Source organism: Celeribacter litoreus (assembly GCF_020165855.1).
GTDB lineage: Bacteria > Pseudomonadota > Alphaproteobacteria > Rhodobacterales > Rhodobacteraceae > Celeribacter > Celeribacter litoreus.
In genome coordinates this window covers 1-57,671 of record NZ_JAIUFY010000015.1, presented here as the reverse complement: position 1 = coordinate 57,671, position 57,671 = coordinate 1, and the positions used below count along the sequence as shown (strand labels likewise).

Annotated in this window: 37 protein-coding genes; 8 read left to right on the top strand and 29 right to left on the bottom strand. The window is 57.3% G+C overall.

Annotated elements, in window-relative coordinates:
- Positions 1-558: 558 nt before the first annotated feature.
- The 3 genes from LA304_RS16560 (at position 559) to LA304_RS16550 (ending at position 2,623) form a co-directional block, all read left to right on the top strand.
- A complete protein-coding gene (locus tag LA304_RS16560) occupies positions 559-897 on the top strand; it encodes a DUF6626 family protein (RefSeq protein WP_224504295.1) in 339 nt (112 codons plus the stop codon).
- Positions 898-1,033: 136 nt separating this feature from the next.
- Positions 1,034-1,606: a tyrosine-type recombinase/integrase gene (locus LA304_RS16555; RefSeq protein ID WP_224504294.1), complete on the top strand. Its 573-nt coding sequence runs from the start codon at positions 1,034-1,036 to the stop codon at positions 1,604-1,606.
- 126 nt (positions 1,607-1,732) lie between these two features.
- Positions 1,733-2,623: a BglI family type II restriction endonuclease gene (locus tag LA304_RS16550; RefSeq protein ID WP_224504293.1), complete on the top strand. Its 891-nt coding sequence runs from the start codon at positions 1,733-1,735 to the stop codon at positions 2,621-2,623.
- Here the strand turns inward: LA304_RS16550 and LA304_RS16545 are convergent.
- The 3 genes from LA304_RS16545 to LA304_RS16535 all read right to left on the bottom strand — a co-directional run bounded on the left by LA304_RS16545 (position 2,607) and on the right by LA304_RS16535 (position 6,182).
- The gene (locus tag LA304_RS16545) at positions 2,607-3,542 is read right to left on the bottom strand and encodes a DNA-methyltransferase (RefSeq protein WP_224504292.1); all 936 of its coding nucleotides are present in this window, start codon (positions 3,540-3,542) and stop codon (positions 2,607-2,609) included. The two genes, LA304_RS16550 and LA304_RS16545, sit on opposite strands and share 17 nt — an antisense overlap.
- A gap of 449 nt (positions 3,543-3,991) precedes the next feature.
- Positions 3,992-4,300: a hypothetical protein gene (locus LA304_RS16540; protein ID WP_224504291.1), complete on the bottom strand. Its 309-nt coding sequence runs from the start codon at positions 4,298-4,300 to the stop codon at positions 3,992-3,994.
- 91 nt (positions 4,301-4,391) lie between these two features.
- Positions 4,392-6,182, bottom strand: coding sequence for a PHA/PHB synthase family protein (locus tag LA304_RS16535; RefSeq protein WP_224504290.1), 1,791 nt, complete (start codon positions 6,180-6,182; stop codon positions 4,392-4,394).
- Positions 6,183-6,372: 190 nt separating this feature from the next.
- On the opposite strand from LA304_RS16535, the gene LA304_RS16530 reads away from it, so the two are divergent.
- Positions 6,373-7,752: an MBL fold metallo-hydrolase RNA specificity domain-containing protein gene (locus LA304_RS16530; protein WP_224504289.1), complete on the top strand. Its 1,380-nt coding sequence runs from the start codon at positions 6,373-6,375 to the stop codon at positions 7,750-7,752.
- A gap of 93 nt (positions 7,753-7,845) precedes the next feature.
- Here the strand turns inward: LA304_RS16530 and LA304_RS16525 are convergent, their stop codons facing one another.
- From LA304_RS16525 to LA304_RS16495, 7 genes are all read right to left on the bottom strand, one after another.
- The gene (locus tag LA304_RS16525; protein WP_224504288.1) at positions 7,846-8,118 is read right to left on the bottom strand and encodes a hypothetical protein; all 273 of its coding nucleotides are present in this window, start codon (positions 8,116-8,118) and stop codon (positions 7,846-7,848) included.
- 240 nt (positions 8,119-8,358) lie between these two features.
- Complete coding sequence (locus LA304_RS16520) at positions 8,359-9,255, bottom strand: glycoside hydrolase family 26 protein (RefSeq protein ID WP_224504287.1); 897 nt, start codon at positions 9,253-9,255, stop codon at positions 8,359-8,361.
- Entirely contained in the window at positions 9,233-11,098 is a 1,866-nt protein-coding gene (locus LA304_RS16515) for a glycosyltransferase (RefSeq protein WP_224504286.1), read from the bottom strand. Before LA304_RS16515 ends, LA304_RS16520 begins: the two co-directional genes overlap by 23 nt.
- A complete protein-coding gene (gene galE / locus LA304_RS16510) occupies positions 11,095-12,093 on the bottom strand; it encodes a UDP-glucose 4-epimerase GalE (RefSeq protein WP_224504285.1) in 999 nt (332 codons plus the stop codon). The genes LA304_RS16515 and galE overlap by 4 nt, the downstream gene beginning before the upstream one ends.
- Positions 12,090-13,136, bottom strand: a complete 1,047-nt coding sequence (locus LA304_RS16505) for a UDP-glucuronic acid decarboxylase family protein (protein ID WP_224504284.1) — start codon at positions 13,134-13,136, stop codon at positions 12,090-12,092. Before LA304_RS16505 ends, galE begins: the two co-directional genes overlap by 4 nt.
- 123 nt (positions 13,137-13,259) lie before the next feature.
- Positions 13,260-15,632 (bottom strand): sulfatase-like hydrolase/transferase, encoded by a 2,373-nt coding sequence (locus LA304_RS16500; RefSeq protein ID WP_224504283.1) that lies wholly within the window; start codon positions 15,630-15,632, stop codon positions 13,260-13,262.
- A gap of 3 nt (positions 15,633-15,635) precedes the next feature.
- Positions 15,636-16,868, bottom strand: coding sequence for a tetratricopeptide repeat protein (locus LA304_RS16495; protein WP_224504282.1), 1,233 nt, complete (start codon positions 16,866-16,868; stop codon positions 15,636-15,638).
- Between the two features lie 555 nt (positions 16,869-17,423).
- Here LA304_RS16495 and LA304_RS16490 point away from each other — a divergent pair.
- Positions 17,424-21,638: a rhamnosyltransferase WsaF family glycosyltransferase gene (locus tag LA304_RS16490; protein ID WP_224504281.1), complete on the top strand. Its 4,215-nt coding sequence runs from the start codon at positions 17,424-17,426 to the stop codon at positions 21,636-21,638.
- A complete protein-coding gene (locus LA304_RS16485) occupies positions 21,598-22,482 on the top strand; it encodes a sulfotransferase family protein (RefSeq protein ID WP_224504280.1) in 885 nt (294 codons plus the stop codon). Before LA304_RS16490 ends, LA304_RS16485 begins: the two co-directional genes overlap by 41 nt.
- Before the next feature lie 62 nt (positions 22,483-22,544).
- Here LA304_RS16485 and ggpS read toward each other — a convergent pair whose 3' ends face one another.
- The 3 genes from ggpS to LA304_RS16470 are packed head-to-tail and all read right to left on the bottom strand — an operon-like array spanning position 22,545 to position 25,898.
- Positions 22,545-24,044 carry a glucosylglycerol-phosphate synthase gene (gene ggpS / locus LA304_RS16480; protein WP_224504279.1) on the bottom strand — a complete coding sequence of 500 codons (1,500 nt, stop codon included), beginning with the start codon at positions 24,042-24,044 and terminating at the stop codon, positions 22,545-22,547.
- Position 24,045: 1 nt separating this feature from the next.
- Positions 24,046-24,828 (bottom strand): HAD-IIB family hydrolase, encoded by a 783-nt coding sequence (locus tag LA304_RS16475; RefSeq protein ID WP_224504278.1) that lies wholly within the window; start codon positions 24,826-24,828, stop codon positions 24,046-24,048.
- A gap of 2 nt (positions 24,829-24,830) precedes the next feature.
- Entirely contained in the window at positions 24,831-25,898 is a 1,068-nt protein-coding gene (locus LA304_RS16470; RefSeq protein WP_318010704.1) for an NAD(P)H-dependent glycerol-3-phosphate dehydrogenase, read from the bottom strand.
- A gap of 482 nt (positions 25,899-26,380) precedes the next feature.
- Between LA304_RS16470 and LA304_RS16465 the strand changes: the two genes are divergently transcribed.
- On the top strand, positions 26,381-27,355 hold the full coding sequence (locus LA304_RS16465) for a glycosyltransferase family 2 protein (protein ID WP_224504276.1): 975 nt from the start codon (positions 26,381-26,383) through the stop codon (positions 27,353-27,355).
- Between the two features lie 22 nt (positions 27,356-27,377).
- On the opposite strand, the gene LA304_RS16460 is transcribed toward LA304_RS16465, so the two are convergent.
- The 6 genes from LA304_RS16460 to LA304_RS16435 all read right to left on the bottom strand — a co-directional run bounded on the left by LA304_RS16460 (position 27,378) and on the right by LA304_RS16435 (position 42,832).
- Positions 27,378-28,292, bottom strand: a complete 915-nt coding sequence (locus LA304_RS16460) for an alpha/beta fold hydrolase (RefSeq protein ID WP_224504275.1) — start codon at positions 28,290-28,292, stop codon at positions 27,378-27,380.
- Between the two features lie 46 nt (positions 28,293-28,338).
- Positions 28,339-29,949: an alkaline phosphatase family protein gene (locus LA304_RS16455; protein ID WP_224504274.1), complete on the bottom strand. Its 1,611-nt coding sequence runs from the start codon at positions 29,947-29,949 to the stop codon at positions 28,339-28,341.
- A gap of 24 nt (positions 29,950-29,973) precedes the next feature.
- A complete protein-coding gene (locus tag LA304_RS16450) occupies positions 29,974-30,252 on the bottom strand; it encodes an acyl carrier protein (RefSeq protein ID WP_224504273.1) in 279 nt (92 codons plus the stop codon).
- Between the two features lie 80 nt (positions 30,253-30,332).
- Positions 30,333-34,109 carry a type I polyketide synthase gene (locus LA304_RS16445; RefSeq protein ID WP_224504272.1) on the bottom strand — a complete coding sequence of 1,259 codons (3,777 nt, stop codon included), beginning with the start codon at positions 34,107-34,109 and terminating at the stop codon, positions 30,333-30,335.
- Positions 34,106-42,253: a type I polyketide synthase gene (locus LA304_RS16440; RefSeq protein ID WP_224504271.1), complete on the bottom strand. Its 8,148-nt coding sequence runs from the start codon at positions 42,251-42,253 to the stop codon at positions 34,106-34,108. Before LA304_RS16440 ends, LA304_RS16445 begins: the two co-directional genes overlap by 4 nt.
- Before the next feature lie 96 nt (positions 42,254-42,349).
- Complete coding sequence (locus LA304_RS16435; protein WP_224504270.1) at positions 42,350-42,832, bottom strand: hypothetical protein; 483 nt, start codon at positions 42,830-42,832, stop codon at positions 42,350-42,352.
- A 170-nt stretch (positions 42,833-43,002) separates the two neighbouring features.
- On the opposite strand from LA304_RS16435, the gene LA304_RS16430 reads away from it, so the two are divergent.
- Positions 43,003-45,447, top strand: a complete 2,445-nt coding sequence (locus tag LA304_RS16430; protein ID WP_224504269.1) for an HlyD family secretion protein — start codon at positions 43,003-43,005, stop codon at positions 45,445-45,447.
- 86 nt (positions 45,448-45,533) lie between these two features.
- Here LA304_RS16430 and LA304_RS16425 read toward each other — a convergent pair whose 3' ends face one another.
- The 10 genes from LA304_RS16425 to mprF form a co-directional block, all read right to left on the bottom strand.
- Positions 45,534-46,817: a hypothetical protein gene (locus LA304_RS16425; RefSeq protein WP_224504268.1), complete on the bottom strand. Its 1,284-nt coding sequence runs from the start codon at positions 46,815-46,817 to the stop codon at positions 45,534-45,536.
- Positions 46,814-47,701, bottom strand: coding sequence for a sulfotransferase family protein (locus tag LA304_RS16420; RefSeq protein ID WP_224504267.1), 888 nt, complete (start codon positions 47,699-47,701; stop codon positions 46,814-46,816). The genes LA304_RS16425 and LA304_RS16420 overlap by 4 nt, the downstream gene beginning before the upstream one ends.
- Before the next feature lie 25 nt (positions 47,702-47,726).
- On the bottom strand, positions 47,727-48,608 hold the full coding sequence (locus LA304_RS16415) for a sulfotransferase family protein (protein ID WP_224504266.1): 882 nt from the start codon (positions 48,606-48,608) through the stop codon (positions 47,727-47,729).
- Positions 48,609-48,664: 56 nt separating this feature from the next.
- On the bottom strand, positions 48,665-49,687 hold the full coding sequence (locus tag LA304_RS16410; RefSeq protein ID WP_224504265.1) for an alpha/beta hydrolase family esterase: 1,023 nt from the start codon (positions 49,685-49,687) through the stop codon (positions 48,665-48,667).
- A complete protein-coding gene (locus LA304_RS16405) occupies positions 49,684-51,174 on the bottom strand; it encodes a hypothetical protein (protein ID WP_224504264.1) in 1,491 nt (496 codons plus the stop codon). Before LA304_RS16405 ends, LA304_RS16410 begins: the two co-directional genes overlap by 4 nt.
- Positions 51,175-51,191: 17 nt before the next feature.
- Positions 51,192-51,530 (bottom strand): hypothetical protein, encoded by a 339-nt coding sequence (locus LA304_RS16400; RefSeq protein ID WP_224504263.1) that lies wholly within the window; start codon positions 51,528-51,530, stop codon positions 51,192-51,194.
- Between the two features lie 4 nt (positions 51,531-51,534).
- Entirely contained in the window at positions 51,535-52,473 is a 939-nt protein-coding gene (locus tag LA304_RS16395) for a sulfotransferase family protein (protein ID WP_224504262.1), read from the bottom strand.
- A complete protein-coding gene (locus tag LA304_RS16390; protein WP_224504261.1) occupies positions 52,470-53,309 on the bottom strand; it encodes a sulfatase-like hydrolase/transferase in 840 nt (279 codons plus the stop codon). Before LA304_RS16390 ends, LA304_RS16395 begins: the two co-directional genes overlap by 4 nt.
- A 50-nt stretch (positions 53,310-53,359) precedes the next feature.
- The gene (locus LA304_RS16385) at positions 53,360-54,388 is read right to left on the bottom strand and encodes a tetratricopeptide repeat protein (RefSeq protein ID WP_224504260.1); all 1,029 of its coding nucleotides are present in this window, start codon (positions 54,386-54,388) and stop codon (positions 53,360-53,362) included.
- 409 nt (positions 54,389-54,797) lie between these two features.
- Complete coding sequence (mprF, locus tag LA304_RS16380) at positions 54,798-57,413, bottom strand: bifunctional lysylphosphatidylglycerol flippase/synthetase MprF (protein ID WP_224504259.1); 2,616 nt, start codon at positions 57,411-57,413, stop codon at positions 54,798-54,800.
- Positions 57,414-57,671: the final 258 nt, after the last annotated feature.

Below are 57,671 nucleotides of genomic sequence, written 5' to 3'. Positions count from 1 at the left end.
GTGCTGTGTAGCCGTTCTGATGTGAGACGGAGCACAAGCGCATTGTCAGTTATGCGCTTCAACAGTCTACCCTGCCATCGCGCGCAGGATGCCCAAAGTGCGCCGCCTATGCGGAACTGCACTTACTGTTGTCGGAATGGTTGTAGCGCAGAAATGCGTGAATTTAGTGAGACGGAATGACACGCTGCACTGCAGTTCCCGTCATCGCGCTGGAAACAGCTTTGCTACACCAGCTCCAGTGCGTGCGTATGATGCCCCAGTAATAGAGACGATAGCAAAACCTGCTCTTCCCATGCGGTTTGGTGAGTGTAGCCTATAACGCGACGAATAAAGTCGTGCTGATAGATCACGCCAAAGTCAGGCGTGATCTATTGGCTCTGAATAAAGCCACCCAAATAACTCAAATTATCTTGTGAAAGATTTAAGCAGAAGAATGTGCTGCGCGGCGTATGCGGAGCGACAGCGTTGCAATTAGCTACGTCAGCGGCTGATGCGAAGCATCAGCCAAACAAGATGCCAATGCAGAAAGCAAAACAACGAATATTTAAGGAGTGAACCATGCTTTTGATGGAAGAAATTTACTTACAACTACGCAAGCAAGACCTTGTGGATACAGCCGAACAGTTCAGCACAGATTGGTGCTGGCGCAGCCGAAGTTGGTATGCAGTTCAGAAGAACAAAGAAAACGACCTGACAGTTGCAACAGCGATTACATGCTTGAATAATGTAAAAGTCAAAATTGCTCTCGCTCATCTCAAACGCAAGAAACTTGGCAGCATTATCGACGGCGACATCAAAACACTTGGCTTCATCAAAGATCAATTGGAAGTCTACCTACTTGTGAAGCACAGGATCGCTGCAGTTGCGGACGAGGAGACGCCAAATAAAAAATGTTAGACTTTCAATAATATCCAACATCTTCACAGAACGGCATTTAATTACAAAGACTTAACTTCATTGCCTTTTTCGGTCGCTTCCTAAAATGTGTGGTTTTACAATGGATTATGACAAAACCACACATTTTAGGTGAGACATGAAACAAGCAAAGCTACTGACGCCCGAAGAGCAAAAACGTGTTAACGCGCTTTTAGATGCCCATCGTTACAGCGCAAGAAACCGTGCAATTTTCGCCTTCAGTTATTTTGCTGGGTTACGCGCATGTGAGATTGCAGCACTGAAAGTTGGAGACGTGTTTGATGCGGACGGCAATGCCCGTGACACGGTGTATTTGGCAGCTACGCAGACAAAGGGTGATGAAGCTTGCACTGTGCTTGTAAGCAAGCGACTGCACAAAGCACTTGCCTCATATGCCGCCACCTACCCTCGCCATATCAGTAAACAAAACGCGCCGTTGTTCTTCAGCGCAAAACATGGTGGCTTTAGTGCGCAAACCATCGTCAACTTGTTCGCTCGCTTCTACGCACTTGCTGGCATTAAAGGTGCCAGCTCGCACAGCGGTAGACGGCAGTTTTTGACGGAGCTAGCGGACAAGGGCGTGAACGTGCGGGTGATACAGGCGCTGGCGCGGCACAAGGACATCAGCACGACGCAGCGTTACATTGATTACAACGAAAGCAAGCTGCGCAACGCGATTGAATTAATTTGATTTCGTGTGATTAAAGTGAATGCACTATCGCTTGCCTATGGTTACTCAATGCGACGAAGTTAGCCGTCTAGAGAGTTGCCTTAATATTTGAAACATGGCATCCCTGCAAAAAAGTGTGGGGAACAAATGTTTGAGAAATACCAAGAATTCCAACATAAAATATATAACGAAGCACGGAACCAATTTGTAGCGGACCCATCGACTCTTATCGAACTAGAAAAATATTTCTCTGACTTAATTTTCAACAAACTTCAGGAACATATGGTTGCAATCCGCCGAGACTACGATGAGGCGAGCTACCTACATGCATTTTGGAAAAACTATCCACCAGAAAAGCGTGGTCGAGCACCAGTAGGAGACCAGTTTCCGTGGATTGAGGTTGGCGAACACGCGCTCGGAAGTAAAGTGATAGACTTTTTAGAAGGGTATCAACCGCGAGATGTAGGATTGCCTACAGGTCCAGACCAACGTTACGTTGTCTCTTCAAATGATATTTTAGGAATCACAAACGGCATAACTGCCTCTGCTTGGCTGTTCATTGACATTAAGTCAGTCGGTCCAAGAGATGACTTCTCACACACGGTTATGAGCCACAATCAGATTTCTGGTGACGGTATTTGGAATTCACCCGCGGAAGGAATCTCAAACTCAATTCTAACTGCGACGGGCAAGCGTACTTCACATCCTTTTCACTGTTCTATCCCTCCACTGTATGTTTTGAGTGACGGAACGGTGGCGCCCGTTATCATGATGGCTATAAAACCAGTGTATAAAATGCTGTCCTTGCAGGAAGGAATTGGTGAAAGCGGACAACCCTTGTCGAAAGTATCTTTAATCACCATTCCAAACGGGATCCCTCTTACTGTGTCACCTAACTATTTAAAACAACATCCCAGCCTGCTGTTTCCAGGCAAAGACGACAAAGGGAAAGACCCGTTAAAAGTTCGCGCAAGAATTAGTTTTGAGTTGCTGTCGAAAATCGCAGATTGGCGTGTCAGAACTACAACGCTAGCCTAGGCTCCGCGAGAAAAGACTTGATGTTACGCTCTGCGAGTTCGACATACTTTCGTTCCTTTTCAAAACCGAGAAAGTCTCTACCCCAGTTTAGTGCAGCGACCGCAGTTGTTCCTGACCCCATAAACGGGTCCAAAACCAAATCCCCCTCACTTGAATAAAGCCGAATTACTCGGCTTGCCAATTCAAGAGGGAATTTGGCTTCGTGGTCGTCGTTTTTACGGACAGAGTCGATATACCAAACCTGCCGATTAGCCCATTCTTTCCACTCTTTCTGCGGAATTTTACTTCGGTCGATTACTGTTTCGCCAGGCTTCCAAAAAACGTAAATGTCCTCTGTTTCTGACACTGCCTTCAACGAGTTTGATACCCACTTGGAGTTCGCCCATGCAGCGTCTTTCACCCAAACCCTTTTATCGTATAAGTATAGCCCTACTTCTTCCGCATATTTTTCTAAGTTGCCGCCCACAAGCTTTACTTTTGTTTGTGTAGCGTACTTGCCGCCCCTGATATTGTTGCCGTTCAGTCTGCGGTCGATTGTTTGCTCGGAACACCCCAACAATTCTGCAAGCTGGTTTCTATTGAAATTCGGATGTGCTGCTTTTGCATCGAGGACCATATCTCGCGTAATTGGCGACCTTTGCCGTGCAATGTTCATTGACTGAAATCTCGGAATGTTTGGGTCTTCAAAACAAAGGATGTCCGCGATGTTAATAACCATAAAGCCACCAGGCTTTAACGCGCGACCATGACCCGCGATTACTGATTTCAACAATTCCTGCCAACTCTCATACGTTGCGTCGCGCTCGTATTCCTTTCCAACAAAATATGGCGGTGACCAAAAACTAAGTGCTACGCTCGCCTCTTGAACTCCTGCGAGCAAATTCCGTGCGTCACCGTGTTGGATTACATTTTTCTGCAACTGTTGTCTCCCTACTGCTCAACGGATGTGTTACATGTTGCATTATTCGAACGCAATTTTCGAGTGATGCTTTTGCAGAGCTTTGTGCAAACTAACGCTTCAAAAGCCAAACAGCATCTGGCGCACATTTTTGTGCACTATTTAGTGCACATTAGTTACAATACATTGTAACTAATTATTTTTCATAAGTATATTCATGTGCATACCTTTTGCAAATCCGTGTACACCGGTTCGATTCCGGTACTCGCCTCCAAATTTCCCAAACAGCAAATGAATATTGTGCCACCGCCCCAACACAGCGGATGTGGCTGTTTCATTATGCTGACCGGACCACGCGGGCATTGCACGAAAAGAGGCGAATGCGGACGATGGATCCCGCGTTTCGGGCTTTGACAGTCGCAGAGGGAAATAGCAAAAGCGCGCTTTACGAACCTGTGCCGGTTCAAAACTCATTCATATTCGTCGAGATGCAGCAACATTCTTTGAAGCTTTGATCGACGGAGATGGTCTCGCTGGCTTTCACTAAAAACGTTCTCGAAAAGATATCCACCGATGATCGGCATAAACACGCCATTTAACAGGGCGTAAAACGAGACAGCAAACAAACCAGTTGAAACCCATCCCAGAAACATTGCGATATTCATCGGGATGATTTCCCATGTCGCACCGAAGTAAAATATAAGCGTCAGGGGGCCAGCTGCTGTTCCGGTATAAATCGAAAACCGAAATGCGCGCTTCACCTTATGTTTGTTTGCCATCTTTTCCCGCAATTAGAATATCGACTGATCCAACTTGCCGCTGATCATAGCACCAGCCATGACCAGCAGGAACAGAGACCTGTCCGTCGTTTTAGCCTTGGTGAATGTAGCTGCCGGGCGCAGGCTCGATGATCGGATAGCCCTGCTCGGCTGCGCCAAGCGACGGCGGCGCGGCCTCATCGCCATTTCGCGCACGCAACCACTTCAACCACGCGGACCACCACGACCCCTCCTTCGGTTCCTGCTCTGCAAACCAGTCATCTGGCGCGATATACGCCGCCCCCGGTTTGCGGCGGGCGATCCGGTAGTGACGTGACGGGTGCCCCGGCTCGCTCAGGATGCCGGTGTTGTGCCCACCGTTTGTCACAACAAGTGTCATGTCGTTATCGGTGAAGAGGCTCGTCTTATAGACCGACTGCCACGGAGCGATGTGATCGCTTTCAGTGCCGACAATGAACATGGGAGCGCGGATGTCCTTGAGCGCGATCACCTGCCCCTCGACCGCGAAGCGTCCTGCCGTAAGCCGGTTTTCGAGGAACAGTCCGCGGAGGTATTCACCGTGCATTCGTGCAGGCATCCGCGTTGTATCGGACGCCCAGACACCGAGATCCGTTGGCAGATCATCCTTTCCGAGAAAATAGCGACGCACCGCGCGCGTGTAGATCAGGTCTTCGCTCCGCATCACGGCAAAGATGCGCGACATCTGCGGCCGGTCGAGATACCCCTGCTCCCACATCATGTCCTCGAGCAGCGCAACCTGGCTTTCGTCGAGGAACAGAAGCAACTCACCGGCCTCGCTGAAATCGACCTGCGTTGCCATCAGGGTCACGCTTGCGAGGCGGTCATCTCCGTCCCGCGCCATGGTCGCAGCCGTGATCGCGAGGATGGTTCCACCGAGGCAATATCCGTTCGTGTGGATTTTCTCCCCTGGAGCGATTGCACTGATCACATCCAGCGCCGCCATGACGCCCCGCTTTCGGTAATCTTCCAAAGACAGATCCGCCTGCGCCTTGGTGGGATTGCACCACGATATGACGAAGACCGTAAAACCGTTCTCGACCAGATACCGGATCATCGAATTTTTCGGCGACAGGTCGAGCACATAGTATTTCATAATCCACGCGGGCACGAAAAGTATCGGCTCCTTGTGAACGCTCTCGGTCTGCGGTGGGTACTGGATGAGTTCGAACAGATCGTTGCGGAAGACCACAGACCCCGGCGTGCAGGCGAGGTCTTCTCCGAGACGATATCCTTCAGGCGGCGGGCGGCGCTCTTCGGTGATGACATGCATGAAGTCATCGTAGAAATGCGCGGCACCCTCGACGAGGTTCCGTCCGCCCTGCTCCATCGTTGTTTGGATGATTTCTGGGTTCATCCAAGGAAAGTTCGACGGAGAGATCAGATCGAGCCATTGGCGATACATAAACTGGACCCGATCCGCATCCTGCGTGCGCAAGCCTCGAAAGTCACGTGCGGCATAATCGAACCAGTCCTGAGTGGCGAGAAAGGCCTGTTGCCAGAACGTGAAAGGCGCACGCTGCCATCCCTCGTCCACGAACCTGTGATCGTTCACGCCCGTCTTGAACGGCGGCGGCTCATCCCCGCCGGTCATCGCGTTAAAGCCGTGCCGGACGAGGCCTAACGCATTTTCCTGCGCATGGTTGACCAAATCCGCCTGTCGCCCCGGTGCGCGGCTGAGGTGGACGAGCCAGTCCATGAAGGCCTGATTGTAGGAATACGGCGATATGCCCGCAGTCATTTGGGCAAGCGTCGCCTGCGCATAACGGTCGAGCAGATTGTAATGCTCGGCGCCTTGGCCCTCATTTTCCAAAGGCTCCTCGACCTCTGGCACGGCGTCATTTTTCGGCAACTCACGTTTCATGGCGCCTCCTCCCCCGCGGAAACTGCCGTGAGTATACACGGGAACGGCCGCGCCGCGTATGATGTGCCTCAGAGAAGCGCATCGAGGCGGAATTTCGCTTTTGTTCCGAAAACGGCGTAGACTGAGTATGCGGAGGCTGGCCACGCTGAGTCTTCGCACACATTGGCGCCCCAAGAGGAGGAGGATCGTCATGAAAGTCACCTTTCACGGTGCGGCCCAAGAGGTCACGGGGTCCTGTCATCTGATTGAATGTCAGGGTCGCAAAATCCTGATCGACTGCGGCATGCACCAAGGCGGCAGAGGCCTGCATGAAGACAACTCAGCTCCGTTCGGATTTGCGGCGTCAGAGATTGATTTGGTCCTGCTCACGCACGCTCATCTCGATCACTGTGGGCGGTTGCCTTTGTTGGTTAAACGCGGGTTTCGGGGGGAGATCATCTCGACGGCGGCAACACGCGATCTCGCGCGGCTCGTGATGATGGACTCGGCGCACCTGCATGAAGAGGCCGAACGGAGGCACCACCGGCACGGCGAACGCGGGGACCGGTTTGAGGCGCTCTATGACACGATGGATGCGCTCGACGCCGTGGACCGGTTCGGGCGGATTGCCGATTACGAGACCCCCATAGAGCTGTTCCCCGGCATCACGGCATGCTTCTACAATGCAGGACATATCCTCGGATCGGCCTCCATCCTCCTGACACTCTCCGAACACGGTGAGGAAAAGCGCATTCTGTTCTCCGGCGACCTCGGACCGGTAGGCCGGCCTCTCCTAACCGACGCAAAGCCGCCACCAGCCGCCGACATTGTCGTCATGGAGACCACCTATGGTGACCGGAACCACCGAAGCCTTGCGGCCTCCATCGAAGAGTTTTTTGACGCTGTGAATGATGCAGACGCGCGCGGCGGGAACGTGATCATCCCGACTTTCGCGCTCGAACGGACACAGGAACTGCTTTGGTATCTCAGAAGTGGGATGAACACGGGGCGGCTGCGCAAGTCGATGCAAGTCTTTCTCGACTCGCCCATGGCGATTTCAGCAACACGGATTTTCAAACGGCACGAAGACGCGCTACGTCCCGAGCTTTGCCTCACGATCAAGGGGGGTGGAGATCCGTTTGCCCTCTCGCAGCTTCACTTCACGCGTGAGGCGCAAGACTCTATGGCTCTGAACCGCATCCGGTCCGGCGCAGTGATTATGGCAGGTTCCGGCATGTGCACCGGTGGTCGCGTCCGCCACCACCTTCGTCACAACCTCCCGCACAAAGATTGCAGCGTGATTTTTGTCGGCTATGCCGCCGAAGGCACCCTCGCGCGGATCATCATCGACGGCGCCAAACAGGTGAAGCTTTTCGGAGACGAAATTCCGGTGCGCGCCAAGATTCACACGATCAACGGGTTCTCCGCTCATGCGGATGCAGATGATCTCCGTGGCTGGCTTCGGCAAATTGAAGGGGTCGGACGCGTATTCCTCGTTCACGGGGAAATGCGGGCGATGACTGCGTTTGCCGAAACGCTCGACGGCATGAGCGTCGAAATTCCGGAACCGCATCAGGTGTACTCGCTCTAGAAATCAACCTCTGAAAAGTGGCCCCTGCAACCTCGTACGATGCGCAATCAGGGCCATTTCATTCAACGATTGTTCAAAAGATCGAAGACCGGATCAGCGGCGGAAACATTTCGATTTGGAGCCAAAACCGGAGGGGGAGCAAATCCAGCTTCCAACGCCAAGAGACGGGGATACGGATGCCTGCTGCACAGGTGCGCTTTTGCCTTGGTTCAGCCAGTCGAACCGTGCGGAGCCTTTGCCCGCAGACGTTTTCACGACGGTCGGGCTTTGCTCATCAAATCCCGGAGTAACCTCAGCGACTGCACCAACAGTCGACAGCCCCACTACCATGGCAAATGCCACGCTCACACGTTTAGAAGAAGTCATCTTTCCTGCCTCTCGATTTGACGCCTTGGTCCGTATCGAAGTCAGGACCTGCGCTCTCTACGACGTGAACTCGCAGAACTTTGGTGTATCGGTCAACCCGCGCATCCCCGTGGCAAGAATGTGTCTGAAATGTGTCGCGCCCTGCGACAAAACGGCGCCCGGGAGTTTCCCGAGCGCCGTCAAAGTTTTAGTCTGCTTTACTGGGCTACGCCACGATTGGCGAAACCTTGCCAATGCCTATCAATTAAGCACTTGGTTTTTGATCCTCCAATCCGGAGCGCCGAAATTTTCGGGCCACGGATAGACTTCTCGCTGGTTGAAATAGAACACACCAACGAGATTCGGATACTGGGTTTTCTCGGCGCGGACGCTCTGCTTCCACATCTCCACGTAGTCTTCTTTCCCGACATATCCCAGTTCGGCGACAACGACCGGCTTGCCATAAATGGCAGCGCGCTCGTAGCGAGGTGCAAAGATGTCGTCGAAAGTCCGGTCACCGCCGTACTTTGCCTGATCCCATGTCTGCAGCCCGAAGACCGTGAGACCGATCAGATCGGCATAGTCATCGCCTGGGTAGTAGTCGCCCATGTCTTCGTTTCCGAGTGGCGACCACATCACGGTGATGTTCGGCGCGCTTTCGCGGCACAGATCAATCATATGACGATAGGCCGAGATATAGGTATCCGGATTCCAGCCAGACCAGATGAACTGACCGGATTCGTCATCCATCTCATGCGCGAACCGGAGTGTGACCGGGCTCTTCAGAGTCCCAAGCACCTGGCACACGGCTGTCATGTTCGGATCATATTCACCGCGCTCAATTCCGCGCCGCAGATACTGAGCCGTGTTGCGTTCGTCACGCGACCACGTCCATGGCTCCAACGTCACCAGAAGCGCACGATTGCGTTCGCGTGCATACTCGTCCGCGTCGTTTAGCGATGGCAGGAAGACGTCCTCCCATGGCAGGAACAGGTGTTCGACAACGACCGGGTTCTTCGCCATGAAATCGCCGTCAGGATCATAGACCCCGAACGGGATATCACCGGGCGGCACGTCGACCGGTCCGGCAAAAGCCGCCCCTGCGAGACCAACAGCGGTCCCCATTGCTATCAAGCTATTTCGAAATGAGATCATCATAGTTCCCCTCCCTTTGGTTTGAGAACCAGTCGGACACATTCGGTGAGAAGCGAATATGAACGTCGCCCCGCTGGCCCATGCCTGCGCCCGATACGACATACTCGACTCGTGTCAGTTGGATCGGCGCGACCCCGATCGCAAGATATCGCAGGCTCTCCGCACCTCGTAGTGTAACACCAAGCGCAGAAAATGCCATGACGAGCGTCAAACTCAGCCCGTATGCCGCGTATTGCACGGGGTGAGAGAGCCTGAGACCCTTCAGATGCGCTTCCTTCACGTGGCGGACGAGGATCACCGCAACGAGAATAATGTAAAATACCGCATTAACGATCGAGAGAAGGTAGAACCCCTTCGCTTCGACTGTCTGCGAGACGAAAACCACAGGCGCAATCGCGCCAACAGCCAATAGCAGATACACTCCGACCACGCGGACAGGCAGGGACACAGACGTGGCCTCGCCTTTTGGCGTAATCCGGAAATCCACGAAACGACCTGTGATCCGGTCATAGACTGCCATGAGGCAGCCCCAGAGCACCCAAGGCCACTGGACCAGTTCGAACAAGGCTTTTTCCCACGCAATCACCTTGGCATCACGCGGCCGGAAGAGGCCGTCGTTGCGTGCATTCGCGTAGATGTACAAAATAATGACAGTCGGAGGCACAACATGGCCGATGAAGCCCGGATAGGTGACATCTGCAAAACGGATATCGAATGTAACCGCGATGATCGGGAGCAGGTACATCATCAACATCGACAAAGCGAACATCAGGTACCAACTCTGGCACAAGACGAAGAGAAACTTCAGTCGCAGAGGCAGTTTCATCAGGTATTTCGGCGTGTAGGTGAGAAGCAGACTCATCAGAGACCGCGACCACTGGAATTCCTGCGTCACGAGATCCGGCAGCGTCGCAGGCCCATCGCCAATCGCATCAGCATCTATGGCGTGCACACCGCGCCATCCGGCCGCCGAGATCAGCATCGACGTTGAATGGTCCTCTGCCAACTCGGGGCCGAGCCCACCGGCCTGTTTGAGCGCTTCGGTCCGCACGGCATAATGCGATCCGATGCACATCGGCGCGAGGATGGCGGTATAACCGGCCTGAAAGACGCCGTGGAAACCGGCTTCCTTATAGAGGCGCGTGCGGGCAGCCCAGCTTTCTTTCGCATTCGCGGCGCATACGGACGGCGCACTGACATAGCCGACCTGCGGATCTGCAAAGGGCCGTAGCATCTCTTTCAGATAGCCCTCCTGCGGGACATGATCCGCATCGAGTTGGCTCACGATATCGTAGGCCTCATAGCCGAAGGTATCGTAGAAGTAGGTGAGGTTGCCCTCCTTGCACCGTGTTCGGCGCGGCCAGGTCTCGCGATGATACTCTTCGATACCAAAACGGCTCGACACCTTCACGCCATGCGCCTCGCACCACGCAAGCGTTTCTTCCGAAGGCTGTTCGTCAGCGAGCCACGTGTCATGCGGATAGTCTTGCGCCAGCATCGCTTCGAGCGTCTTGCGCACAACCGCGAAGGGTTCATTCGGCGTCTTGGTGGTAATCATCGCAACGCGCCACTGACCCGGCTCCGGATCAGGCGCAACGGACCGCACAGCCTGCAGGAACACGACAATGAAATAGGCGAGCATCGCCCAAACAAACGCGATCCCTACGGTGACGATCCAATATCGCCAAGGTCCGATGACATTTGAAGGCTCCAACCACCAGACCCAGAACCATCCGGCCGACACGAGCCAGACAGCAACCCAAACCCGATACCAGATCGCACGCCCCCGCGAGAACACTGGCGCGAGCATCGGACGAGGTTCAAGAGCTGGATGGCGTCTCTTCATGCAGACAAATCCGTTCTATCACGTTCAAACCAAGGCGCCGCATCGGCGACGATCTGATTCAGGTCGTATGCCGTGCGGAATCCCAAAATCTCCGCCGCGCGCTGCGGGTCAGCCGTCAACTCCGCAGGATCGCCCGCCCGTCTCGGCGCCTCGATTACCGGCACGGGCCGCCCCGTGACCCGTTCAATAGTCTGCAGCACCTCACGTATGGATGCGCCGCGTCCCGTCCCGAGATTAAGCGCCATCGACCCTTCGCCGGAATACAGATGCTCTAGCGCCAGAACATGTGCCCGCGCGAGATCACTCACGTGGATGTAATCACGGATACATGTCCCATCCGGCGTCGGATAATCCGTGCCGAAGATGTTGAGAGCGGCCCCAGCCCCAGAGGCCGCTCTCAGAGCGATCGGTATCAAATGCGTTTCAGGCTCATGCCGTTCACCGAGTTCGCCACTCGGGTCTGCACCAGCCGCGTTGAAATACCTGAGCGCTGCATAGTCGAGACCCCAGGCCGCATGTGCGTCCTGAAGCATCCATTCGCAGATCAGCTTTGTCCGCCCATACGGATTGATTGGCCGCTGGGGCATGTCTTCCGTGATCGGCTGATGGTCCGGCACGCCATAGGTGGCGCAACTCGATGAAAAGACCATATGGCGCACGCCGACGCGTTTCATGGCCGTGAGCAGACCGATCATCGATCCGAGATTGTTGTCATAGTAAAGCTCAGGGCGCTCGACGCTTTCCCCGACATAGGCAAGCGCCGCAAAATGAACGACGGCCTCAATCCGGTGTTCGGTCAATGTGCGTTCCAAAAGAAGTCCGGGATCCCGCAAATCGCCAACGACGAGCGGACCCCATTTGACGGCATCGGCATGCCCCCTGGAAAGATTGTCGAAGGAGACGGGAATGCTCCCCGCCTCCGCGAGCGCTTTACAAAAATGCGAACCGATGTAACCGGCACCTCCAGTCACCAACACGGCTCTGGGTAAGCTCATAGTCGGCCTCCCTCCTCTACGCGCCTCCGTTCCTGGCTGGCAACCAGCTCTCCCGCGAAGTAATCAATTGTCATAGAAAGCCCTTCGCTCAACGAGACCTTGGGACGCCAGCCGAGAAGGTTCTGCGCCCGCGTCAAATCTGGCCGGCGCTGCAATGGGTCATGTTTCGGCAGTGGTTTGTGCACCAGCGGAGACCGCGATCCGGTTTTCTCCAGAACAAGCTCAGCGAGTTCGAGCATAGTAAACTCGTCCGCATTCCCGAGATTCACAGGGTCAGAGATCGTGCCGAGCACCTCCGGTGCGTTCATCAAGGCCATTAGCCCTGCGACCATATCCGAGACGTAGCAGAACGAGCGCGTCTGCGTCCCGTCACCGTAGACCGTCAGCGGATCTTCACACAGCGCCTGAACGACGAAATTCGACACGACACGACCGTCGCTCGGATCCATCCACGGACCGTAGGTGTTGAAGATGCGTGCAATCCGCACATCCACTCCATGCACTTGATGCATCTCGTAAAAGAGCGTTTCGGCTGCCCGCTTGCCTTCGTCATAGCAGGCCCGCGGACCGATCGTGGCAACATTGCCGCGATAACTTTCCTCCTGCGGGCTATGATCAGGATCGCCATAGACCTCGGACGTAGAGCTTTGAAGGATGCGCGCGCGTTTCTCACGCGCCAGTTCCAAAAGATTCAACGCGCCGATTACGGACGTTTTGAACGTCTGCAACGGATCATATTGATACTTCGGCGGTGAGGCCGGACAGGCCAGATTGTAGATTTGATCTACGGGCATCGAGAGCGTGAAAGGCTCAACAATGTCGTGCAGGATGAACCTGAACCGCGGATGCGCAATCAAATCCGAAATGTTTCCGTGTCGCCCAGTCGACAAATCATCCAGGCAAATGACCCGGTCCCCTTCTTCCAATAGTACACGTATCAGATTGGACCCTATGAACCCAGCGCCCCCTGCCACGAGAACAGTGTGGCGCACGTTAGAATCACCTTGGTCAAATCTGAGCGTGAATGTTTTCTTACCAAACATTCTCCCCCCTTTCGGACGCCCCTCAGCGCCCAAGACACAATATTAACACATTTCCTCCACTTTTATTCCACACTTAATTATACCCAAACAAATCAACAACTTCACTGACCTATCGCAACACGTCTAAGGCGAGTCGACCGCCAAAACAGTCGTCAGGCAGGCTGGTGAGAGCTCAAGACCGATGGTGATTCCCCCCTTGCGATAGAATCTGTAGTCTGTGCCGTCGATCCCTCCGCCTCCCCCACTAAGCTCAGTAAAGCGTCCGGAGGTATAGCTCACGCCATCGACCATGACACGTCGCAGAAGCAGGTCGATATCGCCCGTCAGCCCCTCGCCAGCCCATTTGTCGTTCGTGAAATAAATCTCCAATTCCCTTGAGCAGGGATCGAGAATAACCGGCAGACGGATGTCCATGAAGGCGGCGTTGATCTCATCGCGTGTCGCGCTTTGGTTGCTCGTATCGGGAGCGGATGCGACCTCGAACCCGCCGATATCTTCACCATCCAGGAACACCCACCCTTTCGGCGCCTCACCGAACGCGGTTCCCGAGACGGTCAAAACGATCTCCGTCGCGCGGGTCTTAGGCAGGGTGGGAAGCTCGCCGGACAGGATGGCTGCCATCCGCGCCTTGTGCACTGAAACCGCAGCCGCCATCACCCGCTGCGCATCGGCGAGCGCACCTGGATCAGACAAGGCAATATCGGTCTTCTCATACGGGTCAGTCGCGAGGTCGTAGAGCTCCGCCTCTCCCGAATTCGCGTTGATGATGAACTTGCGGTCCCCGTCTGTGAACCCGATCTGGAACCCGTTCCACGGCGCAAAGAAGATCGCGCCATGCGGTCGCGTCTCTGCAAACACCGACTGGCCTTCCCACTGAGGCGGGGTTTCGATCCCGAGGAGATCGGTGATCGTGGCGGCTGCGTCCGAGATGGAGACAATCACATCGCTGCGCGATCCTGAAAACAGTTGGGGATTGATGAAGGCCATCGGCACATGCACGTTTTCCTCATAGATCGACGCCGCGTGCACATAGGTTCCATGCTCTCCGAACGCTTCGCCGTGATCTCCCATGACAACGATCAGGGTTTCTTCGAGCAGGCCACGTGCCTCAAGATGCGCCATGAGTTCCCCAAAGGCCTCATCTCCGACGCGGAGCGCGTTGAGATACCGGTTGTAGGTCTCGTCCTCAACGTAGGTCTGCGGTTCCTGCCCCGGGAAATAAGGATAGTGGGTCATGCCTGTCCGGAAGGCGAGAAAGAAGGGCGCGTCGGGATCATCGTCCAGCCACATCTTCATTTGATCCGCTGTGCACAGATCAGACGACGTATTGCGGAACCGGTCGGTGACGTTCGTGACCTCGAAGACACCCTCCTCACAGGTCCAATCGCGATAGTCGACGACATGATCGAAGCCAATCGCGGTTAGGAACCCTCCGGTATTCTGGAACCGGTTGTCCGCTGAATTGAACCACGCGGTCCGCATACCAGCCGCGCCCAACACAGACGGCAGGTTAGGGAGATTATCCGCCGTGTGCGTTTCCGTCATAGAGACGCTCGAAAGCTCCGGCACGATGCCCGCAAAGGCAGATACGAGGAAATAGTTCGAGGCCGGCACATGGGCATAGGCGCGATCAAAAGCGATCCCGTGATCGAGCGCAGCCGCGAGGTTCGGTGTCACAGGATAGGCTCCCTCCCACCCCTGCGTCTGCCGCGCGGGCGTCGATTCATACGCGAAGAAGACCACATTGCGGATCGGAATGGCTGGTTCGGAGGGCCTTGGCGCACCCGACACCCTTTCAAACGCCTGCGTCACATCACCGACATTCTGCAAAAGAATGAGCGCATCCGGCGTTGCGGACTGCGAAAAGGACCGCGCAAACGCGACAAGCGGGTTCACTCGTCGCTCCGCGCTACCGGCCACGGGCGTCGAGATCAAGGCGAGACCAAGCACGACACTCACACCATAGACGCCCAAAAGAGGCCCTGCCCCCGGGAACCGCTCCCGCGCCAACACGCGCGCGCCACCAAAGACCACCACGAGCAGCGAAAGGGTCATCAGAACCCCGCTCATGGACAGAACGTGTGGAAGGCTATCGAATATCACATCTGTATGCGCCACATCGGAATAGGCGACCCAATCCGCCGTCACGGGCGCGCCAAGCATCCGAAGCGCGGTAATGTTCACCGCCCCCCATAACAAGATCACGGAGAGAGAAACGACATACATGCCAGTGAGCATCCGACGCGCAACCGGTCGCGCAGCCCCGCGTAGAAACGTGAGGACGCCGTAGGTGAGGAGCAACAAGATCAACCAATCCTGCCAGATACCCTGTAAAAATAGTTGTCCAACAAGGCTGGCACGAAGCCCATCCATATCCGGACGCAGTGCAATCAATCTCAGGACGAACAACGCGAGCCCCGCAAGCGCACCCGTCCACAGCACACGGTCGGAACGTCCGTCAGAAGGCAACGGGCGCCCCAATTCTTTTGCCTGCATATTTTAGCTCCTTGCCAGAAGCGCTCCGAGAATGTCCGGGCGCATGACGCTATCGTCACAGGCCGGATTGTCAGGCAAGCTCGGGCACGCCTTGTTAAGCGCGCGGATCGTGCGTTTGTCCGCGTAGCCGTTCGGATTTGCCGCAAAGAACCCTTCTTCCGAGAGTTTCATCTGCAACAGGTAAATCATTGCATTCGGGTTCGCCTTATAGAGGTCTTGCGCAAACGCGCTTGACATGCGGGCGGGATACGCATTCACAGCTTCCGCAAGCTTTTTGTAGCCAGAGGGCGTATAGGCGCGCCGCGCCTGAATCGTGCGCTCAAGCTGCCAATACTCGATTTCGTCAAGGAGCGGCGCGAACTCTTCGAGCGCTTCTTCGGCGCCAGACACGTTCCGCCGGACATTGAGCCTGTTCCCGTCTCGTAGCAGGCGAATGAGGAACTGTGCAGCATCGCCATTACCATTCTCGGCAGCGGCTCTGAGCCCTGCGAGCGTCGCAGGTCCGCTCGCGCGCATATTGATGCCCCACATCTGACGGTTGGCATCAAGCACAGCAACGCGGGTGTTACCCGCCTCGCGGGCTTTCTCGGCATATCCTTTGTATTTCGCGCGAGAAACTTTTCCGCCGCCAAGGTAGCCATACATTGCCCCCTCTGCGAGCGTTGCGTAGGCGCGCGCCTCACCAAGTTCGCCCGCACGGTTTAACATCGCCTCGGCCGTGGTTGCACCGCGTTCGCTCCACATCCACATTTCACCGACTTTCCACAGAGCGGTTCCGTCCCCCGCCTCTGCCGCCAGTTCGGCGAGATCCAAAGCGCGATTGACATTGCGCGGCACGCCCGTTCCGTAGAGATACAGCGTCGAGAGCGACGTCATAGCGCCGACATTCTCAGCCTCGACACCTGCTTCAAGCAAGGCAAGTCCGGTCTCAGTTTCCCGTGGCAGCGCCCATCCGGCGACCAACTGTTCCCCCAGAATGCGCTGTGCGGAGGCATCTCCGCCCTCAATCGCTTTCTCGAGCCAAGCCCGCGCCTGAACCGGATCAGCGGCGGCGACCCGCCCCCAAAGGAGTGCTGAGCCCAGTTCCCTCTGAGCCTCGGCATCCCCCCTATCTGCGGCCTGCTTCAGGAGAGCGAGCCCCCTCGCGACATCAATCTCCCGCCCCTCAAGACCATAGAGCAAAGTCAGCCCTTCACTTCGGAGCGCGTCATTCGGCATTTCAGCAGTCGAAGACACTGCCTGAGGTGAATCAGTGGACTGTGCCCACGCAGGCGTCATCGGCAATTGAAAAAACGCCAACCCCGCGCACAATGAAAGAGACAGGCCTTTTACGGATAAAGCACGATCATGCATTTCCCCCTCCTATGATGGGGACGATTATCGCGCGGAATCGGGTTTATGTCATTGATTTACCGTAAACGGCAGCAGCGCCGGATTGCTGCGCACGCAAATACCGCGCAACCCATGGATGCATTTGGCGAAGAAAACGACACGCCAAGAGGCGCGTTTCTGTTGGGGAAAGCGCGATTTAAACTTGCGTGGGGCCGATCACACTCAAAGCGCCAGATCAGGCATTAGAGGATTATTTACCTTAAACCGATAGCCAGAAACCGCGTTCTTCCTGTTCCAACCCTTAAACGTGACGGCGGCCCAGTGCATCATTCTCACAAGAACATTCTACAATCCAAGATTGATCCCATCGCGTCAGGGAAAGCCCTTCGCACCTGCGAAACAGCGGCAGGTCGAGCCGAAAAAAACACGTCGGCACAGATCGCTCCCGGCGGTTCACACTTGTTCAAACCCGCCCTGAAACTCTCGGATGTCTTCGATTTCGAGTTTTACCGCGCCCAAGTCAAAGGTCGCCCGCCCGCGAGTTTCGACGCAGCAGCAGCGCATTATACCTCCAAGGGCTGGCGCGCTGGCCTATCTCCATCCCCGTTCTTCGACACGCGTTTTTACCGTGCCAACAATCCAGACATCGGAGATGTAAGCCCCCTCGCCCACTACCTCGTCTATGGCCAGTTCGAAGGTCGACGCCCGAGCGAGGGTTTTGATCCTTCTGCCCGTTTGACCGAGACGGGACGACTTCTCCGTTCGCGCTGCATCGGCGCGGTAGATCGTTCCGCCTACCTAAGTCAACAGGAGGCCTCGCTGCAGTCAGACATCGACCCTGTGATGCACTATTTCGCCTTCGGCCATGCCGCCGATTTCGGTTTGACTGACAAGTTTGATGCCGAACATTACCTCACCACAAACGAAGATGTGCGCGAGGCCGGAATTGTGCCGTTGCTCCACTATCTCGAATTCGGGTTTATGGAAGGGCGTAGCCCTCATCCATCTCAGACCTGGCTCTTGCCGCCGTGGGAGTTGCTTGTGCGGGCACATCTTGTCCGCGCCCATGTCGTCCCGAAGGTCTACAATGCGCAGTTTCCGACGGCATCGGTGACGACAATCGACATCTGCCTGCACTATCTCCTCTATGGAGAACGGGCTGGCATCCGTCCGAACGCGTGGTTCGATCTGGCGCGTGCAGAACGCGAAAGTCCGTCCCAATCCGACACCCTCACTCACCTCGAACGCCATCTCATCGCAACGGGCGCCATCAAAGAACTTCCGATCCACCGGCCAGATGATCTCGACCCCACATCGGGAAGCTTCGCAAATATCCCTCTATCCGCGCTTCTGCCCGTGGATGACTGGGGAGCCGTAAAGGCACGCAATGGCTTTGATGTCGACAAGACCTATTCCTATCGCGGCCAGAACGATCTGACGCCTTTCGACATTCCTGATACCACGGAGACCTTTGGCACGCCGGAAATCGACGACGCATTCGTCCGGCATGTCGCGCAACAGGCAAAGGGCGGCACACTTTCTTGCGACATCTGGGACACGGTTCTCAGGCGTGATTGCTATCCGGATGAGACCAAACTCCGCGCCGCCCGTGCACTTTGGCTCACGCAACGACACGCGTATCCACATTTGAGTGCGCTTCACCCTATCGATGTTCTACAAATGCGCCGCGTCGCGGAGGCAAAGGCGTCAGACGCCGTATTTGAGTTCCAGTTCGAAGAGATGTCCGCTCTCTGGCTCTCCTACCTTCGGATCACAGACCCGGACGCCCTTCGCAGCGTTGCGCAAGCCGAACTCACCATTGAAACACGCACCACCTCTCCCGACCCCACGGTCACGGCCCTCCTCAGCGGCTTCGAGGGGCGAAAGATCGCGATTTCAGATTTCTATCTCGGCGCAGATGCACTTCGGACGCTGCTCGACTCGAACGGTGTTTCCCCCTTCGACGCGTTCTACGTCTCCTGCGACCATATGGAGACGAAGCGACAGGGCGGTCTCTACGACGTTGCAGCATCACGCGAACCTGATGAACCGCGCGACATTCTCCATATCGGCGACCGGTTCGGCACCGACGTCGAAAATGCCCAGCGGCATGGTTTCTCCGCGGAGCTTTATGCCTCACCCTTTGAGGAGCGCCGGAACACCGCATCGGGAAAGGCCTACCACCGCCACCTCAACGGCGACTTCACGGAACACGCAGCAAACCTTTCAAAAATCACCGGTTTCGATCCCAATGGCGCTACGTGCCCAGCGCAGGCGCTTACCATTCTCTTCGTCGGCTTCGCTCTCCAAATCATCGAAGAAGCCTATCGAACGGGACAAGACACAGTCTATTTCTTCTCCCGTGAAGGGGCATTCTTTAAGACCCTCTTTGAGGAGGCGGTGTCTCAGGATGTCTACGATACCGGCGCCTATCCAAAGGCGGACATGCTCTACACCAGTCGTCGCGCAAGCTTCGCCGCCTCCCTCGCAGACCTCAGCCCCGAACATCTGATGCGGCTGTGGAGCCAATACTCAACGCAGTCTCTCGCAGCCCTTGCTGTGACGTTGAACATCCCGGTGGAGAGCTGGAAAGCCGCAGCCTTGCGTCACGATCTCGATCTCGAAACACCTATTGAGTTCCCATGGAAGGACCCGCGCGTCCTATCCTTCCTCGCAGATCCGGAGGTCAGAGACGCGGGGCGTGAATGCCTATGGGCGCAGCGTGACGCGCTCTTGCAATACCTCACCGAAATCGGCTTTGCGCCGAAGGAAAACCTCTCCCGCATGATCGTTGACATCGGGTGGCGCGGGACCATTCAGGACAACCTCGCGCGCGTCACCAACGGGACGCTGCACGGCTGCTATCTCGGGCTCGAAGAGTTCCTCAACCCGCAAGCCACACGAACAACGAAGTGCGGCTATCTCTTCGATGAAAACCGTGGGGATCAACGCCCGATCTCGGAATTCGCAGCGCTCGAATTCATCTCGAACGCGCTTGGCGGGTCCGTCATCGGCTATCACGACGGCGAGCCATTACGCGAGGTGATCGAAGGTGAAGAGCGCTGTATAACGGAGCAAGTTCTGCCGCTTCAGCGGGAAATCCTCGCCACGGCAAAGGACGTCCTCGCCTATGTCGGTCGTCATGGCCTTGTGTCAGAGGACCTGCGCCATCTCGCGAATATGATTGCCCGCGCCTATATGAAGGCACCCGACCAGCGCGTTGCCGACGCATTTGTCACGCTCGAACACAATGAGACATTTGGCACAGGAAGCGCCGACCATATGGGAGAGGAGACGGCTCTCTCCTTCGCAAGCGACAGCCCTGACTACGCGATCCACGCCGCCAGCGCAGAACATTTCGCGAAGCGGCGCTGGGTAAATGCATCGCTCGCCTCAAAAGAGTTCGAGACCGCGTTCGAAGAGCTGCCACCCGCGCAGCGTCTTTCCCTCGCGCGACCGGACCGAGCCCCAGCCATTCCATCGCATCTGCGAAGCACGGCAGCGGAGATTGCGATTTACGCCCCCCATCCGATCTGGGGCTCAGGCGGGCATCGGACGATCTACAATCTCGCGAAGGCATTGACCCACGCAGGCCACAACGTGCATGTGCTTTCCGAGGGGCGCGGTGAGCAATACGGATATCTCGAACAAGAACTCGCGGGCACTGGCATCACGACACACGACACATGGCAGACGCCAATCTCACCGGACGTGGCCATTGCCACAATCATGCACAGCGCCTCGACCGTTGCCGCGCTCTATGGCGACGATGTGCAAAAATTCTACCTCGTGCAAGACAACGAAGCAGAGTTCAACATGCTGTCGGATGGCTTCGTGCGCGGTGAAAATTCGTTCGCGCAAGGCCTCCAGCACCTGTGCGTCGGCCACTGGTTGCCCCACCTGATCCAAACCCGTTTCGGCAGCCCCGCCATCGGCGCGGGCCTTGGGGTCGACACAACGATCTACCGCCCCTTCGATGACATCGAGAAACGCAAGCGGATTGCGGTTCTTTATCAACCTGACAAACCGCGCCGGATGCCGGAACTCGCGCTTGAGGCGCTGCGCCGTGTTAAGCTGATTCATCCAGATCTCGAAATCGTCACCTACGGGTCGGCGCCGCGGCCTGATCTGCCCTTTGAGTTTGAACATCTCGGCCTCGTTGACGATCTCGCGCATCTGAACGGCCTATACAACAGTTCTCCGATCGGCCTTTGCATCAGCCTGACGAACCCGTCACGCATTCCGTTCGAGATGATGGCCGCAGGCTGCATCCCCGTCGACGTCTACCGTTACAACAACCTCTTCGACTATTCCGATGGCTCTGCGCTACTGGCGTATCAGTCCCCCGCCTCACTCGCTGCGGCCTTCGATCATCTTCTGCGCAATCCGGACGAATGCGCCGCAAGGAGAGAAAAGTCGATCGAGATCGCGAAAATGCGCACGCTGCGCTGGGAGACGGACATCCACGTTAACGCTATTGAAGCGGTTCTGCGCGGCGAGGATCTTTCGCAAATTCCGGCGACCGGGCCGAGCTACAATTCCCCGGCGTTTCTCGCGCAGAGGACGACACGCCCGCCGTGCGCAGCTTCGTTCACTGGCAGCAGACGATGGGGCAATCCAAAGAGGGCGACCAATGAAACATGCTACCATCGAAGAGACTGCAGCGGGCACTAGATCGCCGACCCTTGTTGGCCTCCACATCCCGAAATGTGCGGGATCGAGCCTGCTGCGCATGGCCGAAAGGGGCCTACCGCCGACGCAGCTCTATCAGAACACCTCGTTCCACAAGAACTTTGCCCAAGGGCGGCCCGAGTTTTTCGAAATTAGAAACGTCGCCGCGCTTCGGTTCATCTGGGGGCATTTCGTTCACGAGGAGATGCTCAAATATGTCGAGCAGCCCTTCCTCTTCACCTATCTGCGCGATCCCGAGGAACGCCTGAAAAGCAACTATCGCTTTCTCAGCCGGCACAAAGCCAACCTCGGGCAATCCATCGATCCATGGCACGTTTGGGTCGAGAAAACCCCGAAGAACCCGATTTGCCAGTTTATCGTGGACCGCTTTCCGACATTTGCGGGAACGGGCGGCTTGTTAGACCGCGCCCAGAATGTCCTTCGCGTTTTCGATTTCGTTGGCTTCACAGAAAACTTTGCCGAGACCGCACCGCACCTCCTCGAGCTTAGCGGCGTACACGCGCCGGTTCTCCGTGAGAATACGACCGCACCGTCCGAGACCCCTCTGGTGATCCCTGACGGTTATCTGACCCTCGACCAAGCGTTGTACGACTGGGCGCGCGATCAGGCAAATAGCGAGCTGCCTAGGAACCGGAAACAGCCAAATACAGCGCTAGCAGCATTTCTGAAAACGCCAGCAAAGGAGGCGTTTCTCCGTGACTGGATGGCGCAAAAACTTGCCCGCGAATACAGGGACTTCAACATCACGGATCCTGCCGCACAGCATCATCGCGGCGCGCAACTCTGGCATAAGACGATCCTCAGCCATCTGGGCAGCGTCGCTTAAAAATTGAGAAAGCCGCAGCGACCATGCTGCGGCTTTCTCTTATTCGTACCGATTTTGAGGCATTACTCTGCGGCGAAATCCACCGCGATGACGGTGTCACCAAAGGCGCGCATCTGATCTTCTGCCCAGAAACGGATGTCCTGTTTCGCAACCATCGCACGGTTGGCCTTCATACGGCCGCGGCGTTCCTCAACAGGAAGGTCCAAGGCGAACTGGATCGCACCATCCATGGATTTGTGCGAGAACGGATTCGTCGGAACGGCCGCCGCCAATTCCACCGCCGCGCCAGCAAATTCGGACAGCACCAGCACACCGTCATCATCATCACGCGCAGCGCAGAATTCCTTACATACGAGGTTCATGCCATCCGCGAGCGGCGTAAGCCACGCGACATCCGCCGCGCGATAGTAGGCCACAAGGGTCTCGAACGGGATCGGGCGCGAAATGAGGGCAATCGGCTGCCACTCAAACGTCCCGTAGCGACCGTTGATCTTGCCCGCGAGAGACTCGAGTTGCTCCTGAATCTCGGCGTAGGCCGTCATGTTCGCATTCGCCGCGACGGACACATGCATGAGACGCACCTTGCCACGCAGATCAGGACGGGTCTCCAGAAGGCGTTCAAAGCTTTCCAACTGCTCAATGCCACCCTTGGTATAGTCGGTGCGGCCTACGGAGAGCAGGAGTTTCGCGTCACCCAACTCTTCCTTAATGCGCGCCACTTTTTCAGCGGTCTCGTCACGTGCGACGACCTCTTCAATGTACGAGGTATCGACACCGACGGGGCTCGCCTGAAGACGGATTTTCCGGCCTTCATAGCCGAGCTCGGTCACGACGGACTGCTCAGAGAGTGCGGAGGTTTCAGCACTCATCTCGGGGCTGACCTTCTCACGCTTAAGCGTTTCCACGTCGAGAAGCGAGCGCGCCGCCGACACGAAGTTGTTCACATAACGCGGGATGTGGAAGCCGACGACATCACAGGCGAGCAAGCTCTCCAAAATCTCTTTGCGCCACGGCAGCACGTTGAAAATGTCCGCATTCGGGAACGGAGTATGGTGGAAGAAGCTGATCTTCAGGTCAGGACGCAGGGTGCGCAGATAGCCCGGCACGAGCCACAGGTTGTAGTCATGCACCCACACCACAGCGCCCTCAGCCGCCTCGGCAGCTGCGGCCTCCGCAAACGCCCAGTTTACTTCACGGAACGTCGGCCAGTCGACAGGGTCATAGTTGTAGCGTTCCTTGAACCCGTGAAGGATCGGCCAGAAAGCTTCTTTCGAGGAGACGTGATAAAAGCTCGTCACCTGCTCAGCAGTCAGCGGCAGACGGGAGACCGTATAGTCACCATACTGATCCTCGATCTCGATCACCTGCTCAAAGTCTGGGTTGGACGGGTCATCTGCCTGCTTCCACGCAATCCACGCGCCCTTATCGACGCGACCAAAAAAGCTCTTGAGCGTCGGGACGATCCCGTTCGGGCTCTTGTTTTCGCGGTATTCGATTTTTCCGTCTACCTCGACCTCTTCGTAAGGCTGGCGGTGGTAAACAATAACTAGATCGGACGGCATATCAGACTCCTTTCGGGATGTCGTGAAGGTCAAAGGCAGCGATGGCTTCGAGGATGCCGGCGGCACCGTGGGCCTCGGCGTGATACACGCGCTCGTAGCCGTGCAGTCGCTGCGTGAGGGCTGTTTCAGAGTTACCAACCGCGACGGCCTTGAGGCCGGAGATCAGCATGGACAGGTCGTTCATCGTGTCACCCGCGCAGAGGACGCGGGACTCGGGAATACCGAGATGGTCGACAAGACGTTTGATTGACGGGCCTTTGGAGATGCCTTTCGGCAGGACATCGAAATATTTGTTGTCGGAAATGAGCCAGTCGAACCCCATCTCTTCGACGAGCTTCTCCGCGCTCGGGTCATAGGACGCCGGCGTCAGATCATAACTCACGCGGTAACGGAAGTTCGTCGGCTGAAGCGTCAGTCCGGCGTGCCCATCAAGTGCGTCACGCACACGCGGGCCCGCATCGTTCCAAAGCGCGGCAATATCTTCTTCTAGTGCAGGGATAGGCTCCACGTGACCACGTTCGGTCACATGGGCAATCGTTGTCCCAACATCGCCGACGACGTATTCCGGCCACGGCAGCCCTTTCTCACGGCACATCTCCATGATGAATTCGGGATCGCGGCCGGTGACGAAGATGAGGCCCACGGTGTCACGATTGGCTTCGATCCAGTCATAGAGCGATTTGCGCTCGTCTGCGGTGCCTCCGAGGAAGGTGCCATCCAGATCGGTCGCAAGTGTAAAGCGGCGTGCGGAGATCACCGGACGCGCGGTCGTATGAACATTCATTCTTAAATCTCTCCGAATTGCAGAGGCAGATCAGGGGCAGGATGCGGCAGGGACAGGTCGAGAGCGTTGGGCTCCGCCTCAATCGGGCGTGCCCAAAGGGCGGTGAACGCCTCTTGCAGGTCCGCCCCCTTGTGAAGGACCGCGTTGACCGTTTCGCAGATCGGCATGGGAACACCGATGCGGTGCGCGAGGTCGGTGACAGAGACCGCGTTAACCTCGCCCTCGACGACGACCGGACGGCCCTCGAAACAGGAGGGGCGGTCGATGCCTTGACCGAGTTGATAGCCGAGCGACATGTTGCGAGAGGTGGTGGAGCTACAAGTCAGCGTGAGATCGCCCGCACCAGAAAGACCGGTCACAGTTTCACGCGAGCCACCGAGCGTCTGAGCCAATTGTTTCATCTCGTCCGTCCCGCGGGTGATCAGCGCAGCGCGGGTATTCTCCGCGAACCCGGCGCCAGACATCATCCCGCAGGCGATTGCGATCACATTTTTGACCGCTCCGCCGACTTCGACCCCGACGAGATCGTCAGAGACATAGGCGCGAAACCCGCCGCCGGAGAGCGAGATTGCCATCCGCACTGCGGGGCTCGTTTCCGGGTTCAGGCGGTCAGCATAGCTAAACGGGAACGCGACGGTTGCAGCGGTCGGATGATCGAGAGCCGTCTCGCGTGCGAAGGTCGGACCAGAGACTGCGCCGACCGGATGGCCCGGCAGCTCCTCTCCAACGACTTCAGACAAAAGATATCCCGTCCGACGCTCCACACCTTTACAGGCGAGCGCGACAGGAATGCTCGCTGGCATGTGCGGGCGCATTGCTTGGCATAGTGTCCGGAGCGTCGACGACGGCGTGACCATCAGGACGGCCTCAACACCACTGAGCGCTTCGGCCAGATCGGCAGTCGCGACTAGGCCGCGGGGCATTTGAATACCAGGCAGGTAATCTACGTTCTCAGACTGTTCATTGATTTGCTGGGCGAGGTCAGGGCGGCGCGCCCAAAGATTTACGGCGCGGCCATTCCGCGCGAGCACCATGGCAAGCGCTGTTCCCCAGCTACCTGCGCCGATCACAGCGACGCGGCCATAGGGGATGGATGGCTGGTGAGGCCTGGAATCCGTGACGGAATCCTTCATATCAGGAGCTCCTTTCGGGGGCTCTATGTCTCATTCTGTTCTTCTTGTTCTGCGCGCCCCACCGACCAAACGGTTCGCGTGACAAGGGGCAAGGAGAGCAAAAAGCCCTCGCGCTCATGCGGGTCGACACACGGGCGTGCGGTTCGCACATCAGGCACTTATGCCCCTTCCCGGCCGAACGGGTCAGTCACATTGACCCTATCACAAGGATAGGACCCACCCCCCGAGGGTCAAGGAGAAATGCCGCGATGCAGAAAAAGCCTTTGAAAAAAAACGGGATTTTCCGCAAAAGAGGGCGTGAAAACTGTGACTTTGTCGCATCTTGGGGACAAATGACTGATGCTCGGAGCGCGCATGTGTCATAGTTTGGTCTGGATTGGCTGCTAGCGAAAACACGAAAAGAACACCGAGACCTCTCCATGAAACTCATCATTCAGATACCCGCCCTCAACGAAGAAGGCACCATCGCGGAAACGCTGGCCGCACTGCCGAAATCCATGCCGGGTTTCGAAGTGATCGAGGTCTTGCTGATTGATGACGGCTCCACCGACGACACCGTCGACATCGCCCGAACCGCCGGTGTTGATCATGTACTCAGCATGGGCACGAACATGGGCCTCGCGCGCGCCTTTGCTGCAGGTTTGGAGGAGGCGATCCGCCTCGGTGCGGATGTCATCGTCAATACCGACGCAGACAATCAATACTGCGCGGATGACATTCCCGCCCTCGTGCGCCCCATTGTCGACAACGAGGCGCAGATCGTTGTTGGTGCGCGTCCGATAAAGGAAAACGAGAGTTTCTCCCCTCTCAAGAAGCAACTTCAAAGCTTGGGCAGTTGGGTGGTTCGTCGGGCATCCGGCTCTGACATTCCCGACGCCCCGAGCGGTTTCCGCGCCTATTCGCGGGAGGCGGCGGCGCGGCTCTGTGTGCTGACGACTTACACCTACACGTTAGAGACCATCATTCAGGCAGGCCGTAAGCGCATCCCGATGACGTCCGTCCCGGTGCGCGTGAACAAGGTCGAGCGTCCGTCGCGGCTTTTCAGGTCTATGGGCGGCTACATCCGCCGCTCCATTGCCACGATCCTGCGAGTGTTCGTGCTCTATGCGCCGCTCCGGTTCTTTTTGATGCTGGCCGGTGTCACTGCCTTGCCCGCCCTTGTCGTCATCGCGCGCTTTCTCTGGTTTGTGGCAAATGGAGATGGTGCGGGCCACGTTCAATCGCTTGTGCTTGCCGGGGCGTTGATGGCAATGATCTTTTTCGCGGTTGGTGTGCTCGCCGATCTGATCGCGGCGAACCGAACCCTGCTCGAAGACAACCGCTCCCGCGACCTTCTCAGAAACGAAGGGGCGCCACGCACGGACCGGCGACGTATCAGGGTCATAAAAGACTGATCAAGAAACCCTCAGGTGATGATCATTCCGCAAGCTGTTCCGCGGACAAACGGCCGCTATTCACCGCACGCAGGAAACGTGCGGCAGGCCGCAGGAATAGCTTGGGGTGAGACATCGGGAAAAAATGACCGACGCCAGGCAATTCCTTCACGATCGCCTGCGGACAATAGCGTTTGAGCGCTTGCGCAGACGGCCCCGTGGTCGAATTAGCCCCTGTGATTGCGAGGATCGGCTGCTTGAGGGCGGTGAGATCCTCGGCTTTGAAACTCGTCCCATGGCGCATGTCGTCGATGAACGACGCACGTTCCGTCAGCGCAATCCACTTTTCCGCATTGCGGCGCGTGCGGAACAATTGCGGATGGCTATAGAGTTCCCGTAGCAATTCATCTGCTTCTTCACCCGCATGCAGCTGAATATTCGCGACCGTTTTGAGGTAATCGATCCCGTCATCCTGCCGCTCAATCGCTTGGAGGTTGATACCAATCTCCGCGAGCCGTTTCGCGAGTTTCGGAGGCACGTTCCGCGCAGGAAATTCGAGTGTTTGTTGGAGCGGTCTCACACGGACGTCCGCAAGCAAGAGGCTTTTGACGCGCTCCGGATGTCGCAGAGCTGCAAGAAGCGCGATCATCCCACCGTAGCTGTGCGCAACGATATTGGCCTGCGGGATTTCGAGCTGATCCATGAGACCCAAAAGATCACGCGTCATCGACGTAACGCCAAACCCGTGCTCCGGCATTGCGCTTTTCCCGTGCCCGCGCAAATCATAGAGCGTCGCAGGACCGAGACGCGCCAGCAGAGGCGCGCCCGCCATGTACCAAAATGCTTGAGACGCTGCGAGGCCATGCACGAAGATCATCGGCACCCCGTTCTCGCCACGCCCGCTTTGCGGGAGCAGCGTGACATTCAGGGAGACATCATTGACCGTGATGCGTGGCATCGCCTGCCTCTACTTTGGACGGGGTGCGCACAAACTGCGCACCGGATCAGTCTTCGATATATCCGAGCGCACGCAACTGGGCCAACATTTCCGCGCGCTGTTCATCACTGATGTCTTCGTCTTTGTCCAATTGTGCCATCGGTGCCGCAGATGCATCCGTGTGACCGGAGATTTCAACCGGGTGCGTATCGAACCAGGCTTCGGTATAGAGGTCAGCCGGCACTTTGCCTTCGAACTCCACCGGAACATGCATCCCCATCGCGTGTGCAACAACCGAGGTCGTGTCGACGATCGACATATCCGCACCTTTTTTACCGCGGCTCACGCCCGGCCCCGTCATGATAAAGACGCCATCCGGGTGGTGCGTGCCGAACGGCACAGGCCGCGACACAACACGCGGGGACCGGTCACGAACAGAGACAAAGCCATGGTCACAGAGGACGACGGTCAGGTCCGGTGCGTTTTCCATCGCCGGACCGGGGAAGGCATCCTCTCGTGTCATCACGTTGGTGATCACGTGCTCGCCCGTCTCCGGATCCGTCATCGCAAGAAGATCTTCGATCAACTGGGCGCGGAAGCTTTCGTATTCTGCCGGTTCAACGCCGTTCGGGTTCTTCTCGCTCTTCATGCGGATCACAACGCCGTTAGAAGACGGTGTCGGACAGAATGCCTTGGTCTCGTTCCAGTCGAGGTTCGCGAAGTTCGCCATATCGCGGCGTTTTGCGGCCTCGGACCCGTCGCTCGGACGATACTTGAGGTAGCCTTTTTCTTCGAGATATTTGTTGATGCGCACGAGCTTGATGGAGCCTGTAAAACCGTGGTCTGACACGATGACCATGTGGCTACCCGGTCCCGCCGCCGTATAGAGCGCCTGAAGATAGCCATCGACGCGCCGGAAGTATTCCACGACGATTTCGCGGCATTTTTTGCGAGATTCCGGCTGTTCGCCCTTCCACTCTTCCGGATCCAGAAGGTGCCAGGCTTGGTGCTGGATTTTATCAGTTCCGTCGAGCATCACCGCGAGAAGATCCGGCTGATCCTCTTTCATGAGCGTCTCAGCGATGTTGAACCACTGGTCATCGCGCGGCAGGTGGTTCTTCACCCATTCGTAGAGCTCGTCATCGGGCATAATCTCGCCGATCTGGCTTTCACGTTCGAAGTCCCAGCTCAATTCCTTCGGGTCGAACCCGTCGATCTTCGCAATGCGATCATAGAGCTCGGAGGGATAGGTGTTACGGCGCAGGTGCTTCCAGGACACGAACCCCGGAACCAGCGAACCGGGGATTTCAACCGGCGGCGCCATCATCGGGAAGTTCAGCGACACAACGGACTTGTTTTCGCGGCCTGCGACCTGCCAGAGGGTCTCGGTCCGGATATCGCGCGAGTCATAAAGGGTGAAGAACATCTCGTTCCCCATGTCCTCAAAACGTACGAAGTCATAGATACCGTGATTGCCCGGCGTGCGCCCCGTCACGACCGAGGTCCATGCCGGCGGGGTCAGCGGGTGAGCCGTCGATTTCAAAGTGGCCGAATAGCCCTCTTTGACCAGAGCTGCGAGAAACGGCATCACGACGCCCTCTTCGCAGGTCCCCTCGATAAATGGTTTCAGAACCGTAAAGGTCGCACCATCAAGTCCAACGAGAAGTGTTTTGCTCATTTTTGGCCCTCCCGGACGTATAAATTAGGCTGCTGCGAGACGTGTCGCGACGAAGGTCTGGAACTGACCCACGGACAGGTCGTCCACGTAGCGACCTTCCTGCATCAGCAGATCCTGAAAGCCGAGTTTCTTGTTCCCGAAGGCGCTCTCCAGCGCGACGGTGAACTGGATCACGTCGATGGAGTCGAACTCCAAATCTGCCACGATGGTCGTTTCTGGCGTGATCTCAGCATCCAGCCCCCAGTCTTGGATGAAGTCTTCCAGGGTGGATACGACCGTTTGATCGACTGTGTCCTTACTCATTTTCTTTCTCGCACGTAATAGGCACGGGCTCGCGCCCTCTTTAACATTTCGTGGTCACGTCACGGGCCTCCCCTCGCCCGTCAATGAGACACACAGTAGCCGATGGTGCAGATACCTGCGCCCATCTGACGGGATTGGGTATCAACCTTTTGACCCTGATATTCAACCTTCGCAGTTGCAGCATGCTGGTCGAATTCCACGATTTCGAAGGTTTCTGGGCGTCCTTGAAGCCCGGTGCCCAAAGTTTTCGCGGCGGCTTCCTTGATCGTCCAATAGAGCGTGGCACTCCACGCATTCGCGACAACCGGCACGACCTCACGCTCGCGCGGAGATAGGATCGACGCCAATAGGCTCTCTGCATCGCGGATGCGCTCCGGAAAATCATAGTCGATGCCAATGCGATAGGGCGGTGCCGCGACGGCACCAATGGCCATGCCGCCCGCATGGGCAATGGTAGTGCCGGGCAACTCAAGGCCCCTTTCGGGGAGCAAGACTTTCGGTGCACCGAGGTCGGATTTTACGATGCAAATCTCGCGATCAGACGCCGTTTCCCCCACAAGACCGAGATAGTCCCGTGCGGCGCGTTTGACGGCGAGACGGCCGAGGCTCCAATGGGCCCAGCGGTCCGAACTCGCATCCTCACCAGCCATATAGCTCGCAGTTTCCTGCTCCGCCGGATGAAGATGGTTTGCCATTCCGCGCGGCGTCGGCAGACCTTCCATCAGGATCCCACGATAGGCCATCGGAAGTGCAAACTGATCCGAGATATCAAGAACACGGATCTGTGCCTTGCGCGCGCCCAACGCCTCATGGGCGACACGTTCCTGCCCCGAGAGGAAGGAATTCATCATAGACAAGTGCTGACCGACAGCAGCATCGCCGTTGTGAGCCTGCTGCACAATCGTCACTGGAGCAGATGGCGCAGACGCGACCTGACCGGCACCTAGCAGTGCGCGCAATTCTGTCTTCTCGGCCTCATCGAGTTCCGGGAACGGCAGGTTCGACGGGAGCGGCATCGCCTTGCGGCGCTTCGCGCGCAGCTCTTGGCGCGCCTCTTCTGCGGCGTCAGATTTGTGATCGAGGCGCTCCGGATACCCGAGATCGCCCCCAGCAGTGAACATTTGCGCAACGAGGTGGCGAAGTTGCGACACCATCCCACGCCGACGGTTGTCGGCGGACACAGCGAGAATGCGTTCCTTCGGCAGGATGTCCCGCACAAACGCGGTCAATGTCGCGTTCGGCCCACATTCGACAAAGCGCGTGTAGCCTGCCGCATGCATATTCTCAATCGCCTCGCGGAAAGCCACGCGGCTCACATACTGGGCGATTGCCGTTTCGAGGAATTCCTCACGATTTTTCGCGAACGGCTTCGCAGTCGCGCAAGACCATAGCTCGAGCGACGTCGGGTTCATCTCAAGATCAGAGAACAGTTCCCCAAAGCCTTTCGCCATCGGGGCAACGTATTCGGTGTGATAGCCCCAGGAAATCGGGAGTTTCGTACAAACCGCGCCCTGCTCAACCACGTCTTTCTGCAGCGCGTCGATGGTGTCGGCCGGACCGAAGACAATCGCCTGGTTCGGGCAGTTGTCCATCGTAAAGTGCAGGCCACTTTGCTTTTCAAAAGCTGCTGTGAACGCCTCGCGGTCGAGCCCAGCAATGGTCAGCAACTGCCCTTCCGGAATCTCGCCGGACGAGTTCACACTGTTGAAGACGCCGTTCATTTTCTTGATCGTGTCACCGACCTGCTCGCTGTCCATACCGAACCAGCCGCTCGCCACAATCGCAGCGTTCTCGCCAGTCGAATGTCCGAGCAGCCCATCCGGCTGCACCCCAAGCGCCTGCAACATTCCAAAGATCGCCTGATCCGCAGCAAACACCATTTCGGAGCCGAAATCGACGCTATGCATCCGCGCTTCGAGCTTGCTCGCCCCTTCTTCGGTGAGACCAGAGGTCGGCGGGAAAATGACATCCTGCAACCGCAGATCTCGCTCACCATCAAACAGGCTTGAGATTTGATCGAACCACGCCCGCATCTGCGGGAAGGTCATCACGGCGTCCGCCATCATATCCGGATACTGCGCCATTTCGCCCGGGAACAGGAACGCGGTTTTGCCCTCAATCGGGCTCGGCTCATAATAGAGGCCGTTGCGCGTCTGGAGCGACTTTGTCGCGTCTTTCGCGAGGTGTTTCTCTGCCGCCGCCAACTTCTTTGCGAGGTCTGCCGGATCGGTCGCGACAACCGCCAGACGTGCGGGCGCCGCACCAACCACACTCCAACTGTTCCGAGCAAGCTCTGCAAAAGCCTCTTCTTCGAGCCCTTCCGCCGCATCGCGCAGTCCGGAAACCGCTTGTGCCATGACATCAGGCGAATCCGCACCAAGAACGAAAATCTGTTCCGCTGGCTTCGCAGACGCTGCACGCGGCATAAACGTCGCGGTTGCATCCATCTCCCGGCCGACCGGAGACTCCTCGAGGACGATATGGGCATTGATGCCACCAAAACCGAATGCATTGATCGCGGCACGGCGCGGTGTCTTCGCCGAGTGGACCCATGGACGGGCTTCTGTGGAGACGTAGAACGGCGTGTCGGCAATCCCGAGGTCTTCATTCACCTCATCGCAGAGAGTCGGCGGAATAACGCGATTGGTCAGCGCGAGCGCATTCTTGATGATCGCGGCAGACCCCGCAGCAGGAATACAGTGGCCGATCATGGACTTCACAGACCCAATCGGAATGCTCGGAATGTCGCCATCGCGGGTGCCGAAAATTTCGCGCAGAGCGGAAATCTCCGTCCGATCCCCGAGCGGAATACCTGTGCCGTGCGCTTCGACAAGTCCCACGCTCCGCGGATCAAGTCCGCACTGCTCATAGGCCCGACGCATCGCGAGCACTTCGCCTTCAAAGCGGGGTGCCATCAGACCGGAGCTTTTACCGTCTGAGGACTGACCGACCGCTTTCACAACGGCATAAATCCGGTCATCGGCCGCCAGAGCATCCTCGAGCCGTTTGAGTACCACTGCACCGGCGCCTTCACCCAAAATCGTGCCGTTGGCCTCATTCGAGAACGGGCGGATCTTGCCGGTCGGAGACAGAGCCTCAACGCTACAGAACACGGAATACACGAGCGGCGATGTGGTGGTGTTCACACCACCGGCGATCATCATGTCGGCATTTCCGGCGCGAAGTTCGTTCGCCGCGAGTTCGACCGTGATCAAGGACGAGGAACAGGCTGCATCAATGATATAGTTCGGCCCCATCAGATCGAGACGGTTGGCCACCCGCCCGGTCATGATATTCGGCACAAGTCCGGGAATAGACTCCGCCTCAATAACCGGCAGCTTCTGCTGAACTTTATCCGAGGCAAGTTTGATCGTCGCCTCGTCCGCATCCGGGAACAGCGCCTGAAGGTAGTAACGCAGCTGACTGTTGAACCAGGCCTGCTGAATTCCGTTCGTGTTCGACCGGTGTGCGTGCACCGCATGCCCGAGGATCACACCCGTGCGCGTGTGATCGGTTTGCCCCGCCTTATAGCCGGCATCAATCAACGCATCACTACAAATGCGCAGGGCCATAAACTGGTCCGGCTGCGCACCGATGACAGAGCGTGGCATCGTCCCGAACTCAGCAGAGTTGAACCGAGACAGATCGCCGAGGAAACCACCTTTTTTCGTATAGATGGCCATGAGTTCATCGGAGGTCGGATCATACAGGTCCGATGCGCCCAGCCATTCGGCCGGCGCCTCTGTCACTGCATCATGTTTGGCAAGAATATTCCCCCAGAACGCATCAATGTCTTCCGCATCCGGATAGATGCCCGCCATACCTACAATGGCGATGTCGCCTGAATAGTTGCTCACTCCGCCACCTTCTGCGTCAGCGTCTTTTCGTCTTCTCGTTCGCCGCCGGGCCACCCGCCGCCAAGGCGGTTAAGGGTGCCGGAACATTGCACGCGGAAGCCGTTGACGCGATAGACCAGACGTCCATCCGCATCAAAGGCACGCACATTGGCGGTCATTTCGTTTGTGTCGCTCAACAGGACATCATCGGTCTCGACCCAGAGCGGGCCTTTCGACGGATCACCGTCAAAGCGCTGAACCGACGCAGCCCCGAGAGGCAAACACGAAATGTTGTGAACAATGCGGGTCCAAACCCACAGCACCTGCAACATTCCGTCAATCAGTCCCGGATCATAGTTCCAGTTCCGACCGGTGCCGTGCGGCACGAAGGAAAGTGGATCCGTCGCGTGAACGCGCGTCCGGATGCGGCTGTGATCAAGCGCGGTAATCTCTTCCAGTGTCTGGAAGCGAGGCCCGTGGCTGAGCCAGCTTCGGTAGATATAGCCGACGGACGGACCGTGGTATGCCTCAATGCCGTCAATCCCGTCCGGAGCGATCCCCGCTGCTGGCACGGCTTCGGCCATCACCAGATCCGCCTGATAAAGGACACGCGGCTTTCCGGTCGTCGAATAGACGCGGGCGTTGAACACGCCATCTTCACCGTCTGAAAGCACGACTCGCACATCCATCGGACCGTTTTTGAGTGTCAGACCCTGCAACATTCGCAGGTTGCGCAACTCCGTCACAGGCGCATCAATTCCGAGTGCCGCAGGAATTTCGCTGAAGAACTGCATCATTCCCGCCATCGGCATAACGGCCTGACGATCAAAGCGATGGTCGTCCGTGTAAGGTGCGCTCACCATGTCAAACCGCCAGAGCAACTCACGATCACCGGTACGTTGCGCATTATTCAGAAGGAGAGGTCCCTGAATACGCGGCGGCTCTGCAGGGTTCGGCGGCAGATCACAAATCTGCGCTTCCATTGTCTCGCCATCGGCGACCCACGCAACAGACTCGACCTGTTCGGGCTCGGCCCAAAACATTTCACGATAGAAATATTCGCGTCCCGGCACCGCTTCGCACATGCCAATGCCGCGGGACAAGAACTGCGCTCGGGTGCTGTCAGTAACCATACCGGCACCGGTCGTGGTCGCATCCCACGGGCCCCAATTGATAGCCTTGAACCGCACACTCGACGCGTCTTTCGCCTGGAGGGTGCGTGCAAAGAAGTTCAGGGTTTCGTTGGCCGCCGCGTAGTCCGACTGCCCCGGGTTCCCATAACGGCCCGCCACAGAGGTAAAGAAGCACACAGCCTTCAACTCGGGGTTCGAAATTGCGTTCACAAAGTTCAGGGCGCTGTCGACCTTTGTGTCAAACACGCGATCAAAGCTTTGACGCGTTTTCTTTTCGAACTGCGTATCTTCAATCAGACCGGCACCGTGCACGAACATATCAATCCGGCCGTAGCTCTCGATGAGATTGTCACAAAGCGCTTTCACCGCATCCGCGTCGTTCACATCGACGGCGCGGTAATCCACCGTTGCGCCCATGGCCTCAAAGTCGCGCATGTTGCGATCCATGTCGCGGATGCCAAGATGGCGCTGAACCTGTTTCTCAATGTCGGCCGGACGCGGTTTTTCGCCCTTTGCACGCACGTCGGCGAGGAAGTGGGCGCGCAGGCCAGGCACGTCGAGAGCGCGCATATCTTCGGGTTCCGGATCGGGACGCGCAGAACGGCCAAGTAGGACCAGTTTGCAGCCAGCAGGCGCGACGGTCCGCAGGCATTCCGCCGTGATCCCGCGTGCGCCACCGGAGGCCAGAACGACCCACTCAGACGTCGGCTCAAGGCCCGGTTCGATCGGCGGTTCGGTCGCGGCGGCCTCGGTCCGGAAAATCGTGCGGATGCCGCTCGGATACCCCGCCTCACGACGGCCAGGGCGCATCGTCAACTCCTTGACCACATGGGCGGCCTGAACCCCTTGCGTCTCCGTGGGGTCGAGGTCGATCACCTTCAGGCTACTGGTTTCACGCCATTCGAGAGAGAGTGCTTTCACCAAGCCAACCACACCGGCCTCTGTGGACATCTTGACGGGGGCATGCGGGTCACGGCCAAAGAGACCACCGGTCTCGGTCACAGCAACAAAGCGTCCGCCGTTTTGCACGTAGGGCTGCGCGGCCTGAATCAACTCGAACGCGGCTTTCGTTCCGCCTTCATGAATGCTGTGCCATAGCTTGAGATCCGCAAAAGCGTCCTCGGGCATCAACGCACGGCTGGCACAGTGGATCAGACCCAGAGTGCGCCCGTTCAGGTTCAGAGCCTCGAACCACGCTGCATCCGCGTCCGCGACGGGAACGGACACAGCCTCGAGGCCCTTCGCGGAGAGTTCGGCAATCACAGCCTCATGAAAGCCGTCTGCGCTTTCGGTCACGACGACATAGGCGTCCTCCGGAAAATCTACCGGAACATGATCGGCATTTTCCTCAAAGGGCACCTGAATATACCGGGGAAGCACCGCTGGCGCGGTTGTCTCGGCTTCCCCGGCAAAATCAAAAGGGTTCGAACCCTCAGCAGCGCCTTCCGACGCTCCGCCTTTACCTGCGTTCTCAAACACGAAGTCAACGATCTCGCGCATGGTTGCGAGTTGGGACACGGCGTCCATCTGACCACGCATCGCGGCAGCAAGATGCTCCGGCAGCGCCTTCTGCATGGTGGAGAGGATTTCCATACGCTTGATCGAGTCGACGCCGAGATCGGCTTCGAGACCCTGATCGGGGTCCAGCGCATCTTCCGGATACCCGGTTTTGTCCGCGACAATTTGTGTGAATGTCGCGAGCGTCGCTTCCGGTGTCATATCTGCGGCAGGCGCATCAGCGGGTGCCTCGGCGACGGCGGGCGCGGGGGCTACAGCAGGCGCAGGAGCTGGCGTCGGGGCCGGCGCTGCGACAGGTGCGGTAGCGACCGGAGCCGGGGCCGCGACAGGCATCGTCGGTACCGGCGCAGGTGCAGGCGGAGGCGTCGCTGCGGCCGGCGCCGGAGCAGCCATCGCCGGAAGCGCGGGCATTGCGGCACCAGAAGCAGCACCGCCATTTTGCAGATAGGCGCGCATCACGCTTTCCTGCACGCGCAGGAACTCGCTCATCATGCGATGATAGCTTGCCATCATATCGCCTCCCCCGTCTGCCGCTTGCGCGGTCGGGAAGAATTGATCCGATTTCATGTCCATAAATTCCAACTCCTCATCATCGTGGGTGGGTGCACTGACGAGCACGTTTTGAGAGATAACAGTTTGCGACAGAAGCGGCTGCGCAGGCGGCTCCACATTGCGGCGCGGCGCGTCGGCGCGGCGGGCATAGGCACCGTTCAGAAGCCACGCGTTGCTTCCGACGTCACCGGTCGAGCGCGGCATCGGGCGGGCCAAACCGCTCCAAAGAAGCGGCAAATCGACAGAGGCACCGGAAACGAAGAGTTTCGCGAGCCCTTCCATAAACGCTTCGGCGTTGCCTTTGCCGCGGTCCAGCGCGATCGACGTGATACCTGCATCTTCGACAATCTCGCCAACGCGGTCGGCGAGAATGGCTTTGGGGCCAACTTCGACAAACACACGGGCGCCATCGCGCACCATGTTGCGCACTTCGGACACAAAATCGACAGAGCTGATCAGGTGCTCGGCCATGGCCTCCGGAATGCGGGCCGGATCATGCGGCTCTGCGGTCACGTTGGAATAAACCGGGAATGCCGGCGCGTTCCACGTCGCCTGCGCCAGCGCCTCGGCGAACTGTTTCTGAGCAGGCTCCATCAGCGGCGAATGGAAGGCCTGCGACACAGGCACACGGACATGCGGGAGACCCGCCTCTTCGAGCACCTTCGCCGCGCGATCCATAGCAGCAACGCTACCCGCAATAACCGTCTGTTTCGGGCTGTTGAGGTTCGCGACCGTCACGTCCTCAAGCGCCGCAACAGCGGCGCGCGTGGTTTCGGCGTCGGTCTTCACCGCGATCATCGCGCCCGGCGCATCCGGATCGGCGTTTTCGACCATTGACCGGCCACGCGCCTCGGAGAGGCGGATCAGGTCGTCGAAGTTCAGAACACCCGCGGCAGCGAGCGCCGCAAATTCACCGTAGCTGTGACCCGCAGCCATGTCAGCAGACACACCGAGGTCTTTGAGCATCGCTGCCAGACCCATCTCGATCGCGCCCAGCGCTGGCTGAGCCACTTCGGTTGCGGTGAGCGCGGCCATTTGTGCCTTGCGATCTTCGGGCAGGAACGAGTCCCCCGGGTAGATCAGGCGGGCAAGCGGGCGGCCGAGTTTCTGGAACGTCGGGGTGCCGGACAGGATCGTCTCGGCCTGACACAGGCTCGTCAACAGCGGCGACCCGATGAGCGCCGTCTGGCGATGCATGTCCGGGTATTGCGCCCCTTGGCCGGAGAATAGGAAGGCGAGTTTGCCACCATTCAACAGCGCGGGAGCATCGCTAAAGGAGATACCTTCTGGCGCGGACGCACCCTCTGGTCCGGTCAGGAAGGCTTTCGCAGCCGCCACGAGACAGCTCAATTCGTCACGCCCCTTGGCAATAAATGCCAGACGGAACGCACCCGTATCCGCATAAGCGAGCGATGCAAGATCAGCCAGAGTTGCGGCTGGCGAACGCTTCATTTCGGCTTCAACGCGTCCGAGCAGTTTGACGAGACCTTCGCGAGAGTTTGCAGCAAAAGCGAACGGCACAAGATCGGAGCCCGGATCCGCGAGCGGCAGCGGCTGGGCCGCGTCAACATATTCTTCGAGCGCTACGTGGAAGTTTGTACCACCAAAGCCGAATGCACTCACACCGGCACGGCGCGGCGTATTCTCCGGCACGATCCAAGGGCGCGGTTCTTGCGACAGGAAGAGCGGCGTATCATCGGCGCGGAATACGGCGTTCGGTGTTTTGACCAAGGCGTGCGGCGGGAGCACGCGGTGGTGCAGGCCCTTCACAACTTTGATCAGGCCCGCGATGCCCGCGGAGGCCTTTGTGTGACCGATCAGCGTTTTTACAGAGCCGATGGCAACCGACCGCGTCGGAGCTTCGCTCTCCGCGAGAATACTGCTCACGGTCTCAAGTTCGGCTTTGTCGCCAGCGACAGTACCGGTGCCGTGCGCTTCGAAAAGCTGGACCGACGCGGGCGAGAAACCTGCCTGCGCGTAGGCGCGGCGGAAGGCGCGTTTTTGCCCCTTCGGCAGCGGCGCGGTGAGCCCCTTGGCGCGACCGTCACTCGATGCGCCGACACCCTTGATCACGGCATAAACGCGGTCGCCGTCGCGTTCCGCATCAGAGAGGCGCTTGAGCACAACGGCTGCAAGACCCTCAGAAATCACAATCCCGTCGGAGGCCGCATCGAACGTGTTGCACACGCCACGCGGAGAGAGAGCTTTGGTCTTCGCAAAGCAGAGGTACCCGAACGGGTTTTGGAGCGTATCGACACCCCCAGCGACCACCGTGTCTGCGCGACCGGTTTCAAGTTCCTGAACGGCTGCGTAGAGCGCCGCGAGTGAGGAGGCACAGGCCGCGTCGACCGTCTGGTTACTCCCGCCAAAATCGAAACGGTTCGCGACGCGGCCAGCAGCCACGTTCGGCAAAAGGCCAGAGAAGCTGTCTTCGGTCCACTCAGGCAGACGGTCCAGGACCTCTTCCGGCACATCTCCGAACAGACGTTTCAATTCAGAACGGGTCGCATACTGCGAACCGACCTCGCCGAGACCACCGCTAAAGCCAAGCACAACAGACATACGTTCGCGGTCGAACGGCGAGTCCGTGCCCATCGAGGCATCTTTCATCGCGTCAGACACAACCTCAAGCGCCAAAAGCTGCATCGGGTCGACCGAGGGAATGGTGGCAGGCGGAATGCCGTAGTCGAGCGGGTTGAAAACGATGTCCGGCAGGAAGCCGCCGCGCATGGAATAGACCATGTCGCGCGCATCGCGATCTTCGGAGAAATAGGTGGCCAGAGACCAACGGTCCGACGGAATTTCGCGGATCGCGCTTTCACCGGACAGAATCCGACGCCAGTAGCCTTCAAGCGTGTCGGAACCAGGCAAAAGCGTTGACATCCCGACGATTGCAATGTCGGCGGGGGGCGGCGTTTTGATCACGGACGGTGCTTTGGGGTGATCTTCGACAAAATCTTCGAGATAGGCGCAGGCCCCGTTTGTGACCGTGTCGTGCAATTCGGCAATCGTGTGCACTTTGTCGTGCATCGCCGCAACCTGACCGATCATATACATGCCTTCGCGACGGCGCTGCTCCGGTTCGATCTCCGTCAGCTTGCCCTCGTCACCGACACGGGCAAGGCCCTTGGTTGCCATCCGCAAACGGCCGAGCGTGTAGGTTTCGAGCGTCTCGCGAATTTCCGGCAGGCTCGCATGGCGTGCCTGCAGTTCAGAGCGTTTCGCGCGGAACTCTTCGGTGATGGGCGTGATGGCACACCGGCTCGCAAACCCCGGCCCTTCCCAGAGGGCCTGCGTCTCGTCACAGGAGATCGCCACCTCTTGGAAATCTTTCAAAATCGCACCGGATTCAACGATCTCCGGCGTGAACAGGTAGGCCGTGCCCATCAAAACGCCGATCTGCGCACCGCGCGCTGCGAGCGGCTCTGCCAGCGTGGAAATCATCGCGGCGGATTGATCGTCGTGGATGCCGCCAGCAAAGATGACACGCAGTTTGCGCGCCTTTTTGAGGGCAATCGGGTTCCGTCCGAGTTCGGCGAGAATGGCACTCCAGAGAACAAAGCTCGACACAGGGCCAATGTGGCCCCCGCATTCACGGCCCTCAATGATGAAGCGGGTGATCCCCTCTTCGAGGTAGTGCGCAAGCATTGAGGCCGACGCGACGTGCGCGTAGGCGCGGATGCCTTGCGCTTCGAGGTTCTGCAACTGGTCGATACGCGCACCGGCCACGACGGCGAAATTGGGCTTATGCTTTGCAATCGCTTCGAACTGCGGCGCGAGAACTTTAGTCCCCGCGAATCCGAGGAGGCCAACGCCCCACGGCTTGCCCTCCATCTGCGCTTCGGCCTGCGCGAGCAGCTTTTCCGCCTGCTCACCACGGAGCAGCGCAAGCGCGGCAAAGGGCAGACCGCCACCATCGGCGACGCGGACAAAGAAGTCTGAGACGTCGCTCACGCGGGTCATGGGGCCTTGGAAAATCGGGAAGCGTGTGCCGTTGGTTTTCGCGAGGTCGGAACCTTCGCGAAGCACAGCGCGATCAGCAGCCGCCAGCGGAAGCTCCACCTGCGCTTTGCGGATCGCATTGATGAAACGGCCAAGAGTGGCGTATTTCTCCAGCACACCCTGAGCAAGCGCGAGGCCCTGACCGCCTGGCATCAGGTCGCCCTCGGCCCAGCTCAGATCACCCGCCGCGGCGAGCGTCGCATCTGGATCGGCCAGCATCTTGTCGGCCCAAACCTGTTCCTCAGCGCGGGTATTCAGAGCGAAGCCACGCACATAGGCACCGCCACGCAGATCCTCGATCTGCGCCGTTTCGCCACCGGAGAGCCCGGCGATACGCGTGCGGAGTTTGGTATCTTTCAAACCGGCTTCGGGGAGAAGCACGATTTGGTCGTCGAGCATCACGCCAGCCGCGCCAGCCACCGACGATGCCGCTGCCGTTTCCGGCGAGATACCGCCGCGCGCGACCAAAGGCTTCTCAGTCTTGCGCGAGAATTCCTGCAGAAGGATGAAGGTAGTTTGCTCGCTCACCGCACCGGAACATTCATGCCCCTTAAGCACATAGCCGGTGACGGCATTCGGCAGCTTTTCGAGATCATCCGACCAACGCGTGACCTCCGCCCAAACAGAGATGTCGCCAGCAAGCCCGCGAAGAATATTTCCGGCCCCCCGCAACACATCCGCCGGAGCACAAACCGCGCCAACGAGACCGGATGGCAGGCTCTTAACGGATTTCAGCGCATCTTTTGAAGGGAGATATAGACCGAGAGAACCGATGCCCGCCTTCGCGAACCCTGCGACGCCAGACGCAATCTTCTCGGCATCAAAACTGGACGGGACGGACCAAAAACCGAGAGCACCAGACTTTTCGGCTGCCCGGATACAGGCGGTAGTATCGAGCCCGTTTGCAACAAAAACGTAGCAGATGTCTTCAACGGGCTTTGCTTGAGTTCGATTGCTCATGCTCTCGCTCTAAAATGCTGGGACCAAACAGTGCACGCTTGTGCACTATATGGCCCCAAAGCAGGATTTTCTTTCGTATGGCCGGAGATTGCCAAATTACAGTTGGCGACCGGCACCTTTGCTGCGGAACGCCTCGATGCGCCGCGCAATCGTCTGGAGCTTAGCAATGCTTGCGCCACTCGCCGTGGCCGCTTCTCCGTCCGCAGGGGTGAGAAAGTTCAAAACACCACCAGCGACCTTTGCACCAGCCTGGGAACCGTCAGACGCGCGGGTCGAAAGCATCTTCATCAAACGCTCGACACCAGCTTCGGTGAATGGGGTATCAGGCACACCACCGCGTCCGTCTGCGGGGGTCTGGGTCATAACTTTGTAGATTTTCACGAGCAGTTTGCGCTGACGCTTCGCTGACTCGCCTTGGCCAACCATGGAACTGATTCCACCAGAAGCCGGTCGAGCTGGCGCTGCGGCACTCGGCGCACCAGACGCACGTCGCGATTTCAACGCCTCGAGGCGATCGCGGCGGTTGCGAAGCTCTTGTCCGTCTTCAGTTTGTTCAGTTTCGATTGCGTCACTCGGCATGGAGACCCCCCGGTTTCCTTGGTTGTTCGTCAGACATCACGCTAGCAATATGCCGCGCTTGCAACAAGAATAATATCTTCTCTTTCAGAAAGCTTTATAACAGTTAGGAAAACATGCACATCTACAACACAAATGCAAAACGACGCTCTTAATGCCGAAAGTTTCATCGTATGAGTTCGCCTTTTAGCCTGACTCTAACCAATCCATCTTCAGGGCTTTCTTTCGCGGCGGAATTCCTCTCACCGATCCGTTTCGTCGCTCTTCTTGTGTGGCCGCTGGCCCTCATCGCGGGGGGCGCGGGCTACGCGGATTTCTACGAACTTCGGGCAAATCTGGATTTAATCCTTCGCACTTTCAGTTTCTTTCAGAACTTGATCATCTCGATGCTGACGGCGAATTTGTTGAGCCGGTTGGCGATGGGGATCACGATGGCACGCCACAGCATCCCCCCACAGGAATTCGGTATCCGCCTCATTTATGGCGTTTTACCGCGTTTTTTCGTGAGCACCGGCCCGATCCGCCGCCTCGACTTTCCAGAGCAGAGACATTGTTACGCGACGCCGCTTTTGACCCGCCTCGCCCTCTTTGCAATCGGCACCCTCGGGTGGGCAATTCTGCGACGCGGCGGGACCGGGATTGCAGATGCACTGCTCGTTCTTGGGGCAACCGGACTTGGCTCATTTCTCTTTACGCTCAACCCAATTTGGCGGGCCGACGGCTATCACTGGATGGCTGCCTACTTTCGCAGACCGGATCTGAGAGAACAGTCCTACCGCCTTCTTGGTCTTATACTACGCCGGAAACCGATCCCGGAATCGATGCCGCGCCGGGAGATTTACGCGCTCCTGTTCTACGCTGTCGCATCAATTGTTTTCACCGCTTTCCTTGTTGTGGTGATATTGTCATCGATCGCCTTTGCGCTTGAACAACAATTCCGCGGGACCGGCGTCGTCATCTTCGCCTTGATCCTAAGCATGGGCTTCGCTTTCGTGCTGAGTAAATCAGGAAAAGGCAAAAACAAATCTCGCCGCAAAAAGCGCAAGCAGAGATCACCAACGCCCCCCGCCCCCGCAAAACTCTCGCCCGATGAAAAGCTTTCATGCTACAGACTCGCGCAAGACGACAATCAACTTACGAATTCAGGTCGTATCGAGCACATGGCGCGAACCACATCCCAAAAACCAACAGACGAACCGAAACCCTCCAGTGCTCCGGCGGAAGTCGAAGATCTCGACGCGCTGCTTTCCGAGGAGATCAGCGACGATCAACCTGCGGAGACTTCGAAGCCAGACCTCGATGCCGCGCTGGACGATCTTTTGGGCCCGCCGCCTTCAGCTAGCGTGAAGGCCCCGCCAGCAGATGAATTCGACGAAATTCTAGAGGCTGCGCTCGGTCCTGTGACGCCCGCCCAGCGCCAAAAATCCCGCGAGGAAACCGCGAAAGAGGATGAGGGTGTTCCACACGATCACTCGCTTGTCGTCGATCCGCGCCCGTCCTCTCTCGTCGAGAGAAAGAACGCGCCGCCCCCTGCCCCGCCGAATGACCTCGACCGTGTCCTCAAAATGGGAGCCCACGCGCGCAAACCCCGCAGCAGAGGGCGTATGCTCCTGATCTGGGCAATTGTGTTGGTCGTCGGCTACGTGATCGCGATCCAGCCGTATCCTTTCACAGTCGGCGGCGATTTCATCATTCAATCATCCGCGCGCACCGAAGTCCGTGCGCGAACGAACGGAGAGATTATTTCCCTCAATGTGACCGAAGGGGATTGGGTCGACGACGATGGCGTGATGGCGGTTTTGTCCAACTGGGATGAAATGCGGGACGTCGCAATTCAGGAGGCGGACCTCGCACGTCTGAAGGCCGATTTCGAAACGCTTGTCGCAGGCCCGAAGCCCGAGGAGATCGCGCTCGCAGAGCAGCTCGTCTCTGCGGCGGAAACCCGGCTGGCGCAGGCAAAGCAGGATCTAGACCGCAAAGAACAACTCTTCGCTTCGAACACGATTTCCCGGAAAACGCTCGACGACGCGATCAGCGCCCACATTCTCGCAGTGTCAGAGCGCGATCAGGCGCAGACCCAACTCGCGCTTCTGAAAGCACCAACACTCGACAGCGAAATCAATTCCGCGAAAGCAAGCATTGCGCGACAGGAACAGGAACTGGCCTTCAGTCGCCTGCAGCTTGAACACACGAACATCCGCGCGACGTTGAGCGGTCGGGTGGTCTCGACCATGGACGAGATTGCGGTCGGGACATTTATGCGCGAAGGCGATCTATTCGCAGAACTCGCCGACGACCGCGTGGTTCTCGCCGAAATCGAGGTGCCAGAAACCGATATCGACGAGGCCGTCATCGGCGCGCAGGTCACTCTCAAGCTTTGGAGCGCACCGGACGAGGAGATCTTCGGCACCGTCAAGCGCGTCGCGCCGGTTGCCGAGGAGCGTGAATTCGGCCGCGTTGTCCGCGTCGTCCTGGAAGTTCCAAATCCGGACGGACGGCTTGTTCAGAACATGACTGGGTATGGCAAGGTGATCGTGGACGAGCGGCCCGTTTGGGAAGTGTTCACTCGCGTCATCATCCGCTTCTTCCAAGTCGAGCTCTGGTCCTGGTTGCCGTAAAATTACAAGACGCGAGAGCTCCATATAACAAAGCGCCCGCCTCAGATCAGAGGCGGGCGGTTTCGTTTTGGAAAGAGCGTGCGCGGTTACGCGATCGGCACAAAATGCAACGGCACCTTGTCTGCGACGATGCTTTCGTATCCGAGGAAGGCACCTTCCTTCGTCATGCACAGCGATGTAATCGGCCCGAAGTCGTCGGGCAAAGTCACTGAAATCTGACGCCAGGACTTCATATCTTTCGTCACATAGAGACGCACAGCCCCGCCATAATCGAGCAGGTCACTCACGACATCGCGACGATCTTCTTCCGGCAGGCCGATAAAGCTCTGGATCGCGACGATCGTATTGGTGCCATCATGCGCGATCGCTTGCACTGCGGCGTTCTCCAGCTCGCCCACCCCGGCAGTCTCACCAGACAACGGCGCCTTGTAGCCGTTCGGCGTAAAGCGCGCGACACCGAAGGACAGATCCCAGTTTCCTTCATGATCGAGCGAGATAACCTCAGGCCCCCAGTTGCCCACGCGTTCAGCCGGGCTGGCCAATGCTGCCGTCCCGAGGATCAGTCCCGTTTCTGTAGGCACCATCGTGGTGATCATGGCGTTGCTGGCGAAACGATGGCCGCCGCGGACAATCACGGGCTCGAATTTGAGCGTTTTCTTTTTCAGATCACATACAAAGAGATCAAAACCGCCAACAGGATCCGTCACGGCGACATAGAGCATGCTCTCTACGACTTGGATGCAGGAAATGCTCCGCCATCCGCCGAGCTTCAGGTCCTCAAGCGTCAAAGTTCGCACAGAACCCGAGCTTTTGACGCGCAAAACATGGATGGCCGGATTGCCGGGCGCATAGATCGCGGCGAGGGTGTCCGATGCGGCAAACATAGTGCCCCGCGCGGGCGACAGTGCCGTGATGGCCTCTGCAAGCTTTTTGTACCCGTTCTTAAGCGAGATCGCATTACCGGAGACGAGCATGAGCTTCGCTGCGTCGCTGTCACTCATCGCCTCAACAACGCGACGCTCACCAGCATCCAGAGACGGTCCAAGTGGAAGAGCAAAGCTCTGTGCGCCATCAAGGCGGAACCGGACAAGCTCCGCTTTCCGGTCACCGGTCGAGACGTCGAGGCGCCGCACATCTGCCAGCACGCTCTCCTCATCTGCGAAAAGATCGACAACGAGCGAAATGATATCTTCGGCTGCCTCCGGCTTGGCCGCGACCGCTTTGGGCGCAGGGGCCTCTTCCTTGACCGGCTCAGACGGCTGCGCCGGTGCGAGTTGCTCATCCGCCATTGCATCGAGAGCGCGACGCCGTCTTTTAGGTCGCCGAGTGACTTCGGGCAAAATACTGTCCAAGGTGAGCATCGATTTCATGTGTCATATCCCAGTTGATACGCCAGAGAGCGGGTTTGTTCGGTAAAGTAGGTTTCGTGATCCGTCACCCACTCCAAAGGCCCCTCCAGGGTTTCTTGCTTCGGTCGGCCGACCCGCAAATGCGGTTTTTCAATAAAGCCGACGTTGTTGCCGTAAGGCGCATTTTCCGGTCCCATCACCGCAAATGGTGACTCCTCCGGTTTCATCATCATCCTGATGGCCTTCTTGTCCGTAGAAAGCCCCAACCACTCGCAAATCTGCTCAAGGAACGTCTCCGGATGTTCGAAGAACCACTCCCCATGCAGGAACATATACTGATCCGGGTTCAGCCGCTGACTGAAGTTCAGAATGCTGTGATGGCGTTCGTACCAATAAACCTCGTGATCGAATTTTTTCGCGCGCTGACTGTATTTGGACCGCCCCGCGTAGGCTTTGTATTGGGAGCGACAGGTCGCACGCGGGTGGCGAGACAAATGGAGATACTTTGCGTTCGGAAACGCGCGGTAAACCTCTTCCAGACGGCTCTCTTCGGAATTTGTCGGGCTTTTGTCCACCATCACGCGGTTGCCTGCAATTTCGCAAAGCTCCCGAAACACCTCGGCACCCGTTTTCTCACGCCGCTCCATCAACCAGTCACGCGCCTGGTCGACGGTCTCTTTCGTCTGCTTTTTGAACACCAATTCGGCCACGGCTCTGCGCAGACCGGTCGTCGCGCCACGTCGCCCGAGCAAGGGCGCGTCCATATCGAGAAACTCGCCGACCGTGGGTGTGACAAAGAGGTGAACCTCCGGCAACCCGAAAGCATCAGGATGCTGACCGATCACGGCCGACAGCACAGAGGAAAATGATCGACCAGGGCAGAGGATAAAAAGAGGTTCAGGCATGGGCTATTCGCTTAGTATCGTGTGATCATGGACCATAGCCCAATTGGTGGGAAATGGCGACGGTTTCGGCATTTAGGTATCGGTCTTCGCGATCCCAATCGAGCGGATCGCTCAGAGGGCGCTCAGGAATTTCACGCTGGGAGTAAGCCGGATTGCGTAGGAAGTTCGGGTCATTTCCGAACGGAGCGCTCCGGGGCCCCAGACAGGCATACGGGGATTTCTCGGGATGTCGCATTGCCGCGAGATCGTCTTTCGTCGTCTCCAGCCCCATCCAAGTACAGATTTGCGTCAGATAATTGTCCGGATCACGTAGCACGTCTTCCCCGCGGAGCGACATAAACTGCCCCTGCGGAATCCGGCTCGCTGCCTTCATGATGCGCAAGTTCGAACTATACCAAGCATCCTCAGGATCCTTTCCGCCCGTGCTCGCGGCGCTCCCGAATTTGGTGATCTTTGCAATCGACTTCGTGGTCGCGCAGGGGTGGCGATACAGATGGAGAAAATATGCATCGGGGCAAGTCGTGATCGCCCGATTGATTGCGTCATCCGAGAGAACTGTGCTCGGGCTTTTGTCAATGACACGACGGGGAGCGACCTGATCTGCCAGATGATTCATTGCGTCGACGATGGTCCAACCGGCCCGCTCCCGCGTCCATTCTATCGCCTTTTTCACGGATTTTTCGGTCTGATTGCCGTACTCGATCTCGGCAACAGCGCGGTAAAGGCCATCCAAGGTCCGCGGGCGCACCATATTTGCGCGTCGCTCAAAGCGACCGAGCGTTGTCTCTACGAACGGGTTAATTTCAGGCAATGTATAAAGCCCGGAGTGCTGTCCGAGCATACTGGAAACCAAAGACGAATAGGAACGCATACACGTCAGGATAATCAGCGGTTTACGGTCCTTCATTTGAACTCCGTTTTGTATTCCGAGGTTCGCCTCATTGATCGGCGAACCAGTCTTTATTAGTGCTGCAGCAAAAACTTGGCTACGTAATCTGTCGCATTGAATGCCCGAGACACGTAGATATTCTCTTTAATTTGCCAATTTGCGGGATCCCCGCCCGGCCAGGCGTGTCCTCCGTTTTGAACAATACAAAGTTCCACTTCATCGTTACCGCCACAACTATAAACTGAACAACTTGTATCACTCGCTGGTCTTACCAACTGCTGACCGCTCGAACATTGATTGCCGGACTTGAACACGTCCACGCCACGCGCCACTGCAGGCCAGTTGGCGCGCCGCGCTGAATTCGTTCCGCGACCACCTTCAAGAGGGATGTTCTCGTCATCCGTGCCATGAATATGCAAAAGGCTGATGCCCTGCGGTTTGGCACATGATGAGAAGGACATGGTTGTCGCGACGACGGCAACCGCAGAGATTTTCTGAACCCCCAACTCACAAGCCGCGCGATAGGAGAACATCCCGCCGTTGGAGAAACCTGCGAGATAGGTCCGCGATCTGTCGACAGGATAATTTGCCTGCATCACGCTAAACATCGCCTGGAGGAAACCGAGGTCGTCGAGGTGGTTTCTCTCAGCAAACCCCAGCGGAATAGTGCTTTCGGCATTCCAGTTGCCGTTGTCATCTCCACCCCGCCCATAGGCCTGAGGGAGAACAAGGATCGCACCATATTTCTCCGCTGCACCGCGCCAGTCCATGCGGCTCTCGAATTGTTCGGCGTTTCCGCCCCCGCCGTGGAAAGCGTAGATGATTGGCGCAAGCGTTCCGGATTGCAGCGATCTCGGGACGTAAACATGGTAGGTGCGCTGCAAGCCGCCGACCGTCATCGTTTTCGTTTCCAAACGACCCGCAGTATAGCCCCCCGCCGCAACCGGTGTGACCATCATCGGCTCTGGTGACGAAATCGTCGTGGGGGTGAGCCCCATTCGATTTGCCACAACCTGTTCCACCTGCTCCATGCGCTGACAGGCCAGAAGCGAGGTTGCGGCCGCAAGCGCCAGACACAGAACCACTTTATGCGTCATTCGGTATCGTCCTTCTGATTGCCGATCCAAACTTCGAGGCCGCCTTTCGGGTTCGGGACGTACGTAAAATCGTCATCGACATCCATCCCGACCTTTGGGCCAAACGGGTTCACGAAGCCAACAGCGAGCCCGATCGGCGTGGATTGGAATGTCCGGATACCATAATTGAATTCGTTCCCAAACCCTTGGGTCGTCACCGGCAGCCAATTTTCGCCGTCGCGGCTCCTGTAGAGCTCGGCGCCCGCGCGCAATTTAATCAGGTTTTCCATCCCGTAGCGTTCAATCATCTTGCGGAACGGCATCGGCCAGTTGTCGTCCTCGGAGTAACGGATCATCACGGTCCAATCGAAGGTCCCAACATAGATCCACCCCTCGTGGGTCTCCATCTGCCAAAAATATCCGTTAAAGAGATTGTCGAAGCCGGGCGAATATCCGGACAGGGGCTTTTTATAGCCAACCGGAGTTTGGCGTTCCGTACCAACGAGCAAGTCCCACGAACCATCTTCATGAATCCGGATCAATTCGGGACCGGCAGGCCCGAGGCCATTGGCACGGTCAATCCCGCCGTGCTGGATGCCACCACCGGCATAGACGATCCCGTTAAGCGTCGTGAACGAGGCCACACCCTGATTAAGAGGGCCACGATAGGCCCCCTTCTCGACCACGCACTCCCAGTTGAAAGGCGGCTCGCCCTCAACCTTCGTACGCCAAATCTCGTAGCCGTCCGGATTGCCTGTGCCAGCATAAAGGTAATCACCACACCCGATCATCTCGAAGATGCCGATGTTCTTGGCCCTTCCGAATCCAGGTGTGTTGATTTCCTTCCACTCGCCCTTCGCAGGATCTTTCGTCCCGTAGATGATCGCATTGCCCGAGGTATTCACCTCGCCACCCGCTTTGCCCGTGGGGCTGGTGAACAACCACCCCTTATGCGGAACGATGAGTCGTAGGGTGATGATCGACCGATCAAACCCGTCCGGCATCGGAATTTCTTCGTAATTGTCGCCGTCGGATGTCCGGTAGATGCGTGTCCCAAAGCCGCGCGCAGGGGTAAAGGTTGCGACATAGAGGTGTTCCTCGTCGTCGGACTCCCCCTTGAAAACACACATCCCGCGATAGCCCACTTCACGCGGGAGCTTTTCTCCGTCCACATCAATCCAAGGAGACTGAGCCCGCAAGCTCCAGCCGCTATTCGGCTCACCTTCTACGGCCTCAGCCGGATCAAAGGACCAAATCTGCGCCCGCATATCCTGATCATAGACATACTCCGGGCACTGAACGGGCCAGCGGCCGAGCTTCTTCTGGATTTTCGAAACCTTGAACAAGCAGAGGTTGGAGCGCGTCGTTCCGACATAAAGTTTGTCTTTGAACCAATACATCGAATGCGGATAGGCATTCAGCTGGTCTCCAAAGCCATTGTTCGCAGCGCAGAAAAAGTCTTTGTGTGCGAGGCCCCTGTGGCTGATTTCTTCACGGCGGTCTTTCATCTCAGGTCCGCTCTTCCTCAAAATTCAGGCTTGTTGCCAGCCATCTGGGCGTTGATCGCGTCGAGTTCTGCAAGCGTTTCCTCAAGCAAGATTTCAAGCATATCTGCCCAGCCCTCCAGTTTCCGACGGTAGGCTTCTTCTTCGGAGGTCTCGGCACGGGCGCTAAAGGCGTCCGGCTGCGAAAACTGAACACGAAGTTCTTCGTAGACCTTGCGAGCGAGCGCCGACATCTTCGGGTCGCTCGTAATTTCCACGTAGGAGACGGTTTGCGGATCCACGCCATCGGCGCCCGCCCCGAATTCCGGCCCGATGAAGGAACGATGTTCCTCTGCGCGCAAAGGTTTCAGTGCGAACATGATCTCAGTATCCCAGAGCTTCTGCCAACGCGACGACACGCGGGTGCAGTTTTTCGTCATCAGCACGCCACGGCAAATCCCCATCGAGCGAGGAGAATTTCACCTTGCCTGGACGGAGCGCTGGCGAGTTGAGGAAGTTAACGTCGTTCCCGAGCGGCGCATTCGGCGGCCCCATGCAGGCAAAGGGGCTATCTTCAGGATGTTTCATGGCCTCGATGGCCTCGGGCGCATCTGACACGCCGAGCCAGTTGCACAGAGCTTTGAGTGTCTCATCTGTGTCGCTCAGCAAATCTTCACCACGCAAGGTGATGAATTGCTCATCATCGAGCTGATCCAAAAAGCGCAGAATCTGGATTTGCGTATCATGCCACAGGATTTGCGGTTCGAGAGCGGCTTCCTCTCCGCGGTGGTCTACGGAGTTCATGGAGAGAAGAACACCAACGCCGCCTTTCGCCGCCAAGGCCGATTTGCATTGATCGATCGGGCTCCGAACGAGGTGGATGAAGCGAGCCGTCGGACAGGCCTCCAACATCCGCTGCATAAATTCCTGCTTCCGGATGATACCGGGACTCTTTTCCACGATGCGCAACGGGGCGACATCGCGTGCAATCTCATGGAAAATCTGCGCTGACGTATGGGTCTCACGCGTCCGCAGCCAGCGCTCCGCCATGCGAATGGACTCGGGCGTTTGCTCCCCGCTGTAGACCTGCGCGATCGTCCGCAAAAGACCGTGACGCATCGACTTCCAGAACGGAGACTTGCTCGACCCGTCGGCGTTCTCGCCGGTGTTGAATTCGTCCGCGTCCTCACACTGGAAAATGTTGAGTTCCGGCAAGCCAAAAAGCTCGGGGTGCTGGCCGATCATGCCGACAACCAGAGAGGAGTAGGAACGCGGTCCAGCAAGAACGAAAACCGGATCCGGAAAACCTTTATCCTTGCTCATGCTTTGCGGCCCTCGAGGAATGGGACTTCAAACACCTTCTCGTGCATCACCGGACCGTGGCCGAAGTAGTCGCCTTCACCGAAGCATTCACCGTGGTCCGCCGCAATGATGAAGTGGGTGTCTTTGGGCGCCTTTTCCATCAACGCACCAAGAACCTCGTCAACATATTCGACGGTGCGGACCTGCTGCTCGTGGAGCGACACCATATCTTCCTTAGAGAAGAACTGGTCCTCTTCTTCATCGTCGGTGACGCTCTCGCCGGACCGGGCAATCGCCGCATCCATGCCCTTAACAACACCATGCACGCCGGAAATGATCGGCAGACTGTCGTCTTTGAGCATGTAGGGATAGTGCGTTTCGCCGAGGTTCATGAAGTGGAAGCTCGGCTGGAACATCGAAAACTCGATCTTGTCGACCATCCCCGCAAAATCATTGTGGTCCGCCATGAGCTCATAACTATCCCAATACCGGTTCATCCCGGTAAACGGGTTCAGCACCGGCATCGAGACGCGCGCGGTCGTGTTGTAACCATGTCCTGCGAGAACCTTCGCGAGGCTCAGTTCTGGCACGAAAGATTTGAAAGACAGATCTGGAACATCAAGACGGTCCACCCATTTCGCAAATTCTTTTTTGTAGACCTCTGAGGCAAGAATACGGGTCGGGCTTTTGTGGGCGACCTGTCCCATAAAGATGCTGTGGTGGCTTGGCGCCGTCCAGGATGCGTAGCTGTAGCGCTGCTCACCCTCTGCGATCTTGTCCATGTTCGACGTACGGGCGCGTGCATAGCTGTCGAAGCGGCAGCTATCCATGATGATGTAAACAAAATTTCGGGGCATCGTCTTTTTCACTTAATGGCTCGCGAAGGAGCCTTTCCTGCTCGTTGACCTCAAGAGGCTTTGCTATTTGCGTGGGCTTTGAGCGCCGTTTTCAGTGCTTTTGCCGTGTGGGACTGCCATGCCTCAGCCAAAGCCTGCGGCGTTGCGGGGGCATCGTCCCCCGGTTCAAAGCCTTCGACGCGCGCCGCCTTACAGGCCGCCGCGTAGAGCGCAATCGCCTCTTCCGGCTTGCCGGAGGCCAGCTCGATATCGCCCGAGAGCTTTTCCTTGATCGGCTTCATCGCACGGCGTTCTTTCAAGCCCGCGATCACGTCACGTGCCTCGTCAAGTGCACCAGCGCCGATCAGAACTGTGACAAAGCGGATCTTGTCGACCTCACGGGCAGAGCCGCTTTCAACCAGCTTTTTGTATTGGTCGACCGCGAGATCGGATTTCCCTGCGAAGGTCACCATGCGGGCGTAACGCGCGACGGACTGCGGCGTCGCGGGGTCCGTCGTGAGGCTCCCGTCGGCGAGGCTCACGACGTTATCCAGTTTGCCTTCCTTCTTCATCAGACGCAGGTAAGAGCGGAGTGCGCGATCATGGCTCGTGTCCTGCTCGAGCAATTTGCGCAGTTCGGCCCCTGCTTCCTCGGGCTTGTCCTGTTTCATGTTGATGCGCGCGACGAGCTCATGTGCGCGCTGCATGGAAGGATCTAGATCAAGCGCACGATCACACAGTGCGATCGCATCGTCATAGTTTTCAGACGCCAATTTAACCGACGCCGCCCCGACGATTGCCTGAACAAAATTCTTATCGAGTTCGAGCGCCTGTGCAAACGCGGAAGACGCTCCTTCAAGATCGTCATTCCGCATCCGAGCGACACCGAGAATTGTATGGAGTTTTGCTTCCAGAGGCGCCAAAGACGCCGCTTTCTCCGCAGCTCGCACAGCATAGCCGATCTTCTTCTGCTTGAGCAAAACCCGTGTCAGCGCGGAATAGGCCTGATGGGAGTCCGGATAGTCGCGGATCGCTGCAATCAGCGCGGCTTCGGCAGCCTCCGGACCTTCTCGTTTTTCCAGTTGTTTCAGCTCACTCAACTTCGATTGAATTCCCGATCCTGACGGAGCGGTCTGGGACGTTCGTGGCACTGGTTTCTCCAAAAAAGACGTTTTACAGGCTGATGATATCAGAAGCGTAACATGCAAGCTGTAAACACAACATGTCTGACGCCGATCTCAACTTGCTACTTTTTTGGCATGTTGCGTCCGAAATGTCCAAGTAGTTTCTAGACGCAGGAAGCCATGTAGAGGCGCAGCAACAGTGTCGGATGCCTCAAAATCGCGCAAGAATTCGCCCGCTCCCTATAAATATCTCTGTAGAATAGCCCTTTTCAGTGCACGAAGGCTTTGAGATAGCTTGCAAAAGCTCAAATCCACCGACCTCAAACCGGCGCCAATCGGGTAAATTTTAGGCGCAACACCCGTGTTGCTCCAAGAGCACGTCAACTTACCCTCGGAACCTCTGCCGGCTACTGCGAACGAGCCCCCTGACACCGCCAGAAATCAAGACGTTTACATCATATAGAACGCGCGGCACCCCGAGCCCGCGAGGACTTGCGAGATAGTGTGGGGACCAGACCGGATCCCATTTTTCCTTAAAGGCCCGCAATCCTTCAAAACGATACAACCGTCCCCCATGCGCATAAATGAGATGCGCCACCCGATGCCAAAAAGACGCCAGCCGATGGGCCTCGATGCCAGAGAAAGGGGCATTCCCGAGACGAAACCATTTGATCTTCCGAGACTGCGCCCAGAGGATCATATGTGTAAACAGAAGGTCCATCCCATACCCGGGACACCGGTCATCATAGCGCATCAAATCAACACACACTTCGTGTGAGCCCCCTGGTAGAAGGTTTGCGAATGCGACGATGGCGCCCTCGGGGTTGCGCAGCACGGCGCAGTCGAAGTTTTGGATATATCCCTCCGAAAATGCACCAAGTGCGAAGCTCTTCTCACGCCCCTGCTTCTGATCCAGCCAGGCATCGGAGATGGCGCGCAACTCAGGCAAATGTGCCGCGACATCTGCGGCTGGGAGAATTTCAAAACGATATCCGTCTCGTGCACCACGGCTCACCGCGTAGCGAAAGTTCTTCTTTTTCGGCCCATCGAGGGTAAAGGAGGTAAGGTCGATGCGGGCCGTCTCACCAATCTTCACAAGGGACAACCCCATATCCAAAAAGGTCGGGAGATAGAGGTCAGACACGCGATAGAATGCGCACAAACGCCCGAGACGATCGGCTTTCTCACGAAAATCCCAAATGAGGCGCCGCGCCTCCTTCGCCTCCCCGACAGGATCCCCTAACGCGATCAGCGCACGCCCGGTGTCTGAATACGCAAGGAACGCATTCCCCTCCGGCGAGAGCAGCACCTCCTTGTCCCCCATCAAAACCAAGGCGGCTTCCGCGTCATCTGAACGCTCGAGGATGTCGTGGACGCGAGGCGGAATATCTTTCAGCGCGGGGCGGACAGCGTGAGAATGAACTAGGGAGATGATTGCGATCAAGATGAACGCAACGAGGGCCGCCAACTCCCCCCTCAGAAAGCGCGATGCGTCCCCCTGCCATGTGAATTGCCACCAAAGCGCGTCTTGATACTCTACATACTGGAACGCAAACCAACCCACCCACGTGACAGCAACCATCACCGCACTCACGGAAATGAACCAGTTTAGGTTCAAGTCGAAAACCGAACCACCTTCGACCCTGTAAAAAGCACTCCGAAAAATGACGAGGGCCGCAATCGACGACCCGATGGTGAGTGCCTGCTCCCATTCCAATCCCCTGACAAGCGAAGTCATGATGCCGATAGACAACAATGCAACCGCAACGAGCCATGCGCGCGTCAACCGGCGATAGAGCCCACGCGCCAGAACAATCAACATGATCCCGGTGACACTCGCCGCGAGGTGCGACACCTCAATCACAGGCAGGGGCAAAATATCGCGTAAAACGTCTAATCGCGAACCCTCCGAAGGCAGCGAACCGGACACCAGAAGAAGAACGCCAGAAATCAGGGCTATGCCGCTTGCAAGTGGTGGTATGATCGGGGCGAGCAAATCCTGCGTAAGTGCAGTCGCCGCATCCACACGACGGCGCTGTGAAAGCAGCCACCCGACAGCCAAACCAAGCGCAGCAAAAACGAACGGATAAAGCGTGTAAACGACCCGGTACAACACCAACGCAGCCAGAAGATCAGACCTCGCGCCGGCACCGAGCCCTGCGACCATTGTTGCTTCGAACACACCGAGACCGCCAGGCGAATGGCTCAGAATTCCCACACCGATCGCGAAAGTGAATAAAGCGAAAAAGTAGACAAAGTTTTCCGCCACATCCGCGGGAATAAGGACCCAAAGACAAAGTGCGGCAAAGAGTATATCCACGGCGCCTGCCACAGTGAGAAACAGGAAGGTCCTGGCATCTGGCAAAGGAAACACAAATTTCTTCCAACTCACCTGTCGGCCTCGTGAGCCAAGCCAGATCGCGAAAGCAGCCACCGAGAGCCCCAGACACACACCCAAAATCGTCTCTAGTGCGTCCGGAAGAGCGAAAATTTTAGAGAGGCCGCTTGGATGGAAAACCATCAATCCGCCGAATAAGAGCGCAAACCCGGACCAAAACCCGAGCCAAGAAGTCCCGAGAACAATCGCAACCTTCGGAAGCGACACCCCCGCAGCCATATAAGCCCTGAGGCGTACAATGCTTGCCGAGAGAAACGAAGTGCCTAACAGATTTGAAATCGCATAACCAGCAGCACCAATGAGATACGCCGCCCTGTTAGGCACCCTACCGGGCGCGGCTGAAGAAAGCGAAATAACGTCATAGAACGCAATTGCGAGATAGCTCACAGTCGTAGCAAGAAGTGCTTCAAACAAACTCAGGGAAGCCACAGACCTAATATCTGCGATGACATCATGGACCCTTACTCCCGCGACCAAATCGTGAAGCACAAATATTGCCACGGTAAAAACAGACAGGGAAAGAATGACCTTAACAACTGGATGCTTCACAAAACCGATAAGACCGGGGTCTTGCGTCGTCTCCAGCTTGTGTTCACCCGCCATAGTCCCGCCTCTCACTGAAAGCTATCAATCTTATATGAGGCAATAATAAAGAAATCCAAAACGTCTGGGTTTCATCAGGCAATCCGTTGGAGCGTTTTCAAAAATCTAAGCGCGGGCTCCAGGAAAGTCACGGCATTCAAAAACGACGAAAGCCTCCAGGTAAGTAGAGGCAAAAGTCACCATTTCTAATATTTTTGGTTGCGGGGGTAGGATTTGAACCTACGACCTTCAGGTTATGAGCCTGACGAGCTACCGGGC

Bases quoted from the DNA above. Each gene is read 5' to 3' on its own strand.
- LA304_RS16560 (WP_224504295.1), top strand. From the start codon at position 559: ATGCTTTTGATGGAAGAAATTTACTTACAACTACGCAAGCAAGACCTT.
- LA304_RS16555 (WP_224504294.1), top strand. From the start codon at position 1,034: ATGAAACAAGCAAAGCTACTGACGCCCGAAGAGCAAAAACGTGTTAAC.
- LA304_RS16550 (WP_224504293.1), top strand. From the start codon at position 1,733: ATGTTTGAGAAATACCAAGAATTCCAACATAAAATATATAACGAAGCA.
- LA304_RS16540 (WP_224504291.1), bottom strand. From the start codon at position 4,300: ATGGCAAACAAACATAAGGTGAAGCGCGCATTTCGGTTTTCGATTTAT.
- LA304_RS16535 (WP_224504290.1), bottom strand. From the start codon at position 6,182: ATGAAACGTGAGTTGCCGAAAAATGACGCCGTGCCAGAGGTCGAGGAG.
- LA304_RS16530 (WP_224504289.1), top strand. From the start codon at position 6,373: ATGAAAGTCACCTTTCACGGTGCGGCCCAAGAGGTCACGGGGTCCTGT.
- LA304_RS16525 (WP_224504288.1), bottom strand. From the start codon at position 8,118: ATGACTTCTTCTAAACGTGTGAGCGTGGCATTTGCCATGGTAGTGGGG.
- LA304_RS16520 (WP_224504287.1), bottom strand. From the start codon at position 9,255: ATGATGATCTCATTTCGAAATAGCTTGATAGCAATGGGGACCGCTGTT.
- LA304_RS16515 (WP_224504286.1), bottom strand. From the start codon at position 11,098: ATGAAGAGACGCCATCCAGCTCTTGAACCTCGTCCGATGCTCGCGCCA.
- galE (WP_224504285.1), bottom strand. From the start codon at position 12,093: ATGAGCTTACCCAGAGCCGTGTTGGTGACTGGAGGTGCCGGTTACATC.
- LA304_RS16505 (WP_224504284.1), bottom strand. From the start codon at position 13,136: ATGTTTGGTAAGAAAACATTCACGCTCAGATTTGACCAAGGTGATTCT.
- LA304_RS16500 (WP_224504283.1), bottom strand. From the start codon at position 15,632: ATGCAGGCAAAAGAATTGGGGCGCCCGTTGCCTTCTGACGGACGTTCC.
- LA304_RS16485 (WP_224504280.1), top strand. From the start codon at position 21,598: ATGAAACATGCTACCATCGAAGAGACTGCAGCGGGCACTAGATCGCCG.
- ggpS (WP_224504279.1), bottom strand. From the start codon at position 24,044: ATGCCGTCCGATCTAGTTATTGTTTACCACCGCCAGCCTTACGAAGAG.
- LA304_RS16475 (WP_224504278.1), bottom strand. From the start codon at position 24,828: ATGAATGTTCATACGACCGCGCGTCCGGTGATCTCCGCACGCCGCTTT.
- LA304_RS16465 (WP_224504276.1), top strand. From the start codon at position 26,381: ATGAAACTCATCATTCAGATACCCGCCCTCAACGAAGAAGGCACCATC.
- LA304_RS16460 (WP_224504275.1), bottom strand. From the start codon at position 28,292: ATGCCACGCATCACGGTCAATGATGTCTCCCTGAATGTCACGCTGCTC.
- LA304_RS16455 (WP_224504274.1), bottom strand. From the start codon at position 29,949: ATGAGCAAAACACTTCTCGTTGGACTTGATGGTGCGACCTTTACGGTT.
- LA304_RS16450 (WP_224504273.1), bottom strand. From the start codon at position 30,252: ATGAGTAAGGACACAGTCGATCAAACGGTCGTATCCACCCTGGAAGAC.
- LA304_RS16440 (WP_224504271.1), bottom strand. From the start codon at position 42,253: ATGAGCAATCGAACTCAAGCAAAGCCCGTTGAAGACATCTGCTACGTT.
- LA304_RS16435 (WP_224504270.1), bottom strand. From the start codon at position 42,832: ATGCCGAGTGACGCAATCGAAACTGAACAAACTGAAGACGGACAAGAG.
- LA304_RS16430 (WP_224504269.1), top strand. From the start codon at position 43,003: ATGAGTTCGCCTTTTAGCCTGACTCTAACCAATCCATCTTCAGGGCTT.
- LA304_RS16425 (WP_224504268.1), bottom strand. From the start codon at position 46,817: ATGAAATCGATGCTCACCTTGGACAGTATTTTGCCCGAAGTCACTCGG.
- LA304_RS16420 (WP_224504267.1), bottom strand. From the start codon at position 47,701: ATGCCTGAACCTCTTTTTATCCTCTGCCCTGGTCGATCATTTTCCTCT.
- LA304_RS16415 (WP_224504266.1), bottom strand. From the start codon at position 48,608: ATGAAGGACCGTAAACCGCTGATTATCCTGACGTGTATGCGTTCCTAT.
- LA304_RS16410 (WP_224504265.1), bottom strand. From the start codon at position 49,687: ATGACGCATAAAGTGGTTCTGTGTCTGGCGCTTGCGGCCGCAACCTCG.
- LA304_RS16405 (WP_224504264.1), bottom strand. From the start codon at position 51,174: ATGAAAGACCGCCGTGAAGAAATCAGCCACAGGGGCCTCGCACACAAA.
- LA304_RS16400 (WP_224504263.1), bottom strand. From the start codon at position 51,530: ATGTTCGCACTGAAACCTTTGCGCGCAGAGGAACATCGTTCCTTCATC.
- LA304_RS16395 (WP_224504262.1), bottom strand. From the start codon at position 52,473: ATGAGCAAGGATAAAGGTTTTCCGGATCCGGTTTTCGTTCTTGCTGGA.
- LA304_RS16390 (WP_224504261.1), bottom strand. From the start codon at position 53,309: ATGCCCCGAAATTTTGTTTACATCATCATGGATAGCTGCCGCTTCGAC.
- mprF (WP_224504259.1), bottom strand. From the start codon at position 57,413: ATGGCGGGTGAACACAAGCTGGAGACGACGCAAGACCCCGGTCTTATC.